Origin of the sequence: Alistipes sp. D31t1_170403_E11, assembly GCF_015553985.1 — a bacterium.
Lineage (GTDB): Bacteria > Bacteroidota > Bacteroidia > Bacteroidales > Rikenellaceae > Alistipes > Alistipes montrealensis.
This window is the reverse complement of record NZ_JADNHQ010000002.1, coordinates 1-57671: the sequence shown is the minus strand read 5'-3', so window position 1 is coordinate 57671 and position 57671 is coordinate 1. Positions and strand designations below refer to the sequence as shown.

45 protein-coding genes and 1 tRNA gene (1 of these 46 running past the window's edge) are annotated in these 57671 nt (G+C 58.2%); 23 read left to right on the top strand and 23 right to left on the bottom strand.

All coding sequences use genetic code 11. From position 1 onward, the window contains the following. From I2E69_RS03720 to rpsO, 3 genes are all read right to left on the bottom strand, one after another. Window positions 1-1541, bottom strand: partial view of a hypothetical protein gene (locus I2E69_RS03720; RefSeq protein WP_195458826.1) — the 5' portion only. Its footprint begins 181 nt before the window's first position; the window shows 1541 of its 1722 coding nt (coding positions 1-1541); the start codon lies at window positions 1539-1541; its stop codon lies off the left edge, out of view. 209 nt (window positions 1542-1750) lie between these two features. Further along, window positions 1751-3994 (bottom strand): polyribonucleotide nucleotidyltransferase, encoded by a 2244-nt coding sequence (pnp, locus tag I2E69_RS03715; RefSeq protein WP_195458824.1) that lies wholly within the window; start codon window positions 3992-3994, stop codon window positions 1751-1753. A 91-nt stretch (window positions 3995-4085) separates the two neighbouring features. Further along, window positions 4086-4358, bottom strand: a complete 273-nt coding sequence (gene rpsO, locus I2E69_RS03710; RefSeq protein ID WP_195458822.1) for a 30S ribosomal protein S15 — start codon at window positions 4356-4358, stop codon at window positions 4086-4088. A 190-nt stretch (window positions 4359-4548) separates the two neighbouring features. Here rpsO and I2E69_RS03705 point away from each other — a divergent pair, with 190 nt between their 5' ends. The 4 genes from I2E69_RS03705 (at window position 4549) to bla (ending at window position 8312) form a co-directional block, all read left to right on the top strand. Then, window positions 4549-5562: an FAD:protein FMN transferase gene (locus I2E69_RS03705; RefSeq protein ID WP_195458821.1), complete on the top strand. Its 1014-nt coding sequence runs from the start codon at window positions 4549-4551 to the stop codon at window positions 5560-5562. A gap of 7 nt (window positions 5563-5569) precedes the next feature. Next, window positions 5570-6439 (top strand): diacylglycerol/lipid kinase family protein, encoded by an 870-nt coding sequence (locus tag I2E69_RS03700; protein ID WP_195458819.1) that lies wholly within the window; start codon window positions 5570-5572, stop codon window positions 6437-6439. A 68-nt stretch (window positions 6440-6507) separates the two neighbouring features. Then, a complete protein-coding gene (locus tag I2E69_RS03695; RefSeq protein WP_195458818.1) occupies window positions 6508-7422 on the top strand; it encodes an AraC family transcriptional regulator in 915 nt (304 codons plus the stop codon). A 5-nt stretch (window positions 7423-7427) separates the two neighbouring features. Beyond that, window positions 7428-8312 carry a class A beta-lactamase, subclass A2 gene (gene bla / locus I2E69_RS03690; RefSeq protein WP_195458817.1) on the top strand — a complete coding sequence of 295 codons (885 nt, stop codon included), beginning with the start codon at window positions 7428-7430 and terminating at the stop codon, window positions 8310-8312. A gap of 37 nt (window positions 8313-8349) precedes the next feature. Here bla and I2E69_RS03685 read toward each other — a convergent pair whose 3' ends face one another. Continuing rightward, on the bottom strand, window positions 8350-8877 hold the full coding sequence (locus I2E69_RS03685; protein ID WP_195458816.1) for a DJ-1/PfpI family protein: 528 nt from the start codon (window positions 8875-8877) through the stop codon (window positions 8350-8352). A gap of 166 nt (window positions 8878-9043) precedes the next feature. On the opposite strand from I2E69_RS03685, the gene I2E69_RS03680 reads away from it, so the two are divergent. Continuing rightward, the gene (locus tag I2E69_RS03680) at window positions 9044-9391 is read left to right on the top strand and encodes a winged helix-turn-helix transcriptional regulator (RefSeq protein WP_195458815.1); all 348 of its coding nucleotides are present in this window, start codon (window positions 9044-9046) and stop codon (window positions 9389-9391) included. On the opposite strand, the gene rimI is transcribed toward I2E69_RS03680, so the two are convergent. The 8 genes from rimI to I2E69_RS03640 all read right to left on the bottom strand — a co-directional run bounded on the left by rimI (window position 9369) and on the right by I2E69_RS03640 (window position 23634). Next, complete coding sequence (rimI, locus tag I2E69_RS03675) at window positions 9369-9836, bottom strand: ribosomal protein S18-alanine N-acetyltransferase (RefSeq protein WP_195458814.1); 468 nt, start codon at window positions 9834-9836, stop codon at window positions 9369-9371. The genes I2E69_RS03680 and rimI overlap by 23 nt on opposite strands. Next, window positions 9833-11308, bottom strand: coding sequence for a RimK family protein (locus I2E69_RS03670; protein WP_195458813.1), 1476 nt, complete (start codon window positions 11306-11308; stop codon window positions 9833-9835). The genes rimI and I2E69_RS03670 overlap by 4 nt, the downstream gene beginning before the upstream one ends. Window positions 11309-11433: 125 nt before the next feature. After that, complete coding sequence (locus I2E69_RS03665; protein ID WP_195458812.1) at window positions 11434-12651, bottom strand: glycoside hydrolase family 57 protein; 1218 nt, start codon at window positions 12649-12651, stop codon at window positions 11434-11436. A gap of 8 nt (window positions 12652-12659) precedes the next feature. After that, a complete protein-coding gene (locus I2E69_RS03660) occupies window positions 12660-13979 on the bottom strand; it encodes a glycosyltransferase family 4 protein (protein WP_317191084.1) in 1320 nt (439 codons plus the stop codon). 174 nt (window positions 13980-14153) lie between these two features. Further along, window positions 14154-16283 (bottom strand): glycogen debranching enzyme N-terminal domain-containing protein, encoded by a 2130-nt coding sequence (locus tag I2E69_RS03655; protein WP_195458811.1) that lies wholly within the window; start codon window positions 16281-16283, stop codon window positions 14154-14156. Window positions 16284-16390: 107 nt separating this feature from the next. Beyond that, a complete protein-coding gene (glgP, locus tag I2E69_RS03650; RefSeq protein WP_195458810.1) occupies window positions 16391-20638 on the bottom strand; it encodes an alpha-glucan family phosphorylase in 4248 nt (1415 codons plus the stop codon). Between the two features lie 151 nt (window positions 20639-20789). Further along, the gene (gene hemW / locus I2E69_RS03645; RefSeq protein WP_195458808.1) at window positions 20790-21905 is read right to left on the bottom strand and encodes a radical SAM family heme chaperone HemW; all 1116 of its coding nucleotides are present in this window, start codon (window positions 21903-21905) and stop codon (window positions 20790-20792) included. 97 nt (window positions 21906-22002) lie between these two features. Beyond that, complete coding sequence (locus I2E69_RS03640) at window positions 22003-23634, bottom strand: glycoside hydrolase family 32 protein (RefSeq protein ID WP_229095373.1); 1632 nt, start codon at window positions 23632-23634, stop codon at window positions 22003-22005. A gap of 416 nt (window positions 23635-24050) precedes the next feature. Between I2E69_RS03640 and pckA the strand changes: the two genes are divergently transcribed. Then, window positions 24051-25658, top strand: a complete 1608-nt coding sequence (gene pckA / locus I2E69_RS03635) for a phosphoenolpyruvate carboxykinase (ATP) (RefSeq protein ID WP_195458805.1) — start codon at window positions 24051-24053, stop codon at window positions 25656-25658. A gap of 182 nt (window positions 25659-25840) precedes the next feature. Here the strand turns inward: pckA and I2E69_RS03630 are convergent, their stop codons facing one another. Both I2E69_RS03630 and I2E69_RS03625 read right to left on the bottom strand, forming a co-directional pair. After that, on the bottom strand, window positions 25841-26464 hold the full coding sequence (locus tag I2E69_RS03630) for a DUF3575 domain-containing protein (RefSeq protein ID WP_195458804.1): 624 nt from the start codon (window positions 26462-26464) through the stop codon (window positions 25841-25843). A 103-nt stretch (window positions 26465-26567) separates the two neighbouring features. Continuing rightward, window positions 26568-28481 (bottom strand): SusE domain-containing protein, encoded by a 1914-nt coding sequence (locus tag I2E69_RS03625; RefSeq protein WP_195458803.1) that lies wholly within the window; start codon window positions 28479-28481, stop codon window positions 26568-26570. Window positions 28482-28890: 409 nt separating this feature from the next. On the opposite strand from I2E69_RS03625, the gene I2E69_RS03620 reads away from it, so the two are divergent. The 11 genes from I2E69_RS03620 to I2E69_RS03570 are packed head-to-tail and all read left to right on the top strand — an operon-like array spanning window position 28891 to window position 44803. Then, window positions 28891-30897, top strand: a complete 2007-nt coding sequence (locus I2E69_RS03620; protein WP_195458802.1) for a glycoside hydrolase family 97 protein — start codon at window positions 28891-28893, stop codon at window positions 30895-30897. A gap of 26 nt (window positions 30898-30923) precedes the next feature. Next, window positions 30924-32114 carry a glycosidase gene (locus I2E69_RS03615; RefSeq protein ID WP_195458801.1) on the top strand — a complete coding sequence of 397 codons (1191 nt, stop codon included), beginning with the start codon at window positions 30924-30926 and terminating at the stop codon, window positions 32112-32114. After that, window positions 32111-33553, top strand: a complete 1443-nt coding sequence (locus I2E69_RS03610; RefSeq protein ID WP_195458800.1) for an MFS transporter — start codon at window positions 32111-32113, stop codon at window positions 33551-33553. Before I2E69_RS03615 ends, I2E69_RS03610 begins: the two co-directional genes overlap by 4 nt. Window positions 33554-33558: 5 nt before the next feature. Then, on the top strand, window positions 33559-34764 hold the full coding sequence (locus tag I2E69_RS03605) for an AGE family epimerase/isomerase (protein ID WP_195460044.1): 1206 nt from the start codon (window positions 33559-33561) through the stop codon (window positions 34762-34764). 19 nt (window positions 34765-34783) lie between these two features. Continuing rightward, entirely contained in the window at window positions 34784-35677 is an 894-nt protein-coding gene (locus I2E69_RS03600) for an AraC family transcriptional regulator (RefSeq protein ID WP_195458799.1), read from the top strand. Between the two features lie 26 nt (window positions 35678-35703). Beyond that, complete coding sequence (locus I2E69_RS03595) at window positions 35704-36810, top strand: glycoside hydrolase family 26 protein (protein WP_229095372.1); 1107 nt, start codon at window positions 35704-35706, stop codon at window positions 36808-36810. A gap of 26 nt (window positions 36811-36836) precedes the next feature. Continuing rightward, window positions 36837-37958 carry a glycoside hydrolase family 26 protein gene (locus I2E69_RS03590; RefSeq protein ID WP_195458798.1) on the top strand — a complete coding sequence of 374 codons (1122 nt, stop codon included), beginning with the start codon at window positions 36837-36839 and terminating at the stop codon, window positions 37956-37958. A gap of 12 nt (window positions 37959-37970) precedes the next feature. Next, the gene (locus I2E69_RS03585; RefSeq protein ID WP_229095371.1) at window positions 37971-39311 is read left to right on the top strand and encodes a trehalase family glycosidase; all 1341 of its coding nucleotides are present in this window, start codon (window positions 37971-37973) and stop codon (window positions 39309-39311) included. Between the two features lie 12 nt (window positions 39312-39323). Further along, complete coding sequence (locus I2E69_RS03580; protein WP_195458797.1) at window positions 39324-42395, top strand: SusC/RagA family TonB-linked outer membrane protein; 3072 nt, start codon at window positions 39324-39326, stop codon at window positions 42393-42395. A 10-nt stretch (window positions 42396-42405) separates the two neighbouring features. Beyond that, entirely contained in the window at window positions 42406-43890 is a 1485-nt protein-coding gene (locus I2E69_RS03575) for a RagB/SusD family nutrient uptake outer membrane protein (protein WP_195458795.1), read from the top strand. Window positions 43891-43894: 4 nt separating this feature from the next. Then, window positions 43895-44803, top strand: a complete 909-nt coding sequence (locus I2E69_RS03570) for a hypothetical protein (protein ID WP_195458793.1) — start codon at window positions 43895-43897, stop codon at window positions 44801-44803. A 108-nt stretch (window positions 44804-44911) separates the two neighbouring features. Here the strand turns inward: I2E69_RS03570 and frr are convergent, their stop codons facing one another. From frr to pyrH, 3 genes are read right to left on the bottom strand one after another with little or no spacing between them, the layout of a single operon-like run. Next, window positions 44912-45469, bottom strand: a complete 558-nt coding sequence (gene frr / locus I2E69_RS03565; RefSeq protein ID WP_195458791.1) for a ribosome recycling factor — start codon at window positions 45467-45469, stop codon at window positions 44912-44914. A 12-nt stretch (window positions 45470-45481) separates the two neighbouring features. Next, window positions 45482-46048, bottom strand: coding sequence for a TlpA family protein disulfide reductase (locus tag I2E69_RS03560; RefSeq protein ID WP_195458789.1), 567 nt, complete (start codon window positions 46046-46048; stop codon window positions 45482-45484). 4 nt (window positions 46049-46052) lie between these two features. Continuing rightward, entirely contained in the window at window positions 46053-46760 is a 708-nt protein-coding gene (pyrH, locus tag I2E69_RS03555; protein ID WP_195458788.1) for a UMP kinase, read from the bottom strand. A gap of 79 nt (window positions 46761-46839) precedes the next feature. Here pyrH and dxs point away from each other — a divergent pair, with 79 nt between their 5' ends. After that, complete coding sequence (gene dxs, locus I2E69_RS03550; RefSeq protein ID WP_195458787.1) at window positions 46840-48720, top strand: 1-deoxy-D-xylulose-5-phosphate synthase; 1881 nt, start codon at window positions 46840-46842, stop codon at window positions 48718-48720. A gap of 61 nt (window positions 48721-48781) precedes the next feature. Next, window positions 48782-49303 carry a lipocalin family protein gene (locus I2E69_RS03545; RefSeq protein ID WP_195458786.1) on the top strand — a complete coding sequence of 174 codons (522 nt, stop codon included), beginning with the start codon at window positions 48782-48784 and terminating at the stop codon, window positions 49301-49303. A gap of 387 nt (window positions 49304-49690) precedes the next feature. Here I2E69_RS03545 and I2E69_RS03540 read toward each other — a convergent pair whose 3' ends face one another. Further along, a complete protein-coding gene (locus I2E69_RS03540; RefSeq protein WP_195458785.1) occupies window positions 49691-50452 on the bottom strand; it encodes a YaaA family protein in 762 nt (253 codons plus the stop codon). 11 nt (window positions 50453-50463) lie between these two features. Next, a complete protein-coding gene (locus tag I2E69_RS03535) occupies window positions 50464-51237 on the bottom strand; it encodes a radical SAM protein (RefSeq protein WP_195458784.1) in 774 nt (257 codons plus the stop codon). A 68-nt stretch (window positions 51238-51305) separates the two neighbouring features. On the opposite strand from I2E69_RS03535, the gene I2E69_RS03530 reads away from it, so the two are divergent. The 4 genes from I2E69_RS03530 (at window position 51306) to I2E69_RS03515 (ending at window position 55874) form a co-directional block, all read left to right on the top strand. Then, window positions 51306-52463: a dicarboxylate/amino acid:cation symporter gene (locus tag I2E69_RS03530; protein WP_195458783.1), complete on the top strand. Its 1158-nt coding sequence runs from the start codon at window positions 51306-51308 to the stop codon at window positions 52461-52463. A 184-nt stretch (window positions 52464-52647) separates the two neighbouring features. Beyond that, window positions 52648-53919 carry an aminotransferase class I/II-fold pyridoxal phosphate-dependent enzyme gene (locus I2E69_RS03525; RefSeq protein ID WP_195458782.1) on the top strand — a complete coding sequence of 424 codons (1272 nt, stop codon included), beginning with the start codon at window positions 52648-52650 and terminating at the stop codon, window positions 53917-53919. Between the two features lie 341 nt (window positions 53920-54260). Continuing rightward, window positions 54261-54333, top strand: a tRNA-Gly gene (locus tag I2E69_RS03520). 320 nt (window positions 54334-54653) lie between these two features. Beyond that, on the top strand, window positions 54654-55874 hold the full coding sequence (locus I2E69_RS03515; RefSeq protein ID WP_195458781.1) for a site-specific integrase: 1221 nt from the start codon (window positions 54654-54656) through the stop codon (window positions 55872-55874). Here the strand turns inward: I2E69_RS03515 and I2E69_RS03510 are convergent. The 4 genes from I2E69_RS03510 to I2E69_RS15200 all read right to left on the bottom strand — a co-directional run. Continuing rightward, window positions 55871-56584 (bottom strand): hypothetical protein, encoded by a 714-nt coding sequence (locus I2E69_RS03510; protein ID WP_195458780.1) that lies wholly within the window; start codon window positions 56582-56584, stop codon window positions 55871-55873. The two genes, I2E69_RS03515 and I2E69_RS03510, sit on opposite strands and share 4 nt — an antisense overlap. Window positions 56585-56730: 146 nt before the next feature. After that, window positions 56731-57036, bottom strand: a complete 306-nt coding sequence (locus I2E69_RS03505; RefSeq protein ID WP_195458779.1) for a helix-turn-helix domain-containing protein — start codon at window positions 57034-57036, stop codon at window positions 56731-56733. Between the two features lies 1 nt (window position 57037). Further along, the gene (locus tag I2E69_RS03500) at window positions 57038-57205 is read right to left on the bottom strand and encodes a helix-turn-helix domain-containing protein (RefSeq protein ID WP_195460039.1); all 168 of its coding nucleotides are present in this window, start codon (window positions 57203-57205) and stop codon (window positions 57038-57040) included. Between the two features lie 22 nt (window positions 57206-57227). Then, window positions 57228-57671: hypothetical protein (locus tag I2E69_RS15200; RefSeq protein WP_229095370.1), on the bottom strand; the 444-nt coding region annotated here is incomplete at its 5' end.

The following is a 57671-nucleotide window of genomic DNA, read 5'->3' as shown; positions in this document are numbered from 1 at the left end:
CCGGCCAGGTCGTTCGACTGAACCAGGGCGATAGCCTCGTTGTAACCCTCGAGGTTCTTGGCAGCAGCCTTGTAATCGCCTTCGGCAGCAGCCATGGCAGCCTTGGCCTGAGCGTCGGCAGCGGCAGCGTACTTCTTGGCCTCAGCGGTGTTGCCGTTAGCCAGGTTGGCGAGCAGCAGGTTCTTGCTGAGCTCCTTCGACGAATCCAGCTTGGCAGCCTTCTCGAACGACTTCAGGGCGGCAGCCTTGTCGCCGGCCTGCGTCTGGGCAACGCCGAGGTTGTTCCATACACGGGCGTCGTTGAACTTCTTCGAAGCGGCGGTCAGGATAGCAACCTGCTCCTCAGCGCCGTTAGCCAGCTCCTGTGCGGCATAGAGATACTGCTCTACCGTCAGGTTGCCGCCGTTGCGGTAAGCGGCCATGATCTCAGCGTCGGTCAGACCCTGGAGGTCGGTGCTGTTGACGATCTGCGAGCGACGCAGCTCGGGAAGGATGTCCTTCTTCAGTTCGTTGAATACGCTCGACATATTCTTGATCTCGGTCTCACGCTCTGCGGGCGAGTTGTAGAGGCTCAGCACCTGGAGAATGAGGTTCTTGTCCTTGATGTCCGACTTCTCGACCAGTTCCTTGAAACCGTCCCAGTCTTCGCCGTAAGCGGCAGCGTCGATATCCAGGCCTGCATCCTTGAGCAGTTTAGCAACGACTTTCTTACCCGATTCGCTACGCGACTTCGAGAGTTTGTCGTTGAACTTCACCGGACCGTCGGGCGAAGCGTAACCCTTCACGGCGATGTTCTGCGTAGCGCGGTCGTTCGTGAGGTTCTTGTCTACGTTCTCCTTGAATGCGCCGAGGTTGGCGTTCTTCTCGTTCTTCTTCGTCACAACCGACGAGTTGATGGCGTAGAGCAGGTCGGTCTTGTCGACTACCGTCGTCACCTTCTTGTAGTTGTTGGCCATCTGATCCATCAGGTCGCCGTACTTGAGGTCCTTCTGCAGGGTGTTCAGACCGTAAGCTACCGTCAGGCCGAATTCCTTGTTGATGGCAGCCTTGGCAGCGGCGTCGTTGCCGGCCAGCACGGCAGCCTGCTCCTTGGTGGGAATGGCTCCGGTGTTCAGGTTCACGAGCACGAATTCCTTGGCCTTGCCTTTCGGGCACTTGATCTCGGCGCGGAGCTGCAGGGCGCACTGGTCCATGCGGGGATCGTACGGGAACTCAACGTGCTGCGTAAAATTGCCGCCGTTGCTCATGTCTACGACTGCATAGTTCTCGTCCACCTTCGAACCCTGGTAATATTTGGTGGCGCCGGCTACTTCGCCGCCTTCGAATACGATGACGGGGGTAACTTTGATGATGGCCTTCTTGTTGAAATACTCCACGGGGAAGGTAACATTGATGTCGGCGGCAACGATGCCGTTGTTCAGCGTCAGAATTTCGGGGGTGACCGTCAGCTTGATGTCGTCCCGGTTCTTCGCCATCTTCTTGAAGCAGTTACAGCTCGAGAATGCCAGTGCGGCAGCCACGAGCACAACGCTCAATTTCATTAAGTTTTTCATAATAGGTAAAAGTTAATGTGTTTATTTTTAATTGTTTGCCTCTCGTTTTTCGTTCGTGCAGTCCTGCTTCCGGGGCTTGACGCTTCCATTCAGGACCTCCGAACAGCGCAAATATAGAAAACTCTTGCTAATTCTGCAATATCCCGGACGGAAAAAAGAACAGCTTTTCGTCCGAAATATCCACATTTACAGCCATTTTACTCTTCCTTGTGTTCAGGACGCTCCCGACGCTCGCCGCGATCGCGGCGTTCGCCACGGTCTCCGCGCTCGGGACGCGGACGGCGTTCACGCTCCACATACCCTTCGGGTTTAGGCAGCAGCGCCTTGCGCGACAGCTTGAGTTTGTTGGTCTTGGGGTCTACGCCGATCAGCTTCACGTCGATCTCGTCACCCTCTTTCAGACCCGTCTCCTCCATGGTCTCGAAACGTTTGTAGTCGATCTCCGAGATGTGGAGCAGGGCGTCCTTGCCCGGCATGATCTCGACGAATGCGCCGAATGCGACGATCGAACGGACCTTGCCGTGGTAGGTCTCGCCTACTTCGGGAATGGCTACGATGGCCTTGATGCGGGCCAGCGCTCCGTCGAGAGCCTCCTTGTCGATGCCGAAGATATCTACGATACCCTTGTTGTCCACCTCCGTGATGGTGATGGTCGTGTTGGTGGTCTTCTGGATGTCCTGGATCACCTTTCCGCCCGGGCCGATAACCGGACCGATCATATCCTGCGGAATGACGATCTGTACGATGCGCGGTACGCAGGGCTTGTAGTCCTCGCGCGGCTCGGCGATGCACTCGGTGATCTTGCCGAGGATGTGCATGCGGCCTTTGCGGGCCTGCTCCAGTGCGGCGGCCAGCACCTCGTACGAGAGGCCGTCGACCTTGATATCCATCTGCGTGGCGGTGATACCGTCCTTGGTTCCCGTCACCTTGAAGTCCATGTCGCCCAGGTGGTCCTCATCGCCCAGGATGTCCGACAGCACGGCCCATTTGCCGGTTTCGGAATCCGAGATCAGGCCCATGGCGATACCCGATACGGGCTTCTTGAGCTTCACGCCGGCGTCCATCAGTGCGAGGGTTCCGGCGCAAACCGTAGCCATCGACGACGAACCGTTCGATTCGAGGATGTCCGATACGACACGTACGGCGTAGGGGTTGTCCTCGCCCATCGGGATCATCGGTTTCAGGGCGCGCCATGCCAGGTGGCCGTGGCCGATCTCGCGGCGGCTCAGACCGCGGGCGGCCTTGGCTTCGCCCGTCGAGAAGGGCGGGAAGTTATAATGGAGCACGAATTTCTCGGTTCCCTGTACGAGCACTTCGTCCTTGACCTTTTCGTCGAGCTTCGTGCCGAGCGTTACGGTCGTCAGCGACTGCGTTTCACCGCGGGTGAAGATCGCCGAGCCGTGGGCGGCGGGCAGGTAGCCCACCTCGCACCAGATCGGGCGGATTTCGTCGGTCTTGCGGCCGTCGAGACGCTGGCCCAGGTCGAGGACCATGTTGCGCATGGCCTTCTTCTGTACGTCGTCGTGGAAGTATTTGTGGATCAGCGGAGCTTTCTCCACCAGTTCCTCTTCCGAGTAGCGGGCTGCGAACTCGGCTTCGAGGGCGTTGAACTTGTCTTCGCGCTCGTGCTTCATCGTGCCGCTCGTAGCGATGGCGTAAGCCTTGTCGTAGAGCTCCTTGATGATCGTCTGGCGCAGTTCTTCGTCGTTGACCTCGTGGCAGTAGGTGCGTTTTACGTCCTTGCCCAGTTCCTTCGAAAGTTCGATCTGTACGGCGCAGTGCTTCTTGATCTCCTCATGCGCGAATTTGATGGCGCCGAGCATCACCTCTTCCGAAACCTCCTTCATCTCGCCCTCGACCATCAGGATGTTGTCGATCGTACCGCCGACCATGATGTCCAGGTCGACGTTCGCCATATCCGAGTAGTTGGGGTTGATGACGTACTGCCCGTCGATGCGGGCTACGCGAACCTCCGAAATGGGGCCGCCGAACGGAATGTCCGATACGGCGAGTGCTGCCGAAGCGGCCAGGCCGGCCAGTGCGTCGGGCTGAATATCCTTGTCCGCCGAAATGAGGTTGACTGTTACGTAAACTTCGGCGTGGTAATCCGCGGGGAACAGCGGGCGGAGTGCGCGATCGATCAGGCGGGCGACGAGCACCTCGCTGTCATTGGCCTTGCCTTCGCGTTTCATGAAACCTCCGGGGTAGCGGCCTACGGAGGCGTACTTCTCCTTGTATTCGACCTGGAGAGGCATAAAGTCGGTGTCGGGTTTTGCATCCTTTGCGGCCACGACGGTTCCGAGCAGCATCGTGTCGCCCATCTTGACGACGACCGAGCCGTCGGCCTGTTTGGCCAGTTTGCCCGTTTCGATCTCGATCTGGCGACCGTCGGCCAGCGTAATGATCTTGCGGACTGCGTTGTACAGCTTCTTTTCTTCCATAAAAAATTAAACCTATAGTGTTTTCAAATTGTTTCAGCAACGAAAATGAAGGCAACACCTCTTGGGCCTTGCCTTCATTTCTTCCTCGGGATTACTTACGGAGGTTGAGCGTCTTCACGATTGCGCGGTAGCGCTCGATGTCGATCTCCTTCAGGTACTCCAGCAACGCGCGGCGCTTGCCGACCAGGCGCAGCAGTGCGCGCTGGGTTCCGAAGTCGTGCTTGTTGCTTTTGAGGTGTTCCGTAAGGTGGCTGATACGGTAGGAAAACAACGCGATCTGACTCTCGGGCGAACCCGTGTCGGTGTTAGACTTGCCGTACTGGCCGAAAAGCTCCTGCTTTTTCTCAGCTGTTAAATAAGCCATTGTGTAAAATTTATTTACGTTCCACTCTACGACGCATCCCCCTTACCGTGGATAACGCCAGAGCGTTCGGCAAAGGTATGAAATAATTGAGAATTATACATTGAAAAATGAAAATTATTTACCTTTGGAGGCCGAAAAACGACAAGTTAACAGGGAAAATCGTATTTTTGCCGCTAAACAAGTGAAAATTATGGAGAAAACGGGTATGCGCTGGGCTTTTGCCGCGTTTGTCGCAGCGGTGCTGTGCGGCTGCGCGGGCCGGCCGGATTTCACCGTTGTCGACGGGGTGATGCTCGGCACGACGCTGCATGTGGTGGCCGATGTCAAGGGCGTCTCGTCGCAGGAGCTTTATGCGGCCGTCATGGAGCTGGACCGCGAGGCCAAGGCGTCGATGTCGATCTACGATCCGATGTCGCTGCTGAGCCGCCTGAACCGCAACGAAACCGACACCGTCGACCGGCATATCGCCTTTAACCTGCACCTGGCCGACAGCATTGGGGCCCTGAGCGACGGACGCTACGACGTGACCGTCAAACCGCTGGTCGAGGCGTGGGGCTTCGCCGGGAAGGAACGCACCGAACATCCGAACATCGATTCGATCCTCGAGTTCGTGGGGCGTGAAAAAGTGCGCGTCGCGGGCGGACGGCTGGTCAAGGACGACCCGCGCGTGCAGCTCGATTTCAACTCCGTGGCCAAAGGTTATACGGTCGACTTGCTGGCGGCGCTGGTCGAGAAATACGGCGCCGAAAACTATATCGTCGATATCGGCGGCGAGGTCCGCTGCCGGGGCGTCAACCGTCAGGGGCAGGCGTGGCGTATCGGCGTCGAAACGCCCTTCGACGGCAATATGTCGAACGGCGAATACCTTCAGAAACGGATTCAGATGACCGGCGGAGGAATGGCCACCTCGGGTAACTATCGTCGTTTCTACCTCGACAAGGAGGGCAACAAGGTCGCTCATACCATCGACCCGCGTACGGGCCGCAGCGCCCTTTCGCGCCTGCTGTCGGTGACCGTCGTTGCCCCGACCTGCGCCGAGGCCGACGCCATGGGGACGATGTTCCTGGCGATGGGCGCCGACGATGCGCTGGCGGCTGTCGGCCGGATGCCGGGCGTGAAGGCTTACTTTATCCTGGCCGGGGCCGGGGAGGACGAATACGAAGAGTATGTTTCGCCGGCGATGGAAGTGCTGGTTATGAAATAATGAGATCATGAAAACAGCGGTATTTCTCTACAATCCCGGGTCGGGCAAAGGAAAGATCGCCCGCAATGTCGGGTGCATCAGTACGATTTTCCAGGCTTACGGATACGAAATCACGCCGCAGCCGATCGATTTCACGGTCAATCCGTTCGACGGAAACGAGACGATCGGGCTGATGGTCGTCGCAGGCGGCGACGGCACGGTCAACTACGTGGTCAACGCCATGAAACGCAAGGGGCTGGACATTCCGCTCGGGGTGATTCCCGCCGGTACGGCCAACGATTTCGCCCGCGCGATCGGCATGTCGTGCGAACCGCTCGAAGCGGCGCGGCAGATCGCCTCGGGGGCCGTGGACCGGGTCGACGTAGGCCGGGTGAACGGGCTCTATTTCGTCAATATCTTTTCGTTCGGCATCTTCACCACCACGTCCCAGCATACGCCCGACAAACGCAAACACCGGATCGGTAAATTGGCCTATATCATCGAAGGAATCAAGGAGTTCCGTTCGATGCACGCCGTGCCGCTGGAGATTGTCGCCGACGGCGAACGGTTCGATCTGCGGTCGCTGATGGTGTTGATTTTCAACGGCGAGACCGCAGGCGGGTTCCACCTGGCGCGGCGTTCGTCGATACGCGACGGACTGTTCGACTGCCTGCTGTTGGAGAAGAAAAACTTCTTCCGCTCGACGCTGGCCATGTGCCGTTACCTGGCGGGCGGCAGTCCGAAAATCGTGCGCCACCTGCAGGTGCGGACGATCGACATCCGCTCGTCGGTCAACGAGCCGACGGATGTCGACGGACAGAAGGGCGCCGAATTCCCGTTGCATATCGAGTGTCTCGCCGGCGGCCTGCGCGTGATGTGCGCCCGGCAGCAGGGATAAGTTTTTTATCTCCCGCGCTTGCGATTTTAAGCGGTAATTGTTACTTTTGTCGGAAAAACTACGACGATATGGCGGATAACGGCAAAGCGACGCGTGGCGAAGGACGCGAAAGCCTGCGCAAAGTCTCCATCTCCCGCATCAAGAAGGAGATGAGCGATGTCTTTTACCTCTCGGACGATCTGGTAATCGCGGCGCTTTCGGCGCAGAACAACACTACGGCCGATTATCCGGCGACGATCGACGGCTTTTCGGCCATTGTCATGATGACGGGCGAGGCTACCGTGTCGATCGACATGGAGAATTACAACGTCAAACCCAACACCCTCGTCTTTTTCAATCCCGATTCGATCATCCGCACGGTGAAGTGTTCGTCCAACGCGGCGGCCTATTTCCTCGCCTTCTCCAAGTCGTTCGTCAATGAGATACAGATCGACCTTTCGACCTCGCTGCCGGTCTACATGCGCTTCGGCAAAGCCCCGGTGCTGGAGGTGACGCCGCAGGACGTGGACGAAATCCGGCAACTGTTCCAGTTGATCAAAACCATGCTGCGCAGCGACAAGGAGCGTTACCGCCACGAGATCATCCGCACGCTCTTTACGACGGCGTTCTACATCATCACCGAGATCAACCAGCGCGAGCAGCCCGGCGAAATGAAGCAGGGCCGCTGCGAGGTGCTTTTCGACGAGTTCATGTCGCTGCTGCAACAGTACAACAAAAAGGAACGCAACGTGAGCTTCTATGCCAAGCAGCTCAATATCACGCCCAAATACCTTTCGTCCGTCGTCAAGGAGGTGAGCGGCAAGACCGCTGCGCGGTGGATCGACGAATCGGTGATCCTCGAAGCTAAAGCCCTGCTGAAATATTCGGGCATGAGCATTCAGGAGATCGCCTACCACCTCAATTTTTCGACGCAGTCTTTCTTCGGCAAGTATTTCAAGCAGCACACCGGAACTTCCCCCTCGCGTTACAAGCGCAAAGGCTGACGGCGATGAGACGGTTTTTGCTCCTCTGCTGCTGTCTCCTGGCGGCTATGCCCCTTTCGTCCCGTACGGGAGCGCTCGAACGCGACATCCGCGTTGTGGCTGACAGCGTCCGCGCGACGGTGGGCGTCGCCGTGGTGTTCGGCGAAGGCGACACGCTCGTGATGAACAATGCGCACCGTTATCCCACGATGAGCGTCTATAAATTCCACCAGGCGCTGGCCCTGCTCGACAGCCTCGACCGCGCCGGCCTTCCGTTGACGACGCGCATCCCGGTCCTGCGCTCCGACCTGCTTTCCGATACTTGGTCGCCGCTGCGTGATGCCCGCCCCGAAGGCGGTTATGAACTCACGGCGGCGGAACTGCTGGATTACAGCGTTGCACAGAGCGACAACAACGTCTGCGACCTGCTTTTCCGGTTCCTGGGCGGACCTGAGACCGTAAACCGCTATGTCGCCCGGCTGGGCGTCGGCCGTACGGCGATCGTTGCCGACGAGGAGATGATGCACCGCCGTCCGGATAACCAGTATCTCAACTGGACCACGCCGCTGGCCGCCGTGCGGCTGCTCGAGCGCTTCCGCCGCGGCGAACTGCTCTCCGCCGAATACGGGGACTTTCTGCTGGAGACGATGTTCGGCACGACGACCGGTCCCGATAAACTCCGGGGACTGCTGCCTGCGGATGTCGCCGTAGCTCATAAAACGGGCAGCGCTTTCCGCGATGCGCAGGGCGTGATGGTCGCCGACAACGATATCGGCATTGTCCGCCTGCCCGACGGGCGCAGCTATTCGATAGCGGTCTTCGTCATGGATTCCCGCGAGGACGACCGGACCAACGCCGCCGTCATCGCCCGCATCTCGCGGCTCGTCTACGACTACGCCGTCCGGCGATAACGAAAAGCCCCTCCGGAAGAGGGGCTTTTTCAGGCGGTTATTTCAACGCTTCGACCACTTTCGGGAGCATCTCCGGAATGGCGTGTTCCTCCTGCGCGGTGAAGAAGTTGCCGTCGGTTTCATAGGCGGCGTCCGTTGCGACGGGACCCGTCACGGCGGCTTTGGCCAGCGGATGCACGGCGACCCGCCGCCCTGCGGCGACGCCCGCGAATCCGAACATCATTCCTGCGGCACAGTGGCCGATCATCAGCTTTCCCTTTTCGCCGAAGGTTTTCAGCACCTCCATCAGGTCCTTGTTCCAGGGTTCGCCGGCATGCTGTGCGAAGACCGGCACGGCGTCGCCGCAGGCGAATACGAGGGCGTCGTACTCGTCTTCATGGCCTTTGAGGTTGGCGATGACATCGTCGGCGGTCAGGCCGACGCCCGAATTGGTGCGGATTTCGCGGCTGTCGGCCACTGCGAAGAGGGTGTAGGGAATTTTGTTTTCGAAAAATGTTTCCAGATACTGGAACAGGCCCATCCCGTTCACGGGATTCACGGCCACGACGGCTGCTCGCTTTGCCATAGTCACAATTTTTTGAATGAAACGACAGTTATTTTAAGTAAGTTTATTACGTTTGTGAACAAATATACGATAAACCGTGCGTTCAAACAAGTACGCACGTAAAAATGAGTAGGTTACGAAAAAGTAACCGTTGTTGGAAATCAAAGGAATGGAAACGGAAAAAAGTTTGGAAAATTTTACGCCTACGGGATGTTGTCCGATCCGGGACATACTGAGCCGCCTGGGGGACAAGTGGTCGATGCTGGTATTGCTGACGCTCAATGCCAACGGGGTGATGCGTTTCAGCGAGATTCACCGCACGCTGGGCGACATTTCGCACCGGATGCTGACCGTCACGCTGCGGATGCTCGAAACCGACGGAATGGTCAGCCGCGAGGTCTATGCCGAGGTTCCGCCGCGCGTGGAGTATAGGCTGACGGAGCGGGGCCGGAGCCTGTTGCCCCACATCTTCGGGTTGGTGGAGTGGGCCGAGACGAACAAGGAGGCGATTCTCAGCGGCCGGGCGAAAGGCTGAGCGCCATGCGCCGGGCGTCGGCGCCGTCGTGGTAATAATCGCGCAACAGTTTCCCGGGCCGGAATCCGCTGCGGGTGTAGAGCCGTATGGCCGCGTCGTTGTCGGTGCGCACTTCGAGCGTCACTTCACGCAGCCCGAGCTGCCGGGCCAGCGCAATCGCCGCGTCTATCAGTGCCTGCCCGGCTCCGCAGCCGCGAGCCGCAGGGTCTACCGCCACGGAGTAGATGCGCAGGTTGCCCGCCGTGCGCCGCGCCAACAGCGAAATGTAACCGACGACCGCGCCGTTGAGGCAGGCCACGTAATTCGCCCCCTGCGCCTGCGTGAGCAGGTAGCGCAGTTGCCGCCGCGAGAAGGCCTCCTCTGCGGGAAAGCAGCGCCGTTCGACGGCCTCCACGGCATCGAGGTCCCCGGCGGCCGCCGGGCGTATTTCGACTGTGGGCGTCATTGTGCGTGCAGGCGGTTGAGGCAGTGGATGAAGTGGTTGAGGATGCGGTAATAGAGCTCGTCGCCCAGTACGGCGTCCTCCACTTCGTGATCGATCGACGGATTGTCGTTGATCTCGATCACCACGGCCTTGCCGTTGATGAGTTTCAGGTCTACGCCGTAGAGTCCCTTGCCGATCAGCGCCGCGGCTTTGACGGCCGTGTCGAGCACCTTCTGCGGGGCTTTGTAGATGGGCACGGTCTCCCAGGCGCCGCACAGGTTGCGTCCCGTGTCGTCGTGGGCGTGGTTGTAAATCTGCCAGTGGCCTTTGGCCATGAAATACTTGCAGGCGAAGAGCGGCTCGCCGTCCAGGAGGCCGATCCGCCAGTCGAATTCCGTGGGAATGAACTCCTGGGCCAGCAGCACGGCCGAGTGGGCGAACATTTCGTCGAGCGCCGCGCGCAGTTCTCCGGCGTTCGAGACCTTGTGCATCCCTACCGAGAACGATCCGTCGGGAATCTTGAGGATAAAGGGCGAGCCGAGCCGTTCGCTGATCTCTTCGTAGGTGTATTCGTTGCTGCGGAACAGCAGTTGCGAGGCCGGGGCCGGGATGCGGGCCTTTTCGAAAAGCTCGCTCAGGTAGACCTTGTTCGTGCAGCGGATGATCGACTCGGGATCGTCGATCACAGCGATGTCGTTCATCGCGGCCCGCTGTGCGAGGCGGTAGGTGTAGTGGTTGAGCGACGTGGTGGTGCGGATGAACAGCGCGTCGAACTCCATCAGCCGCGTGGCTTCCTCTTCGGTGATCAGTTCGGCGTGGATGTTCATCTTCCGGGCCACTTCGAGGAACTTGTTGAGGGCGTCCTTGTCGCTGGGCGGGAATTTCTCGTCGGGATCGTAGAGGATGGCGAGGTTGTAACGTGCGGGCTTTGCCGAGCGTGGCGAGCGCCACACCTTCTTGTTGAAGCAGTCGAGCGCATTTGCGAAGTCGTCCTGCTCGCTCTCCGAAAGCCGGTGCAGCGAAAGGGCCTGCACCGATTCGATCTGGTTGCGCGCATGGTTGTTCATCGTCACGCGCAGGATCGGGCAGGGATAGTGGTCGAAGATGAAGCGGGCGATCTTCTCCAGCCCCTTCTCGCGGCAGGTCCCGAAGTAGATGTTCAACTGCCAGATTTCGTCGGTGATGCGGTTGCGCTCGATCCATTGATGGCAGAGCTGCTGGAGGTTGCGGTTCATGCGTATTCCTGCGCCCGATTCGAGTTTGTTGAGGGTTTCGACCCCCGGCAGTACGCGGTGTCCGCGGGCCTGGGCCAGCAGCGAGCAATAGTAACCCTCGGAGTTGTAGCCGTATTCGTCGCTCAGGTTGATGACCAGTTTGGGAGTCCGCTCTCCGTAACGGTGTTCGAGGTAGTCGGTGGCGGTCATCAGCGAGTCGGTTTCGCAGTAGGGTTTCCAGTCGTTGAGGCTGTTCAGCAGGATGAAGACGCTATTCATGCATGTGTATTTTCAATGCGCCAAATGTAAGCAAATAAAACATACGCTGTACATCCTTTGCTCCGTTTTGCGAATAAAAAAAACGGGCTTCCGAAGAAACCCGTTTCTGATCGTTCCCAAGGCGCTCAGGCCCGCTTTTTAGCCGCCTTTTCCGCCACGGCCTTGTCCAGTTCGATGATGAAATCCGAAAGGACGTTCATGTAGTTGATGAAGGCGTCGTAAGCCGAGTCGTAGGGATTGAAATAGGAGTGTACGTCGCCGTCCGACAGCCATTTGGTAGCCATGTAGTAGAAATGGTCGGAGGTCTGCATGAAACTCCATACGTAGTCGAAATCGGGGTTTTTCAGCGCCGAGACCTTCTCTTTCTGGGCGTAGAGTTTCGAGAACGCCTCGTTCTGCAGTTCGTTGCCCAGCCATGCCGTCACGTCGCGCTCCTCGTCGGCCCACGACATCACGTGCGGGCAGTGGAGCACGGCGACGGGTTGGTATTTCTTCGCGGCTTCGGTCACCGTGGCGAACTCCAGGCCGTTCTTCTTGGCGAGGATCGCTTTGGGCAGCGCGCGCATGAATTCGAAGATGCCCGTGTCGGCGGTCTGATGCTCGCCGAAGGTCTCGTAGTCCATAAACAGGTTGATGACTTCGCCCGGCGTCTCGTCCGAGGCGAGCCACTGCACGTATTTCTCCGCCGTCAGGGGCCATTCGTCCCAGTTCTTGTTGGAGAAGCGGAAGGCGATGTCGTCCGAGAGCTTGTAGTTGCGCAGCAACAGGCGCAGTTTCTGGTCGATGGCGTTGGCATAGACGTAGTTGGGCGATTTCCAGCCCAGTACGTGCTTGGCGCCTTCGGCCAGCATCGTGCGGAAGCCCATGCCGGCCACCATCTCGCCGATCTCGTCCGAATAGATCAGCTCCGTGTTGCGGAATGCCGTGGGTTTCAGCCCGAATTCCTTTTTGATAAGGTTCGTGTGCAACTTGACTTGCTCCGTAAAATCCTCCTTCGAAGCCAGCGAGGCCAGCGAATGGGAGTAGGTTTCGGCGAGGAACTCCACGCAACCCGTCGCAGCCAGCTCCTTGAACGAATCGAGGACCTCGGGGGCGAAGGCGCGGAACTGTTCGATGGCGATGCCCGTGATCGAGAACGAGCAGCGGAACTTGCCTTTGTTCTCCTTGATGAGTTTGAGCAGCAGGGCGTTCATCGGCAGGTAGCACTGGCGGGCGACCTTCTGCATGATCGAACGGTTCATGAGGTCATCCAGGTAGTTGTGGTCCTTGCCCATGTTGAAGAAGCGGTATTTCTTCAGACGCCAGGGCTGGTGCACCTGAAAATAAAGACAGACGGTTTTCATGCGGGTTGCTATTTTAATTGTTTTTTATTCTCTTCGATCACGGCTTCGTAAACCGATTTGATCTTCGCCGCGGCGTCGTTCCACTTGAGGTTGGTCACCTCCTCGAGGCCTTTCGAGGCGAACATGTCCGACAGGGCCGGGTATTTGATCAGCCCGTAAATAGCGTCGGCCAGGGCGTCTACGTCCCAGTAGTCGACCTTCACGGCGTAATCCAGCACCTCGGCCACGCCGCTCTGCTTGGAGATGATCACCGGCACGTTCGAACGCATCGCTTCCAGCGGCGAGATGCCGAAGGGTTCCGAGACCGAGGGCATCACGTAGACATCCGACAGTTGGAACATCTTGTGTACGTCCTCGCCGCGGAGGAATCCCGTGAAGTGGAAACGGTCGGCGATGCCCAGCCTTGCCACGCGGCGGATGACGTGGTTCATCATATCGCCCGAACCGGCCATCACGAAGCGTACGTTGGGAACCCGCTTGAGGACCTTGGCGGCCGCTTCGACGAAGTAGTCGGGGCCTTTCTGGTAGGTGATACGGCCCAGGAACGTAACGATCTTGTCGTCGACGCCCCGCTCGGGCGTCTTGCCGCAGTTCTGGGCGAACCGCACGGCGTTGTGCACCGTGACGACCCGTTCGGCCGGAACGCCGTAGCGGTTGATGACGATATTGCGCGTGAGGTTCGAAACGGCGATCACGCGGTCGGCGGCGTGCATGCCGGCCCGCTCGATGGCGTAAACCTGCGAGTTGACGTTCTCGCCGCTGCGGTCGTATTCCGTGGCGTGCATGTGCACCACCAGCGGTTTCCCGGAAACGCGTTTTGCGGCGATCCCGGCATAATAAGTAAGCCAGTCGTGGGCATGGATCACGTCGAATTGTCCTTCGAGGTCCTTGGCTACCTGCGCGGCGACCACCGCATAACGGGCCACCTCCTCCATGAGGTTGGCGCCGTACTTGCCCGAGAAGGTGTAACGCTGTTTCCAGGCGTCGGTCGTTGACCAGGTTTTACGCCCCGATTTGACGTATTGCTCGTGGTAGGTTTCGTACTCCTCGGGAGAGATATAGGGGACCATGTTCGAGTCGATGTGGATGAAGGACATCTTTTCCAGAATATCGTCCGCGCCGCTGCCCGTCGAGCCGTACATGGCCTCCACCTCGCTGGCGTTCACTACGTGCGTGAAACGCTGGTCCTCGTCGCCGTACGCGTGCGGGACAATGAAGGTTACGTCGACACCGTTGCGCGCCAGTCCGCGGGTCATTCCGTAGCAGGCCGTTCCCAATCCGCCCGCAATGTGGGGCGGAAACTCCCATCCGAACATTAAAACTCTCATACCTTATCCTTTTTGTAAATTTATATTTTCGGCGGCCTTTGCGCTATCGGCGGTCGGATGTCTGCGGCTTTGGGCCGTGCTTCCGACTCTGACTTCTCTCCGAATCCCCTCCCTGGAAAGGGATTCGCCATCCGGCACAATTCCTCTTCACATTGTGCGCCCGGGCTGTCGTTGTTATTTCTTCTTTTCTGTCCCTTTCTTCGCTGTCGTTTTCTTTACCGTCTTTTTTGTGGTTTTTTCTTCGCTCCGGGGCGTTTTCGCCGCTTTTGCGGCGGGTTCTTTTGCCCCTATCTTTATAGGAACGCTTTTTGGGGCCTTTGCAGTCTTCGGATGCGCTGTTTTCGAAAGTTTTTCCGACTTTTCGGTCTTCTCTTCCGGCTTGTGCGCCAGGATCATGCCGTGAATGTCCAGCAGGGCCGCAACGCTCCAGGCCTGTGAAATGGCTCCGCGCGGTGCGAACGGGGGATCGGCGTCGAAAAGTTCGCCGATCGAACCGATGCCGTAGGTCTGGATGTCCTCGTCGAATCCGGCCAGGGCTTCTTCAGCCTGCTGCAGGAACGCGTCGCCGTTGACATCGAAGCAGGCCCTGACGTAGAACGACAGCAGCCAAGGCCATACCGAGCCGTTTTTGCCTGCGAAATCGCGTTCGGCAGGCGTGCCCTCCTGCGAACCCTTGTAGAGCGGGTTGCGGGGCGAGAGCGTGCGCAGTCCTTTCGGTGTCAGGAGGTGCTGCCGCACCGTGCGGATCACCTCCAGTTGGATCTGTTCGTCGGGCATCTTGTAAGGCAGCGCGCAGGCGATGATCATGTTCGGGCGGATATCCGTCGATGCGCCGCCGCAGCCCACGTAGTCGGCCAGATAGCCTTCGGACAGGGGGAACAGCGCGTTGAACGACGCCGCGGTGCGTTCGGGAAGTTTTTCCCACGCCTTGACGAATTTTTTGTCGTCCGCCTCGCCGGCAAGCCGGAGTGTATAGCAGACGGCATTGTACCACAGGGCGTTGACCTCTACCTGGTAGCCGTTGCGCGGGGTGACGGACCGTCCGCCGACGACCGAGTTCATCCATGTGAGGGGAACTTCGTCCGATGCGGCCCATACGAGTCCGTTGTCGTTCAGTACGACGCGGCCCGCAATGCCCCGTTTATAGGCTTCGAGCACCTGCTTCATGGCTTCTCCGTAGTGTTTCCAGATTTCCTTCGCTCCGATGTGCGCTTCGAGCCGTTGGAGGGTCCAGAAAAACCATAAGGGAGCGTCTGCGGCTACTGCGGCCGACGTGTTCCCGGCGAACATGCCGTCCTGCATGTCGCGCACCATCGTGTCGAGCGCGTCGATGCAGTCCTCCTTGTGGTCCTGCTCCAGGGTGATTCCCGGCAGCGCCACAAAGGTCTGGCGGCCCGAAACCCCGTGCCACGGGTAGCCCGAGACCACTTCCGTGCGGTTGCCCGGACGGCGGATCAGGAACTGGCGCGCCGAGTGCTCGAGGCAACTGATGAAGTCGATCTTGTGCGTGCGGCGCGCGATGGAGCCTTTGAAAACCTCTTCGATGGTTTTCGTCGAACCCATTTCGTCGAGGGATGCCGAGAAGATGATGCTTTCGCCCTTCTTGAGTTCGGTTTCGAAGTATCCCGTGGTCATCAGGTCCTCGTAGCCGTCGTAGCCCCGGGCGATGTCCTGGAGGTATTCGAAATTGTAGTACCAGTCGGGGGCCGGCACGAACTCCGCACCAGGTTTGCTGGTCTGCATGTAGAGCCACGGGAACGACCTGTAAAGGCGGCACTTTACGCCGTTGACCGCCGGGTAGGAGTGCCCGTCGGCCTCCATGTTGGCGTGGGTCAGGGCATGTTTGTCGCGAAAAGCGAGGAAGGGGCGCAGGCGCAGGCGCGTTTCGGAATGCGCGTCGACGAGCGTATAGCGGATCATCAGTTGCGTGCGCTTGTGAATCCACAGCATCTCCTTCCGGAGGATCACGCCGCCCACACGGTAGGTGATCGTGGGGGTGGGCGTGTACTCGAAATCGGTGATATATTTGTGGCCGCGCGGCTCGTAGGTTCCCTGGAAACGGTGCAGCGCCAGGTTGAATGTCTGGTCGTGCTGGATAATCGTTTCGTCGAGCGCCGACAGCAGGACATAAGTCCGGTCGCTGTCGTCGATCGGGGCCACCATCAGGCCGTGGTAACGGCGGGTGTTGCAGCAGACGATGGTCGTGCTCATGTAACCGCCGATACGGTCCGTTGCAAGCATTTCGCGCTGGAGCGAGTACTCCAGATTGCCCAATTCGCTTTTGTCGAAAGTAAGTGCTGACATATCGCTTTAAAATACAGTTCGTCCATTAAAGGTATTAAAATTCCCGGACTGTTACAACTAATTATTGCTTGATAACCCGAAATTAATACCTTTTTAACCTTTTTTTATTAGGCCCACTTCACCAGCGCGAAATCCATGCGGTGGGGCAGGAGCGGGTTCGAGGGGTAGATACGCAGTGCCACGTCGAACATACCGGCCTCGTCGGGCATGTAGTTGAGCGTGTAGGTCACCTGGCTGCCGTCGACCTGCGTGCGCTCCAACTGGATCGTGCGGGTGACGTTGACCGACTCCCCGCCGACGATCTGGCGGGCGACGACCATCTCCACGCCGATGTCCTCGGGCCGGAGGTTGGCGATGTCGAGCGTCACGGCGAAGTGGTACGTTTCACCGACGCAAACGGCCTCCTTGTCGATTTTCACACGCTGCACGTCGACGATGCGCACCTGGTCCCAGGCGGCCGAAACCTTCCGTTTCCAGGCTGCGATCCCGCGCGCCGTACGGTAGGCGTCGGCGCACAATTCGCGTTTGCGAGCCGCGAGTTTGTCGTAGAAGCGTTCTTCGTAGTCGATCAGCATGCGGTTGGTCGTGAAGTTTGAGGCGATGTCCGCCACGCATTTCTTGACCGAAGACACCCATTCGTGGGGGATGTTGTCCGCATTGCGGGCATAATATTTCGGGGCGATCTGCTCCTCGATGGTGTTGTAGATCATCTCGGCGTCGAGTTCGTCCTGGTAATGCTGGTCGGAGAAGGTGCGTTCCAGCGGAAGCATCCAGCCGGCGCCTTCCTTGTAGCCTTCGACCCACCAGCCGTCGAGTACCGAGAACTGCAATACGCCGTTCATCACGCACTTTTCGCCCGAGGTTCCCGAAGCTTCGAGGGGGCGTGTGGGCGTGTTCAGCCAAACGTCGACGCCCTGCACCATGCGGCGGGCGAGCTCCATGTCGTAGTTTTGCAGGAAGAGGATTTTACCCACGAACTGCGGCATGGCGGCCACTTCGACGATGCGCTTGATCAGGTCCTGTCCCGGCTTGTCGTTGGGGTGTGCCTTGCCGGCGAAAATGAACTGCACGGGGCGCTCCTTGTTGTTGACGATCGACGCCAGGCGGTCGAGGTTCGTGAAGAGCAGGTAGGCGCGCTTGTAGGTGGCGAAGCGGCGCGCGAAGCCGATGGTCAGCACGTCGGGCTTGAGGCCTTCGATGACCTGCAGCATCTGGCGCGGCGAGTCGAGGCGTACCTGTTTGGGGTCGCTGTAACGCCGGCGTATGTGCTTGATGAGTTTGTTTTTGAGCTTCATGCGCTCTTCCCACAGTTCCACGTCGGGAATGTTGTGCACCTTCTGCCAGGCGGGAATGTCGTAGACGTGGCCTTCGAATCCGTCGGCGAAATAGCGGGCGTAGAGGTGGCGCAGCGACGAGGCGATCCAGGTCGGGAAGTGCACGCCGTTGGTAACGTAGCCGATGTGCAGTTCGTTCTTGAAGTACCCCGGCCACATGTTGCCCAGGATCTCCTTCGAAACCTCGCCGTGGAGCCACGATACGCCGTTGACCTCCTGCGAGAGGTTGCAGGCCAGCACCGACATCGAGAATTTCTCGTTGGGGTCGTTGGGGTTGGTCTTGCCGAGGTTGATATACTGCTCCCAGGTGATGCCCAGCACGTCGGGATAGTGCGACATGTACTGGCGGATCATCGACTCGGGGAATGCGTCGTGGCCTGCGGGCACGGGAGTGTGCGTTGTAAAGAGCGACGAACTGCGTACCACCTCCAGCGCTTCGGAGAACGAGAGCTTGCGGTGGTTCACCAGGTCGCGGATGCGCTCGACGCCGATGAATGCGGCGTGGCCCTCGTTGCAGTGGAACACGTCGTGTTTGATGCCCAGTTTGCGCAGTGCGCGGATGCCGCCGATGCCCAGCAGGATCTCCTGCTTGAGGCGGTTTTCCCAGTCGCCGCCGTAGAGGTAGTGGGTGATTTGGCGGTCCTCCTCGAGGTTGTCCTCGATGTCGGCGTCGAGCAGGTAGAGGTCCGTGCGGCCTACCTGGCATTTCCAGACGTGCGCCGAGAGCGTACGGCCCGGGTAGGCGATGGTGATGGTCACCCAGTTGCCGGCTTCGTCGCGTACGGGCGAGATCGGCAGCTTATAGAAGTTCTGCGCTTCGTAGGTGGCCTCCTGCGCTCCCTGCGCCGAGAGCCGCTGGGTGAAATAGCCGTAGCGGTACAGAAGGCCCACGGCGGCCATCGGGACGTTCTTGTCCGAAGCCTCCTTCAGGTAGTCGCCGGCCAGGATGCCCAGGCCTCCCGAGTAGATTTTCAGCGATGAGTGCAGGCCGTACTCCATCGAGAAATACGAAATAGTCGTCGCCTTCGGGTCGGGCTTCTCGTTCATGTAGTCGCGGAACTGCGTGTGTACGGCGTCGAGCTGTGCGAGGAAATTCGTGTCCTTTTCGAGTTCTTTCATCCGCTCGACGCTCATGTTGTCGAGGAAGGCGATCGGGTTGCGCCCCGATTCGGCCCACAGCACGGGATCGATCCCTTCGAACAGGTCGCGGGCGCCGGGATTCCAGCACCACCAGAGGTTGCGCGACAGCTCTTCGAGGGCATGCAGCCGCTTGGGCAGCGTCTTGTCCACCATCATGCGGCTCCAGTTGGGTTTCTCGACGAAAAGCTGCTGGCGCACGAAGTTGATCTGCTCGGTTTTGGCGCCGCCGTCGAGCACGGCGCGGTTGGTGCGGACGACCGAACTCTCGACCGCCTCGGAATAGGCTTGTTCGTAAGCGGCGAAAAGGTGCTCCCAGAGCGCCGTCAGCGAGATTTCATACGCCGAGGTGCACTGTTCGTTGACGTGCTTTTCGTCCAGCAGGCTGAAGCGCAGCAGCGCTTCGGCGATCTTCTCCTCGACCTCCTTGTCGTTGTAGTCGTCGCGGCGGATGACCTCCACGCCTGCATGTTCGCGCTGCTTGTCGACCCAGATGCCGAACCCGGCCAGCGTCGTGGTAACGGTCGGGATCGAGAACGCCACCGATTCCAGCGGGGTATACCCCCACGGTTCGTAATACGAAGGGAAAACCGTAATGTCCATGCCCACGAGCAGTTCGTAGTAATCCTTGTCGAAGATGCCGTCGGCCCGGTTGAGGTACGTGGGGACGAAGATCACCTTTACTTTCGATCCGGGGGCGGTGAGGTTGCTGTTCTTCAGCGCATTCACGATCGGGTCCCAGACCGGGTTTTCGAGGTAGTGGGTCGAATATTTGTACTGGTTTGCGTCGATGGGGTTCGAGGGGTCCGAAAGGTGCGCCTGCAGGTCGACGCGCGGGCCGCGGTTGCCTGCCGGTACGGTGATGTAGGCCAGCACCTCGCGGCGGAGTTTGTCCGAGGCGGCGAGTTTTTTCAGCGATTCGATGAAAACGTCGATGCCCTTGTTGCGGAACTCGTAGCGGCCGCTGGTCCCGACGATCAGCGGGTCGCCCGCGAATTTCTCGCCCAGGCAGGCTTCGGCCACCGTGATCATCGCTTTGCGGGCTTCGTCACGCTTGGCGTAGTATTCGTCGCCGGTCCAGACGAAGTCGTTTTCGAATCCGTTGGGCGTCACGCCGTCCGGCTCGCGGCCCAGCAGGTATTTGCATTCGTTGGCCGTGATGTCGCTCACCGTCAGGAAGGCGTCGTGATACGTGGCGGCCATCTTCTCGATCGAGTGCTTGGCCGTGACGTTGAACTGGCGGGCCAGTTCGTCGGCGTTGAATTTCGTGAGGTCGTTATAGAGCGGCAGGCGGTTGCCGGCGATGCAGCGGCCTATGACCGTGGCGTGGGTGGTGAACACCGTGGCGATGTAGGGGGCGCGGTTGCGCAGGTAGAGTCCGCCGGCAGCAGTCATCCACTCGTGGAAATGCGCGGCGGCCTTCTCTGCCGGCGACCCGAAAGTCTCGACATAGGAGGCGATCACGACGCCTGCGGCCCAGCCGAAGAGCACCGGCTCGACGTAGTCCCACTGGCCCGAGATCGAGTCTACGTGGTACGATTCCCAGAGGTTTTTGAGTATTTCGTCCTTGCGGGGGATCAGCGACGAGAAGTCGACCAGCACCACCGTCGGCTCGCCCTTGATCTTCCAGTGGCCTACGCGCACGCGGATGCCTTCGTTGTAAAGGCTTTGGCGCCACGCCTTGAGCAGATTGGGGTCCTCTTCGAACTCCGGGTTGACGCCCTCGTGCGAGAGGTCGGGGCCCAGCAGTACATAGCGGTCTGCGAATTTGCGGGTTACGGTTTGTGCTTTGGTCGAGATGACAGTGTGTATGCCGCCGACCTTGTTACATACTTCCCAACTTACCTCGAACAGCAGGTCAGGGGAGTGTTTGGCGTTGCTCATATACTTTTGCTAATTTATAATTTTCGTGACGAACAGAAACGGTTTTCGGCCACAAAGGTAACACTTATATTTATATTAACCAATCGGGTTTTAGTATTTATAAAAAAATTTAAGAATAACTTAACATTTCAGTTTCACTTGGTTGCGGGCTTTATTGCGTTTCGAAAAACGCTTCGATCACCGCATCGGAGACCAGCATCCGCTCCGGAGGAACGGCTATCCGTCCGTTGGCGGCGACAAGTGTGCCGGCTTCCAGCCACGGTTTCGCATCGCGCATCATTCGTGCCGCACGTTCCGCCCCGAACAGTTTTTCCGCCTCTCCGGGGTCGATGCCTTCCGCCGTGCGCAGCCGTGTCATCACATACTCGTTGAAACGGTCGCTGTCGGTGAGTATTTCCGCTTCGGCGGGGGCTCCGGCGATATATTCCGCCACCGATTCGGTGTTCCAGTGGCGTTCGCGGCCGTCGAACGAGTGGGCTGCCGGCCCGATGCCGAGGTACTTTAGGCCGTGCCAGTAGGCGGCGTTATGGCGGGCACGGAAGCCCGGGAGGGCGTAATTCGAAACCTCGTAGTGTTCGAATCCCGCCCCGGTCAGCGTTTCGTGCACGAAGGCGTATTCCGCTTCGCTGACTGTCTCGTCCACCGGGGCGAACTCTCCGCGGGCGGCCCGCCGTCCGAAAGCCGTACCGGGTTCGATGGTCAAATGGTATGCCGAAATATGCTGTACGCCCAGCCCGAGCGTCCGGTCGAGCGAGCGGCGCAGCGCGTCGCCTCCGAAACCCGGGACGCCGAAAATCAGGTCGACGGTGATATTTTCGAAACCTTCCTGCTGTGCATTGCGCACGGCCTCGACGGCCTGCGCTGCGGTGTGGCGGCGGTTCATCAGTTTCAGGCAGGCGTCGTCGAACGACTGGACGCCGATCGACAGGCGGTCGATGCCCGCCCGGCGCAGCGCCGCGAGGTAGGCGGGCGTAAGGTCGTCGGGGTTGGCTTCGAGCGTGGTCTCCTCCGCCGCGGAGCAATCGAACAGCATTGCCGCATGATCGAGCAGTCCCGCAATGGTTTCCGCCCGGCACAGCGAGGGCGTGCCGCCGCCGAAGTAGCGGGTGCGGACCGCCTCTCCGCCCGTGTATTCGCGCCGTGCATCCAGTTCGCGGTGCATGGCCTCCACGAGTTCGTCCATGCGGCGCAGGTCGACGCTCTTGTAGAAGTCGCAGTAGGCGCATACGCGCTTGCAGAAGGGTATGTGGAAATAAAGTCCGGCCATTTCTATCAAAGATATGAAAAAAAACGGAGAAGCCGGCACGCTTGCGGCCCGGATTTTTCGAAATTTGTGTCCGTAATGTCGGCTCGGTTCCCTTCGGTCACCAGATCGACCCGACGGCGAACACCTCCAGGCTGCAAACCTTGATCCGGTTGCCCCGGAAGCGGAATCCTCCGTTGTTACCGGTTTGGGGCCGCCGCTCCATCGAATAGGAGTACAGCCCGCCGTCGATAAAGACCTCGGCCGAGGTGCGGTCGAGGTAAATATCGGCCGTCAGGCGCATGCTGGTCGGGTCCTGCGGGGAGTAGAAACGGCCGTTGAGGGTGTTGTGGTTCAGGTCGTAGGCGACGATGGGCTGGCCGTCGAGGCTGAGCCCGGCGTCCGTTGCATGAGATAATTCGATCGTCGTGCGAATCCGGAGCCGGTCGGCCTTTCCGAACTCCTCCAGCTTCCGGTTGGCTTCGTCCGGGGTCAGGCCGCGCCATTCGGCGAGCGGACGGAACAGCCGGTCGAGTTCGGCGATCGGGGTGCTCGCCAGGCGGACCCCGTCTTTGGTCGTGCGCAGCGTCAGCTCCGTCGGCAGCGTCATCATTCCGTTGAAGGGCATGCCCGGGTGTGAAATGCGGCCCCAGCCGATCTGGATGCGCCGTCCGTCCGCTGCCGGGATGTTGGTATAGGTCTGGGCTGCGTAGATGCTGCCCGTCGTGTAGCAGTATTTGCCGGATTCGGGCCGGAATACCCGGCCGTCGAACGAGCCGAGCATGTAGGTTCCCGAAGCGCCGTACATCACCCATTTCTTATTTTCCGGATTGCCGTCGACCGGAAGTTCGAACAGCTCGGGGCACTCCCAGAATCCGGTGACATGGCTTTCGTACGTCCACTTTTTCAGGTCGGCCGAGGTGTAGATCGAGTGCCCGTCGCGTTCGTTGAGCACCAGCACCCAATGTCCGGCCGGGGCGTACCAGAACACTTTGGGATCGCGCGTGTCCTTGCTGTTCCATTTGTCCCGGGAGTCGATCACCGGATTGCCGGCGTATTTGGTGAACGTGCGTCCGTCGTCGAGGCTGTAAGCGAGGCACTGCACCTGCCGCTCGGGGCCTGCCGCCGTGTAGATCGCGACCAGGGCGGGCTTGCCGTCCCGGTTGAATCCGGCGGTGTTGGCGTAGTCGATGACCGCCGACCCCGAATACATCGTTCCCAGGCTGTCGGGACAGAGCGCGTCGGGCAGTTCTTTCCAATGTACGAGGTCTTCGCTGACAGCGTGTCCCCAGTGCATGTTCTGCCAATCGCGCTCGTAGGGGTTGTGCTGGTAGAACAGGTGATATTCGCCGTTGTGGAAGACCAGCCCGTTCGGGTCGTTGATCCAGCCCCGGCGGGGCGTAAAGTGGAACTGCGGGCGGTTCTTTTCGTGGTAGAGGCTGTCCTGGCCGGCGATCCGGTCCGACTGGTAGATTTTCGCAAGTCCCCGCGGGTCGCCCTCGTAAGCGATCCGCACGGTCTTCCCTTCGAAGGCCGACATGTCCCTGAATACCCAGTAGTCCGCCTCTTCCGGGGCCAGCCGGATCACGACCGAAAGGTCGGGCGCGCCTTCCGTTTCGAAGGTCATCCTGCTGCGCTCCTGCTGGTGCGAAACCGGGAAGTTCAGGTATTGTTTCGTGATCTTCAGCGAGATGTTCCCGCCTTGTGCGCCCGAAGCGCACAGGGGCAGCAGCGAGCAGAGCAGTAATGTCATTTTCGTTCGTGTTTTCATGGCGGGCCGGTAGTTTGTGGGGATTCGGGTTTTCGGTCGGGGGCTCTTTTCCGGGTGGCGCGGTTGCGTCTCCCGGGGCGGAAAACCCGCTTCTTCCAAAGATAATAAAAAATCGCCGGAAGAAAAACCGGACGCCCCGGAAGGCGTCGGAAAATTCCGGCAAAATCTTTGCCGTATGATCCTCGTTCCGGGTTGCGGACGGCTTTCGGGCGGCGTGGTACGAGGGTATAAATGAAGCGTATAGCCCCATCAGGAAAAATAATAAATTTTTTTTGTAATTTACGCTGTTAATTTTTTCACAATTCTGAAAGTTTTTCTACCTTTGTGCCGTTGAGGTCCGGACTTGCGGTCCGAAACATTCGATTGAAAAGAGGAGTTTTAACAAATAAATTACAATTATGGACAAAATGGATTTGAAAAAGTACGGGATCACGGGCGTTACCGAGATCGTGTACAATCCGTCGTACGACGAACTGTTCCGTGAGGAGACGAAGAAGGGCCTGCGCGGTTTTGAGAAGGGTCAGCTGACCGAGACCGGCGCCGTGAACGTGATGACCGGCGTTTACACCGGCCGTTCGCCCAAGGACAAATTCTTCGTAATGGACGAGACTACCAAGGATACGATCTGGTGGACTTCCGACGAGTATAAGAACGACAACAAGCCCGTTACGAAGAAGGCTTGGAAAGAGCTGAAGAAGATCGCTGTCGAGGAGTTGTCGGGTAAGCGCCTGTTCGTTGTCGACACCTTCTGCGGTGCCAACGAGAACTCGCGCCTGAAGATCCGCTTCATCATGGAGGTTGCCTGGCAGGCTCACTTCGTGAAGAACATGTTCATCCGTCCGACCGACGCTGAACTGGAGACCTACGGCGAGCCCGATTTCGTGGTGCTCAACGCTTCGAAGGCCAAGGTGAAGAACTACAAGGAGCTGGGCCTGAACTCGGAGACGGCCGTTGTCTTCAACCTTACCGAGAAGATGCAGGTGATCATCAACACCTGGTACGGCGGCGAGATGAAGAAGGGTATGTTCTCCTACATGAACTACCTGCTTCCGCTGAAGGGCATGGCTTCGATGCACTGCTCGGCCAACACCAACGCCAAGGGCGAAACCGCTATCTTCTTCGGTCTGTCGGGAACCGGCAAGACCACGCTTTCGACCGACCCCAAGCGCGAGCTGATCGGCGACGACGAGCACGGCTGGGACGACGACGGCGTATTCAACTTCGAGGGCGGCTGCTACGCCAAGGTGATCAACCTCTCGAAGGAGAACGAGCCCGACATCTGGAACGCTATCCGCCGCAACGCGTTGCTGGAGAACGTAACGGTGGACAAGAAGGGCAAGATCGACTACGCCGACAAGTCGGTAACGGAGAACACCCGCGTATCGTACCCGATCTACCACATCGACAACATCGTGAAGCCCGTATCGAAGGCTCCGGCTGCCAAGAAGGTTATCTTCCTTTCGGCCGACGCATTCGGCGTGCTGCCCCCGGTTTCGATCCTGACCCCCGAGCAGACGAAGTACTACTTCCTCTCCGGCTTCACCGCCAAGCTCGCAGGTACGGAGCGCGGTATCACCGAGCCTACGCCGACCTTCTCGGCTTGCTTCGGCGCTGCCTTCCTGTCGCTGCACCCCACCAAGTACGGCGAGGAGCTCGTTAAGAAGATGAAGAAATCGAACGCTACGGCATACCTCGTGAACACGGGTTGGAACGGAACCGGCAAGCGTATCTCCATCAAGGACACGCGCGGCATCATCGACGCGATCCTCGACGGCTCGATCGACAAGGCTCCGACCAAGACCATGCCTATCTTCGATTTCAAGGTTCCGACCGCTCTGCCGGGCGTAGACCCCAAAATCCTCGATCCGCGCGACACCTACAAGAACGCCAAGGATTGGGAAGTCAAGGCTGAGGATCTGGCCAACCGCTTCGTGAAGAACTTCGTGAAGTTCACGGGCAACGAGGAAGGCAAGAAGCTCGTAGCTGCCGGCCCGAAGGTAAAGTAATTCCGAGCGGCGCAGGCCGCTGCAAATAGAAGAATCCCGGTTTCCGTATGGAGACCGGGATTTTTTGCGAATATGGAGGCGGGTTGTGCGACTGTTCCGGTTGTATGGCTGTCCCGGTTGCGGGAATATGGGGGCGTTGCCGAAGTCGGTTCCCGGCCGGGAATGATCGCCGTCGCGGGGGATTATTTGCGGGGCTGGAAAATCCGGTAGCCGATCGAGATGCCTATTTTATTGGGATACCATTCCGACGAGCCGTTGAACGGATCGGGAAACTCCGGCTGCTCGGGCCGGTGGGGATACATGTCGGTCTCACCCTCGAAACTGTACCCGTTGTAATGGCTGTCCATCCAGGCCCAGCCGAAATAGGCGTCGACGAGCCACCGCTCCCGGAAGCGGTATTCGTAGCCCACGCACAGGCCGAGCATCATGCCGTAACCCTTGCAGTAGCGGTCTTCGAACTGAAGCTTCCAGTCCTTGATAAAGGGTTTGGTCATGTCGAAAGCCATCATGCCGATATTGGCGCCCAGATACCACCCGTCGTTGTGCGCCTTGAAATAGCGGCGGTATTCGCCCATGAAGATGGCGAAGTTCATGTGTTTCCCGTTGATCGATTTCCAGGGCGAGATGACGATGTCGGTCTGCAGGGCGGATTTGGGGGTGATAGCGAATTCCACGGCGGGGTTTATCACCCCGAGCGCCGCATAAAGCGCGTTGAGTTTGACATATCCCTGCGGGAGGGCGTGCTGTGTGCCTAACAGCGTGAACAAGAGTGCGCAGGCCCCGAATCTGCAGAGTTTGTTTTTCATCATTCGTGAAATTCAGCCAGGAACAAAGATATGAAAAATCCGGCCAATTCTGTACATTGGCCGGATTTTCACCTCAGACTCGGACTTTGGCGCCGAGCCCTCCTTACATTGCTTCGAATCGGACCGTCATGGTTTTGAAGTCCGCCGTGATCCGGTAGTTCCCGTCTCCGAATCCCATCATCAGGGGATAAAACTGGTTGCTTCCCTGGACAAGCTCCCATCCTGTATATCCGTCGTCGAACGATCCTTTGGCGCCGTATTCCGTGAGCCACTCGGTGTTCGAGATGATGAATTTGAATCCGTTGCCTTTCGGATTTCCCTCCTGTGCCGTGCCGACCTTCACCGGGACATTCTCTGCGGTGAAGACTCCCGGGGTGGTTTGGGTCATCGCTACGGCCTGGCCCAAATCCCAGCCGTGGGGCATAGCGTCTCCCAGGATGTAGAGCGCTGCCGGGTAATCCGGTCCCTGCTCCGGTTCGAAGCGTACTGTCATCGTCGTGAAATCGACTGTGATGTCGTATGCCCCGGAGGCGTGCCCCATCAGCAGGGGATAGAACTGGTTGCTGTTCTGTGCGAGTTCCCAGCCGCGGTATCCCTGTTGCCCGTCGTGGTCGTCGAAAGCCTCCTTGGCGCCGTATTCGGTGCTCCATTCGCTGTTCGAAATGCCGAATTTAAATCCGTTGCCCTTGTTGTCGTCCGGATTGGCCGTGCCGACATCGATGTTCACGCCCTTGGCCTGGAATACGCCGTTGCTTACTTTGGTCAGCGGAATGAAGCTGCCGAGGTTCCAGCCTGCCTCCGTGGCCGGACCGAAGAGGAACAGCGTCCCGGGATAAGAGGGCGCACCGCCGCCCGTAAGGGTGACTTTCAGGGTGTTGAGGTCGACGCGCACGGTGTAGTAGCCTTCGCCGAGTCCCTGGTCGCCCGGAATGAAACGGATGTCACCGTCGCCCTCGCCCTTTTTCCGCAGGGTCCAGTAGTCGCCGGCCGCATCGTCGCGGATATACTCCGTCCAGTCGTAGAAGTCGAATTTGAAACTGCTCTCCGGTTTGAGATAAATACGGGTGTTTTCATAAATATTTTCCCCGACAGGCAGCAGGGCGTTCGCCTCGACCATGTTCCAGCCGTTCTCCATGTTGTCGCCCAGGATGTAGAGGGCTGTTTCGGGGTCGAATTCCGTAACGTCGCCCGTCCGGGTCAGCGTGAGCATCATCGTATTCAGGTCGATATGCACGGTGTAAATGCCGCTTGTGTAGTCGTACTGCAGGGGATAGAATTGCGAATCCCCGTCGTTGGCGATGGCGAAGGTCTGGACCTGGCCGAATTCGCCGCCGATCTTCTGTCCGTAGAACGGATAGCTGCCGTTCTCTTCGACGTAGAATTTGAACCCTTTGTTGTCCGCGGGTTTGCCGAACTTCAGCACGACGTTCTCTGCCGTGTAGATGCCTTCTTCGCCCTGCGGCAGTTCGATCGCTTTGTCCCAGCCGTATTCGCAGGCGCCTCCCTTCATCCAGAGCGATGCGGGTTTGACCACCTCGGCGGCATAGGCCGTGGCGGCAAACGATACCTCTTCCGACGTTTTATCCTCGATGAGGTAGTTCCCGGTGTGCGCATAAACGCAGGCCCGGAAAGCGAAGCGTTCGCCGCTTTTGCCGCCGAATGTGGATATGATGAGATCGTTGAGCTCCTTGTGCGTGAAAGATATCGCCAGGTCGGGCCCTTCCCATTCGCGTTTTATGCCTTTGAAAAGGTCTTCGCCCTCTATGTTCAGGTACAGGTCGTACATGACCGACGAACTGCGGGTCACGACCGAGGCGGCTGTCCACGAAAATTTCAGGGCCTCCTGGTCGGCTTTGTCGGCGTCGAGCGTTACATCCTCGTCCGAGACCGTGAGCACGGGGGCCGTCAGTTCGCTCCACTCCTTATCGGGGAAATCCGATGTGTTGTCGTCGCTGCACGAGGCAATGGGAAGTGCAAAAGCCAACGCGCCCGCGATGTATTTCCAAAGATGTTTCATACTGGTTGGTTTAGGTTCGTTAACAAATTTATTTTCGAACGTAAAAATAGAGGACAAAAACCGGATAACCATGGAAAGCGCAGCATGGTACAAGCATTTGATAAAAAAGTATCATTTGTGCGATTCGCTGTTCCGAAGGTCAGGGGGCGGTAGTAGGGGGCTTTCGTCGATTTGCGGCTGTAATGCCGTTTGAAGGGGTGTTTCGGCGAGGATGGAAATACTTTTGTCGTGCTGCGCATGTCAAAATGGTATTATCCCATCCAATTATGATACTTTTCAATCCTTCTGCTGTATATCCGTTGCAGAACCCTTTCGAAACCTCTATTTTTACGCAGCATAAACGGGAAATGCCGCCTGTTTTATTGTGTGCTTCGGGATTTTCCATAAACCGGCTTATTACCTGTGAACCATGAAGAAAATAGTTGTAATCGCTTTATTTACATTGCTTGCGGGGGTTGCTGCCGCCCGCGAAAAGAGTTATACGGTCTCTTCTCCCGACGGGACGATCGGGATCACACTGTCGCTCGGGGAGCGCTTCGCTTATGAAGTCCATGTGGACGGCCGCCCGGTCGTGGCGCCTACGCCGATCGCGATGACGCTGGACGACGGGTCCGTATGGGGCGGCCCGGCGCAGCCTTCCCGGATTCGCAAAGGGACGGCCGATACCTCTTTCGCCACGCCTTTTTATATCAAGGGGCGGGTCGCGGATCGCTATAACTGGCTGCGGGCCGATTTCCGGCAGGGTTTTGCCCTCGAGTTCCGGGCCTATGACGACGGGGTCGCTTACCGTTTTGTCTCCACGACGGATAAACCGCTGGTCATCGCTTCCGAAGAGGCGGGCGCCCGTTTTCCGGGAGACTGGACGTGCTGGGTTCCCTATGTGCGGGATTGTGACGGAGCCGAGATCGTACCTTTCGGGAGCCAGTTCAAGACTTCGTTCGAGAACCTTTATACCGTAGCCCGGCTCTCGGAACTCGATCCTGCGAGGCTGGCTTTCCTGCCGCTGGTCGTGGCGGCCGATAATGGCGTGAAACTCTGCTTTACCGAGGCCGACCTGCAGGCCTATCCGGGCATGTATTTCAATTATCCGGGTCAGGGCGCTTCCTTGCGCGGTGTTTTCGCACCCTATCCGAAACGTACGCACGACGGCGGACACGATAATCTTCAGAACGTCGTGGACGAGTATGCCGATTTCATCGCCAAAGCCGCACCCCGTGCTTCGTTTCCGTGGCGGACGGTCCTCATTGCCCGTGAAGACCGGCAACTGCTCGACAACGACATGGTCATGCGCCTCGCCGAACCGTCGCGCCTGGAAGACGTGTCGTGGATACGGCCCGGACTGGCGGCTTGGGAGTGGTGGAACGACTGGGGCCTTTACGGTGTCGGTTTCGAGGCCGGGGTCAATACGCCGACCTATAAGCATTATATCGACTTCGCGGCCCGCAACGGGGTTGAATACCTGGTGATGGACGACGGTTGGTCGAAGGACAAGACCGACCTGATGTCGGGCGGCAGCGACCGCCTCGATCTGGAAGAGGTGCTGCGTTACGCGAAACAAAAAGGCGTCGGCATCATCCTCTGGGCGGGCTACCGCGCTTTCGACCGGGACATGGAGGCGGTTTGCCGCCACTACTCGGCCTTGGGTGTCAAAGGATTCAAAGTCGATTTCATGGACCGCGACGACCAACAGATCGCCGAGTTCCTCTACCGTGGAGCGGCAACCGCCGCCAAATACGGGCTGCTGCTCGATTACCACGGTATTTATAAGCCTGCCGGCCTGCAGCGAACCTATCCCAATGTCGTCAATTTCGAAGGCGTACACGGATTGGAGCAGATGAAATGGTCGGACGAGTCGGTCGACCAGGTGACCTACGATGTGACGATGCCGTTTATCCGAATGACGGCCGGTCCTGTGGACTATACCCAGGGAGCCATGCTCAATGCTGCGAAGGGCCATTTCTTTCCGCGCCGCAGTGAGCCGATGAGCCAGGGTACGCGCTGCCGCCAACTGGCCGAATACATCGTTTTCCATGCCCCGCTGTCGATGCTCTGCGACTCGCCTTCCAACTACGACCGGGAACCCGAATGCACCGCTTTCATCTGCGGTGTCCCCACGGTATGGGACCGTACCGTGGCGCTCGACGGGCGTCTGGGGGAATATGCGGCCGTCGCCCGCTGCAAGGGAGATGTCTGGTATGTCGGCGGCCTGACGGGACGCGAAGGCCGCACGGTGACGGTCGATCTCGGATTTTTGGGTGAAGGAAATTTTACGGCCGAACTCTTTTGCGACGGCGTCAATGCTGCCAAATACGGCCATGATTACCAGCGAGTAATCCGTGCGCTGGGATCGGACCGTACGCTGGAAATAACGATGGCTCCCGCCGGCGGATTCGCCCTGCGAATCACGCGGGAATAAAATAAATATTCTATTCTATTCGTTTTATGACAAATTTAGATTTCGAGAAGCGTATTTCACTTCTGCGTTCGGCTCATGAGGAGTTGATCGCCAGGAAGAACCCGGCCGCGGATTCCAACGGTGTATGGACCCGTTACACCTATCCGATCCTCACGGCCGCGCATACGCCGCTCTTCTGGCGCTACGACCTGGACCCCGCTGCTAACCCTTTTTTGCTCGAACGGTTCGGGATCAACGGGACGTTCAATGCCGGTGCTATCAAGTTTAACGGCAAATACGTGCTGGTAGTCCGGGTCGAAGGGAATGACCGCAAATCCTTTTTCGCCCTGGCCGAAAGCGATAACGGGATCGACGGATTCCGTTTCCGCGATCACCCGCTGACGATTCCACCGGCCGGTGAGAGTGAAACGAACCTCTACGACATGCGTCTTACGGCCCATGAGGACGGTTGGATTTACGGTATCTTCTGTGCCGAACGGCACGATCCGTCGGCAGCCCCGGGCGACCTCTCGTCGGCCGTCGCCACAGCCGGCGTAGCCCGGACGAAGGACCTCGTGCATTGGGAGCGTCTCCCCGACATCAAGTCGCCTACGCAGCAGCGTAATGTCGTACTTCACCCCGAGTTCGTCGGGGGAAAATACGCCCTTTACACCCGTCCGCAGGAGGGGTTCATCGCCGCCGGAGCACGCGGCAGCGGGATCGGATGGGCGCTGGTCGACGATATGACCCGTGCGGAAATCCGCGATGAGAAGATCATCGACGTGCGGTTCTACCATACGATCAAGGAGGTGAAGAACGGCGAGGGCCCCCATCCGATTCGTACGCCCCGGGGCTGGCTGCATATGGCCCACGGCGTGCGGGCCTGCGCGGCAGGGCTCCGTTACGTGCTTTATATGTACATGACGGCCCTGGACGATCCTTCGCGGCTGATCGCCGTACCGGCCGGATATACGCTGGCCCCGGAGGGCGAGGAGCGCATAGGCGACGTGTCGAATGTGCTTTTTTCGAACGGCTGGATCGCCGATGACGACGGCCGGGTACTCCTCTACTATGCGTCGAGCGATACCCGTATGCACGTGGCGACATCGACCGTCGAAAGACTCGTGGACTACTGCCTGCATACGCCGTCTGACGGCCTGACGACGGCAGCCTCCGTCGAACGGCTGAACGAACTGATCGACAGAAACCTGAATTATTACCGAAAAACAGACCGATGAAAGACAACGTCACATTCCGGGAAAAGATCGGATACGGCTTCGGGGACATGGCTTCGAGCATGTTCTGGAAGATATTCGGCATGTATCTGCTCTTTTTCTATACCAAGGTGTTCGGCATCACGCCGGCCGCTGCCGGGACCATGTTCCTGGTGACCCGCATTTGGGATTCGCTCAACGATCCCATCATGGGCCTGCTGGCGGACCGCACCCGCAGCCGTTGGGGGCGTTACCGCCCGTATCTGCTGTGGGGAGCCGTGCCGTTCGCCGTGATCGGGGTGCTGACGTTCTGGACTCCCGATTTCGGGATGACGGGGAAACTGGTGTGGGCCTACGTCACCTATACGGCCATGATGATGGTCTATACGGTGGTCAATGTCCCTTATGCTTCGCTGCTCGGGGTGATGACGCCCGATACGAAGACGCGCAATACGTTCTCTTCCTACCGGATGTTCTTCGCCTATGTCGGCAGCCTGGTGACCTTCATGCTGTTGCAGCCGCTGGTGGATTTCTTTGCCGGGTGGCTCGGCGGCGGGGATGCGGACCTGCTGAACGAAAGCGTCGCCGGAAGCGATGTAGCCATATCGGGCATGCCCGGGGCGTGGACCTGCGCCGTGGCCGTTATCGGGGTGCTCTGCGCTCTGCTTTTCTGGCTCTGCTTCCGCTGGACGCGCGAGCGGATCCGGGTCGACGACGCACAGCAGGCCGAAGGATCGGTCGGCCGCGACCTGAAAAGCCTGGCCCGCAACGCTCCGTGGTGGATACTCCTGGTGGCGGGAGTGGCGGTGCTGCTGTTCAATTCGATCCGCGACGGGGTGGCGATCTTCTATTTCACCGACTACGTCCGGAGCGCTTATAAACTGCCTCATCTGGGCTGGACGCTCGGAACGCTTTACCTGCTGCTGGGGCAGTTGGGGAATATGGCCGGCGTCGCCCTGGCCGTGCCGCTGGCGGCGCGTATCGGCAAGAAAGGCGCTTTTGCCGCGGCAATGGGTGCGGCAGGCGTGCTGAGCCTGTTTTTCTTCCGGCTGGAGCCTTTCGAACTGGGCTGGTTGTTCACCCTGCAGGCCCTTGTCAGTGTCGCGGCGGGCGTTGTGCTGCCCTTGTTGTGGAGCATGTATGCCGATATCGTCGATTACGAGGAGTATCGCAGCGGCCGGCGGCCTACGGGGCTGATCCTCTCTTCCTCGTCGATGTCCCAGAAACTCGGCTGGGCGCTGGGCGGGGCTGTGACGGGCTGGCTGCTTGCGGCGTTCGGTTACGATCAGTCGGCTGCGGTGCAGAGCGGCGAGGCGATAGCGGGCGTGCGGCTGATGATGAGCTGGCTTCCCGCTGCCGGATGCCTGCTGGCCGCCGTGGCGGTCCTTTTCTACCCGCTCGGCGAGAAACGGATGAATCGAATCACGGAGGAACTCGGCCTGCGCCGGAAAACGAACGAATGAGAACGATGGAAAAGATGCTTTTACAATGGCGGAACGAGTTGTCGGAGGAGCTGACCTGCGACATCCTGCCCTTCTGGATGGCATTTCTGGGTGACGGGGAGCATTTCGCAGGGCGTATCGACGGTTGCGGAAACGTACATCCCCAGGCCGGAAAGGGCGCTGTCCTGATCGCGCGGATGTTGTGGACCTTTTCGGCGGCTTACGGGGCGACCCGGCGCCCCGAGTACCTGGATGCGGCCGGTAAGGTCCGGAACCTGCTTGTTTCCCGGCTGATCGACCCGCTCTACGGCGGGGTCTATTGGGAGATCGCATCCGACGGCCGGCCGGTTTGCTGCAAAAAACAGAGTTACGCGATCGGATTCGCGGTTTACGGCCTGAGCGAATATGCGCGGGCAACGGGTGATCCGGCGGCGCTGGACGAAGCCGCCGCATTGTTCGCTTCGCTCGAAGAGCACGTCTGGGATGCTGCACGGGACGGATATGCCGAGGCCCTGACGCAGGATTGGCGGCCGCTGGAAGATATGCGCCTGAGCGAGAAGGATGCCAATACCTATTTTAGCATGAATACGCATCTGCACCTGCTCGAACCCTGTGCCAACCTGTTGCGGGTCTGGCAAGAGGATCGGGTTGCAAGAGCCGTCCGGCGGTTGCTCCGCATCCATACCGACCGGCTCTTCGATCCGCAGACGGGACACCTGAACCTCTTTTTCGATGCGGAGTGGCGGCCTCAGGGGCGGATCGTCTCTTTCGGGCACGATGTCGAGGCGTCGTGGCTGATCGACGAAGCCGCCGCCGTGCTCGGCGATCCGCAGGCCGCAGCCGGTGTCGGTCCCGTTGTCGAAGCATTGGCGAAGGCCGCCGGCGAAGGCGTGCAGTCCGACGGTAGCCTGATTTACGAATACGATCCGCTGACGGGACGCACCGATGCCGACCGCCATTGGTGGGTGCAGGCCGAGGCCGTCGTCGGATTCTTCAACATGTACGAGCGGACCGGGGACGAAGCCTTCCTGCGGCGCAGCCGCGATGCCTGGCAGTATATCCGGACGCATCTGCTCGACACCGAAAACGGCGAATGGTTCTGGAGTGTTCGCGCCGACGGTTCCGCCAACCGCGACGACGACAAGGCCGGATTCTGGAAATGCCCTTACCATAACGGCCGGATGTGCCTGGAACTGATGCGGCGCATCGGACGGCTGCTTGCAAAAAACTGAAACCGAAAAACTGACGGCTATGGCAAATTACAATATCCTTACGGAGGTCCCTCCCATTTCGAAACAGGACAGTTTCGTCGTGTTCGAGCGGCGGAAGAGCAATTTCAATTTCCCGATACATATCCATAGCGAATACGAGCTCAACTATATCATCGGGGCGCGCGGTGCGCGGCGTATCGTCGGCGACCATGTGGCCGATATCGGAGACCGGGAGATGGTGCTTATCACGGGCAGCAATCTGGAACATGCGTGGATGGATGGTAATCTGGCGCCCGGAGCCGAGATTTACGAGGTGACGATCCAGTTTTCGCCCGAGTTGTTCCAGGGCGGCGGACTGATCGACCGGAAACAGTTCGTGCCGATCAAGAAAATGCTGCAGGATGCCCAGCACGGGATCGCATTTTCCGAAAAAACGATCTTGCAGAGCGAGTCGGGAATCCACCAACTGATCAACAGTACGGACAATTTCAACTCGATCCTGATCTTCCTTTCACTGCTTAACCTGCTGGCCCACGACCAGGCTTACACCGTGTTGTCGCATTCGCATTTCAGCAAGCTGGAGGATACCTACGACAGCCGCCGTGTACGGACCATCATGGATTTTCTCAACAACAACTACCACCGTCCCGTGCGGCTCTCGGAAATGGCGGCGTTGGTAAATATGAGCGAACCTTCGTTCAGCCGGTTCATCAAGCGGCGTACGGGATACAATTTCGTCGACTGCCTGAACAATATCCGCATCAGTGCGGCGTCCCGGCGGCTGATCGACGAACCGGCCAATACGATCGCCGAGATCGCCTACAAGTGCGGGTTCAACAACCTCTCGAATTTCAACCGGATTTTCAAAAAGTACAAGGGGTATACGCCCCACGATTTCCGGGAATACTACGACAAAAAGAAAATCATAATCTGACAAACCGCTCTAACCTGCTTTAAACGATGAATAAACTGCTTTGTATCGTGTGTTCGGCCGTGCTTTCGGCCTCCTGCTCGGGGCCTTCGCCCGTCCCGGCGGATTCGCAGGCCACGCCTGAAACACGGGCCCTTTACCGCAATCTGTTCAAGGTTGCGGACGAAGGGGTGATGTTCGGACACCAGGACGATGCCCTGTATGGCCACGACTGGAAGTACGAGGAGGGCCGCTCCGATGTCAGGGAGTGCTGCGGCGATTACCCGGCTGTTTTCGGCTGGGAACTCGGAGGACTCGAAACCGGAGCCGACCGGAGCATCGACGATGTCCCTTTCGCCGGGATCGCACGTCTGCTGTGTGCCGCCTATGAGCGCGGAGCCGTGAATACGGTCAGTTGGCATCCGCAGAATCCGGAGTCTGGAGCCAGTGCCTGGGACTGCAAGACCACCACGGCCGTGAAGTCGATTCTCCCGGGCGGCGCCAACCATGCCCGATACCGGTTGTGGCTCGACCGTGTGGCCGGGTTCTTCTCGGGGCTGAAGGCCGCCGACGGGACGCCTGTGCCGGTGCTGTTCCGTCCGTTTCACGAACATACCGGCTCCGGATTCTGGTGGGGCGAAGCGCAGTGCACCCCCGACGAGTTCCGGGCCTTGTGGCGGTTTACCGTGGGATACCTGCGCGACGTGAAGGGCGTGCACAGCATTCTTTACGTCTACTCTCCCGATCTTTACCGCGATGCGGAGCACTATATGGAACGCTATCCGGGCGACGAGTGGGTCGATGTGCTCGGCCTGGACGCCTATCACCGCCAGCAGGACTGGGATTTTCTGTCGGGCGGCGAGCGGATGCTTTCGACCCTGCGGCAGTTGGGCCGCGAGCACGGTAAACCGACGGCTTTCACCGAAACCGGACTCGAGGGCATTCCCGATGCCGAATGGTGGACCCGATGGCTGCTGCCGGTCATTCGCGGCAAAGGACTGAGTTATGTGTTGGTGTGGCGTAATGCCCACGACCGTCCGACGCACTTTTTCGGCCCCTGGCACGGCCATGCTTCGGAGCCCGACTTTAAGAAATTCGCCGGCAACCGGGAACAGCCCGTCCTGTTCGAAAGCCGCCTGCCCGACATGTATCATTGACAATTAACCTAAAATAGCTGATAATTATGTGGAAACAAATTTTTTATCTATCGTGTCTGGTCGTGGCCGGGTGCAGTGATATTGCCGACCGCGAATATCCGGAGCCTCAGCCGGCCCCCGCTGCGATGACCGACGGACAGGCTACGGCGCAGACCCGCAACCTGCTTGCCAACCTGCGCAGCATTGCCGAGAACGGCGGTACGCTTTTCGGCCACCAGTGTTCGTCGCTCTACGGCATCGGCTGGTCGGGCGACGCCGACCGTTCCGATGTGAAGAGCATTTGCGGCGACTATCCCGCAATAATGGGCTGGGACCTGGCCCAGATCGAACTCGGGCAGGATGCCAATATCGACGGCGACAAGTTCGACGACATCCGCAGTCGTATTCTCGAGGCTTATGCCCGCGGCGGTGTGACCACCATCGGCTGGCATACGACCAACCCGGTGACGGGCGGCACGGCCTGGGACGCGACTTCGGCCGTAGGGCGGATCATTCCGGGCGGCGACCTTCACGAAAAATACTGCGGCTGGCTGGACAAGGTCGCCGATTTCATGCTTTCGCTCCGAACCGAAGCCGGGGAGTACGTCCCGGTGTTGTTCCGCCCGTTCCACGAGCATACCGGCAACGGTTTCTGGTGGGGCAAGGGCAACTGCACTGCTGAAGAGTATGTCGCCCTGTGGCGTTTTACGCTCGAATACCTGCGCGATACGAAAGGCGTGCACAACCTGTTGTATGTCTACTCGCCCGATATCGTCAGTTCGCAGGACAACTACCTCGAGTTCTGGCCGGGCGATGCCTATGTCGACGTGCTCGGCCTGGACGCCTACGACCGCAGCTCCTGGGCCATCGAGACCAACGGTCTCAGGCTGATGCGCCTGCTCAAGCATATCGCCTACCTGAAGAATAAGCCGTTCGCTTTCACGGAGACCGGGCTCGAGAACAATACTTCCCAGCCCAAATGGTGGACCGAAAAACTCTCGAAAGCCATTGACGGTGTCCCCGTAGCCTATGTGCTGGTCTGGCGGAACAAGGACACCAACCACTTCTTCGGGCCTTATCCGGGTTGTGTTTCGGAGGCGGATTTCAAAACCTTCGCTGCCGGGAAGCAGATACTCCTGGAGGGGGATATAGCCGGTATTTACGAATAATCCCCGCCTGAGATGAACAAGATCAGAACTTTTTTAGGGTGTATCGCCGCATCGGCCGCCGTTTCCTGCGGAGGGAATCAGCCGGTTTCACACGGGGAGGTCGCCCGGGTGCGCGATTTTATCCGCACGTCGTGGGATGCGTCGGTGCAGTATAATCCGGTCGATTCGCAGACGCTGATCGGGCTGCCCCGTCCTTACACGGTTCCCAGTGTCAGCCAGACCTTTCAGGAGCTCTATTATTGGGATACCTATTTCACCAACGAAGGACTCGTGCGTGACGGACGCCTCGACCTGGCGAAAAACAATACCGAGGACATGCTTTATCTGGTGGACCGTTTCGGCTACATGCCCAACGGCAGCCGGACATGGTATCTCAACCGTTCGCAACCCCCTTTCCTGTGCATGATGGTTGACCGGGTCTTCGAACAGACCGGGGACAAGGAGTGGCTGGCCGGGGCTTTTGCTACCTTGCAGAAAGAGTATGATTTCTGGATGACCCGGCGCATTACGCCCGTCGGGCTCAACCGCTACTCCTCGTCTGCGGGCGACCAGCTCAAGCAGGAGTTCGTTACTACCGGGGGCCAGCGGCTCAATACCGACTTCCGCAGCCGGGGGCTTTCCGAAGCGGAGATCCTGCGACTGGGGGCGCATTTTGCCGCCGAGGCCGAGTCGGGCTGGGATTTCAATCCCCGTTTTGACCGTCGCTGCGAGGATTTCTGTCCGGTGGACCTCAATGCCAACCTCTATTTCTACGAGACGCTCTTTGCGCATTACGCCCTCCTGCTGGGCGATCCTGCGGCTGCGGAGGCGTGGAAAACGCGGGCTGAAAAGCGCCGTGAACTGATAAACCGCTACTGCCTCGGGGAGGACGGAGTCTATTACGACTATGATTTTGTCAACGGCCGCCGTTCGACAGTGGTTTCGGGCGCGGTGTTCAGCCTGCTCTATGCCGGTGTCCCGGATGCCGGGCAGGCCCGGACCCTCGTGGAAAAGGCGCTCGAACGGTTGGAGTTTGAATACGGAATCGCCGTTTGCGAGGACAAACCCTACGACTACGATTACCAGTGGTCCTATCCCAACACTTGGCCTCCGGTCGTCTACCTGGCCATCCGGGGGCTCGACGCCTATGGTTACAAACAGGATGCGCGGCGCATTGCGGGGAAATATGCCGCGATGGTCGTGAAGACTTTCGGCCAGACCCGTAACCTGTGGGAAAAGTACAATGTCCGGGAGGGCAACATCAACGTCAGCAACGAATACGACATGCCCACGATGCTGGGATGGAGCGCCGGGACGTTCATCTACGCCAGCGACTATCTCGACGGTAAAATTGACAATCAAGCGAAACACTAAAACTCAGACACCATGAATACAATAAATCGATGCCGGCGGGGCAGGTGGCTCCTGGCGCTTTTTGCCACCCTGTTCCTTGCAGTCGGCGCATCTGCCCAGAATGAGGTCCGGGGCCGGGTGACGGCCGACGGACAACCGCTCGTCGGAGCCAGCGTCATCGTCAAGGGAACGACGACCGGAACCAGTACCGATACCTCGGGTAATTTCACGCTTCGCGCCAAGAACGGCGCCGTGCTTTCCGTGGGATTCGTCGGTTACAAGACCCGCGAGGTCGCCGTTACGGCCGGGACGACTTTCCTCGACATCGCGCTCGAGGCCGAAGAGGCCCTGATCGACGACGTGGTCGTTATCGGCTACGGCAGCATGAAGAAGAGCGACCTGACCGGATCGGTCGTTTCCGTGAAGATGGACGCCATCAAGGATATTTCGGCTCCGTCGGTGGAGGGATTGCTGCAGGGCCGCGCTGCGGGACTGCAGATCATGAACACGTCGCAGGACCCCGGTGCGGGAGCCGTCGTGCGCATCCGCGGTAACAGCTCGCTCAACGGTTCGAACACTCCGCTGATCGTGGTCGACGGATTCCCCATCGGCGATGCCGGCAACCTGTCGCAGATCAACCCGTCGGACATCGAGTCGATCGAGGTGCTGAAAGACGCCTCCTCTTCGGCCATCTACGGTTCCCGCGGCGCCAACGGCGTGATCCTGATCCAGACCCGCACCGCCAAGGGCGGGCAGACCCATGTCTCGGTGAATCACCGGACCACGATCGGGCAGTTCACCGACAAACTCAACGTCTGGCGCAATCCGTTGCAGATGGCGCAGATCGCCAACGAGGAGCTGACCAACGCCGGACTGCCGGCCCTCTATACGGGCCAGTACAACAACGGAACCTACTATCCGTCGCTCATCGAAATCCAGCAGGGCAAATGGTCGAATACCGATTGGGCCGACCTCTGCATGCGCACGGCCGTGGTCAACAACACGACGGCCACGCTGTCGCATTCCACCGACAAGGCGGCGATCAACCTGAGCCTGAATTATTACGATGACGAAGGCGTCTACAAAAAGGACAACTTCCGCAAAGGCAACGTCACGCTCAACGGTTCGTACAAACTGGCCAAAAACTTTACGCTCCAGACTTCGAACATCTTTTCGATCCACAAGCGGCATGTGAACAACACGCTCGAATACGGCCGTAATCCGCTGTGGCCCGTCTACGACGAGGAAGGCAATTACTTCGTCGCTTCGGAGACCGACTTCGGCCATCCGCTCATCATCTCCGACAACGTCAAGAACGAGACGCAGGGCCGCGACCTCATTTCGTCGCTGGCCGCCGAGTGGGAGATCGTCGAAGGGCTGAAAATCCGCACGCAGCTCAATTACAGCTATTCGACCACCGTGCAGGATGTTTACAACGCTTCGAACACCTCGCAGGAGGCGCATGACATGAACGGTATCGCGCAGATGAACAACTCCCTGTCGCAGGATGTGCTGAGCGAGACCTACATCACTTTCCAGCGGATCTTCGCCGACCGGCACAACCTGTCGGTCATGGCGGGCCATTCGTACGACTACAACATGGGGCGCACGCTCAGTACCACGGCCTACGATTTTGTGAACGACGCCCTCGGCAACGAGAATATGGGTGCGGGCAATCCCCAGAAGAACGTGATCAACAACACCTATCAAAACAGCAAGCTGCTCTCGTTCTACGGCCGTCTGAACTACGTGCTCGACGACAAGTACCTCTTTACGTTCACCATGCGCGCCGACGGATCGTCGAAATTCGGCAAGAACAGCAAGTGGGGTTATTTCCCTTCGGGCGCCGTGAGCTGGAAACTCCACAACGAGTCGTGGATGCAGAAACTCAATGCTTTCGACGAGTTCAAGATCCGTGCGAGCTGGGGCCTCTCGGGCAACCAGGGCATTTCGCCTTATCAGACGCTCAACCGTTACGGGACCGAGAAATACTGGTTCGCGGACAAGTGGCAGACGGCTATCGGTCCGGGTTATGAGGCCGGCCGCGAAGGAGCCAACGACCGCTATATCCTCTGGGGAGGTATCTCCAATCCCGATCTGAGGTGGGAATCGACCCGTCAGTGGAACCTTGGCGTCGACCTGGCCTTCTTCAAGCGCCGCCTGCGCCTGACGATGGATTACTACGACAAGTACACCACCGACCTGCTGCGTGAAAAGTACCTGCCGCTGTCGAGCGGTTATGACAAGATGTGGGTCAACGACGGCAATATCCGCAACCGCGGATTCGAGCTCACGCTCGACGGCGACATCGTCAGCCGGAAGAACACCTCTTTCTCCGCGACGTTCATTTTCTCGCGCAACCGCAACAAGGTGACCGACCTGGGCAATGCCGTTTCGAGCGGTCTGAGCACCGATTACCTCACGGGTATGCAGTACGAGGTCTGCGGCCAGTCGCTGTCGATGTTCAACGGCAATCCGAGCGTCTACGCCATCGGCTATCCGATGTACGTCTTCTACGGCTACCGGGTCGACGGCATCATCCAGCAGGGCGAGGACCCCGGTTTTATGAGTTCCGACGGCAAGGACCTGCCCGGTGAACTCAAATACGTGGACCTGAACGGCGATTACGCCATCGACGACCGGGACCGCTGCATCATCGGCGACCCGAATCCCGATTTTACGGCCAGTCTCAACCTGGCGTTCCGCTACAAGAATCTCGATGTGTCGGTATTCTTCAACGGCGTCTTCGGCAACGATGTCATCTATAACGGCTATACCTACGATCCGCGCGTGAAGATCAAGCGCTGGACGCCCGACAACCCGACGAATAAATACCCGCGTCTGAATTCGACGCGAAGCTACCTGTTCTCGGATTACTTCGTCCACGACGGTTCGTTCGTCCGCCTGCAAAATATCAACATCGGCTATACGATCCCCGTGCGCAAGGCCTTTATCCGCAGCGTGCGCGTGTTCGCCAACATCGACAATGCCTACACTTTCACCAAGTTCGACGGTTACGATCCCGAGGTGGGTGTCGACGGCATCTACTGGGGCGGTTATCCCCGTCTGCGGAAATATACTATCGGTCTGGACCTGAAATTCTAAGCTGACGACTATGAAAAACTTGCTTTATATCATTTCGCTCTGCGGGCTGCTCTCGGCGTGCGACCTGCAGGAGGAACCGTACGGATTCTATTCCGACGACAACTTTTACAAGACCGAGACGGATGCCGAATCGGGTCTGCTCTATGCCTACAACGCCCTGACGTTCCTCGAATATTCGCGCGGCATCTTCTACATCGGGGACATCCCGACCGAAACCATGTCGCCCAAGAGCGACGAAGCCGGCGATGTCTACCAACTCGAGAACTGGATCGCAGGCCGGGAGACCGAGCAGTTGAAATACTATTTCAAATACTGCTACATCGCTATCAACCGCGCCAATACGGTGATCGACCATATCTACAACAGTTCGGCGCTGAGCGAAACGGCGCGCCGCCGCATCCTCGGCGAAGCTTACTTCCTGCGTGCATGGAACTATTTCAACCTGGTGCGTACGTTCGGCATCGTTCCCGTGCAGACGAAGATGGTGGCGGAGCTGTCGCAGACGACGCCTCCGATGGCAACGGGCCTCGACCAGCTTTACGACCTGATCTTCGGCGACCTGGCCCGGGCGGACGAACTGCTCGAGGTTAACAAGGTCTTCGGACGGGCGGACAAGGTAGCTGCGCAGGCGCTGATGGCCAAGGCCTACCTGACCGTTGCCTCTTCGAAGGAACATAACGTCTACCGCTATACGGAGATGCGCCGCGAGCCGCAGATCATGTACGACAGTGCTGCCTATTGGGCCGGGAAGGTCGTTCGTGATTATAAAAATTCCTATGATTTCGACGATAACCTGCGCGACATCTACGACGTGAACAAACCTACGGGCCCCGAACATATCTTCATCATGCCGATCGACCGCAGCGGTACGCAGGAGGGCAACTACTCCAAACTGCCCCTGCTTTTCCTGCCGTCGAACAACTCCGTGCCTTTCTACATCCGTTATGGCAACGGGGACCTGCAGCGGGCCAACGGCAACGGCTGGGGCGTTTTCCTCTGTAACGACGAGTTTGTCGAGACGCAGTTCAGCACTACGGACAAGCGCCGTACGGAGTTGATCCACCGCGATATCTACGACGTTTCGGGCAACCCGATCGTGCCCAACCAGGTCAAGGGTTATTTTTCGAGCAAGTATGTCGATCCCGATTTTATCGGCGAACGTACCAGCGCCCGTCCTTACCTGATCCGTTTCTCGGACATTGCGCTGGTGTATGCCGAGGCCGCGGGGCCCGAAGCGGGATTGGCATATGTGAACCGCATTCGCGAAAGGGCCGGCGTGACGCCGCTTCCGTCCGGAATGGCTCCGGACAAGTTCCGCGAAGCCGTGATCAAGGAGCGTGCGCTCGAACTGGCCTTCGAGGGCAACCGGCTCTATGACCTGCGCCGTACGGCCTCGGTTACGACCACCGACATCAAGGCTGCCGGACTGAGCGAGGCCGAAGCCGCCTATTATCCGATTCCGCAGCGTGAAATAGATCTGAATCCCAATTTGTAGCGTTATGAAAAAACTGAAATATATCGTATTGTTGCTTTCGTGCCTGGCCGTGGTTTCCTGCACGAAGGATATCGACGAGAAGGAGCCGAGCAACGAGTGTTCGATCCTCGACATCAAACTGGCGGGACAACTGGGCAAGGCCGCCATCGAACGGGTGGACGACAATCAGGGAACCGTGACCCTCTATATCTTCGAGCAGGCCGATTATCCGTGGGAGGCGGTCGAGGTCGAGGCGCTGGCCCTTTCGGCTTATGCTACGGCGGACGTTTCCGACGGCGGGACGCTCGATTTCCGGAATCCCGACCGCAAAGCGCGTATCATCGTGCGTTCCCAGACCGGGAAACAGGTGCTGTGGACGGTTTGTCTCAAACCTTACGATCCGTTTTATGTTGGCACGTGGGCCGTCAGCGATATCAAGATCTACGTGGATCAGAATATCAGCGGCAATGGCACGGGGAAGTGGGATACTTCGATGGGCGGTTCCGAGTTCGGGACCTTTGCTTCGCCGGAGCTGGACAACGTCATCACCATCACGATGAACGAGGAGATGGTCGACGGAAAGTTCACGGGCAAGATCGTCAATTCCGCCGGTCCCGACGGGCAGTACGGGGCATTCAAGGGTGTCTACCCGGGCGAATACACCGAGGACGCACCGTTGGATATGGACCCGCGCCTGCGTCATCTGATCCCCGCCGGAGAGTCCGACTGGGTGCTCGATCTCTCGACCAATCAGATGAAGATTTCGAAGAACAACATCACTTCGACGATGACCTTCAACCGGGATACTTCGGGCAATCTGTTCTTCGATTTTGCTTTGCCCGATGCGTCGGGCGATACGCCGGGCAGTAATTTCTACAACAACTTCTGGCGCAGTTCGTACAAGTTCTCGTACATCGTACGGGCTGCCGAATAGGAAACAGGGCTGCCTTTCCGGAAGGCAGCCCTGTTTTTTTGGGGACATTTGAAAAAATCCGGACTTGCCGTCGGCAGGTCCGGATTTTTGATCGTCGGGGGCGAACGGTCAGACCGTCATGATCTCCTTCTCTTTCTTGGCGAGGGCTTCGTCCAGCAGTTTGGCGAACTTCTCGACCAGTTTCTGCGACTGTGCTTCGCCGTCCTTCGATTCGTCTTCGGGCATGCCTTCCTTCTGGGCCTTCTTGAAGGCGTCCACGGCGTCGCGGCGGGCGTTGCGCAGGCTGATGCGGGCGGTTTCCGCCTCGTTGCGCACCTGCTTCACCAGTTCCTTGCGGCGCTCCTCGGTGAGGGGCGGAATCGTCAGGCGGATCTGTTCGCCGTTGTTCGACGGCGTCAGGCCGATGTTCGAGTCGATGATCGCCTTCTCGATCGGGCGCAGCATGTTCTTGTCCCACGGCTGGATCAGGATGGTCCTGGCGTCGGGTACGGTAACGCTGGCTGCACCCGAAACGGGAACCTGCGAACCGAAATAGTCGATCATTACGCCGTTCAGGGCGTTGGGCGACGCTTTGCCGGCGCGAACGTTCAAAAGTTCCTCTTCGAGGTGGTCGATGGCCTTCTGCATGCGGCCCGTAGCTTCGTTGAGAATCGTCTTGGTATCCATAAGTGTTGGGGTTTAATTTCCGAGTGTTTGTTCGATGGTCTGGATCAGTTGTTCGAATTCCTGATCGTCGTAACCTACCGTGGACAGTACGACTTTGCCCTTTTGGTCGATTACGAAGTTTCGCGGAATGTAACTCGAGGCGTAGCGGTCGTAGATGGTGTGCGACGGGTCGAGGCCCATCGGAAAGGCATAGCCTGTCTTTTTGCGGAATGCCTCCACGGCTTCGCGCTCCTCGCCGCGCGATATGGGCAGGAAGACGAACTCCTTGCCGGCGAAGCGGTCGATGATGTCGGTCTGTACATGGGTCAGTTCCTCCCGGCAGGGCGGACACCACGTCGCCCAGAAGTTGAGCAGTACGACTTTGCCCTTCAGGCTGCCGAGCGTCACAGAACTGCCGTCGATCATTTCGACCGTGAAATCGGGAGCCGTGTCGCCGGCTTTCACGAGCGTCGTCGCTTCGGTTTGCGTTTCGGCCTCCTTCGAGGTTTCTCCGGTGGGGAGCAGCAGGATGACGGCGACGATCGCGACGATCAGCGCCAGCATCAGCCACAGCGATTTATTACTTTTTTTTGTTGCCATAATTTTACAGTTTTACCAACGTTCCGATCTTCTCCCCGGCAAGGACCTTGCCGAGGTTGCCCTCGGTGTCCATGTCGAAGACGATGATCTGCAGGCCGTTCTCGCGGCAGAGCGTGAAAGCCGTAAGGTCCATGACCTTCAGACGGCGGTCGAGCACCTCCTCGAACGAGATTTCGTCGAACTTCACGGCTGTGGGGTCCTTCTCCGGATCGGCCGTGTAGACGCCGTCCACGCGGGTCCCCTTGAGCATCACGTCGGCCTCGATTTCGATGCCGCGCAGCGCCGAGGCCGAGTCGGTCGTGAAGTAGGGATTCGACGTGCCGCCTCCGACAATCACCACATAACCCGCTTCGAGGTATTCGATGGCACGGGCCTTGGAGTAGTATTCGCCGATGGGTTCCATGCGGATCGAGGTGAGCACCTTGCACTTGACGCCGTTGTCTTCGAGTGCCGATTGAAGTGCCAGCGAATTGATGATCGTGGCGAGCATTCCCATCTGGTCGCCCTTCACGCGGTCGAATCCCTTTTTGGCGCCCGTGAGGCCGCGGAAGATGTTTCCGCCGCCGATGACGATGCCGATCTGGACACCCGTTGCCGCGGCAGCCTTGATCTGTTCGGCGTAGGATTGCAGCATCCGGGGCGAGAGTCCGTATTTCTGTTCGCCCTGCAGCGATTCGCCGCTCAGTTTCAGGAGTATTCGCTTGTATTTCATCGTTCGTAGCTTTTTATCGTAATGCGAAGATAGGTATTTTTTCGAAAAAATTCACATATATTCCTTATCTTTGTGCGCCATGGCATCGGAAGAATATAAACTGCTCGATACGATTTCATCACCCCGGGAGCTGAAAAAACTCTCGGAGGAGGAGTTGTCTGCCTACTGTGACGAACTGAGGCGTTATATCATCGACGAGTGTTCGGTCAATCCGGGCCACCTGGCTTCGAGTCTCGGGGCCGTGGAACTGGCCGCCGCCCTGCACTACGTCTTCGAAACCCCCGACGATAAGATCGTCTGGGATGTCGGCCACCAGACCTACGCCCATAAGATCATCACGGGCCGCCGCGAGGCATTCAGGACCAAGCGCCGTCTCAACGGCATCAGCGGTTTTCCGCGCATGTCGGAGAGCGAGTACGACTCGTTCGGGGGCGGTCACGCTTCGGTGTCGATTTCGGCGGCGTTCGGCATGGCCAAGGCCGCCGAACTGCGGGGCGAAAAACGGCAGGTCGTGGCTGTGATCGGCGACGGTTCGATGACCGGAGGCCTCGCGTTCGAGGGGCTGAACAACGCCGGGGCCTCGAAGCGCACCAACCTGCTGGTGATCCTCAATGACAACAACATGGCCATCGACCAGGCTACGGGGGCGCTGAAAAACTACCTGCTGAAGATTTCGACCTCGGTGCATTACAACCGCTTCAAACAGCGGCTGTGGGGCCTGATGTCGCGTACGCCGCGGCTGCTGAGGCTCTGCCAGAAGGCGGGCAACGCCGTGAAGCAGGGACTGCTGAACAAAAGCAATCTGTTCGAAAGCCTTAATTTTCGGTACTTCGGGCCGGTGGACGGCCACAATATCAAGGAGTTGGTGCGGACACTTCGTGCGCTGCGCGATATCGAAGGGCCTAAGTTGCTGCACGTGATGACCGTAAAGGGCAAAGGTTACCTGCCGGCCGAGCACGACCAGCCTGCCTGGCATGCTCCGGGGCGTTTCAACCCCGATACGGGGGAGCGGATTTCGGCTCCGGGCGGTGCGGCGCGTTACCAGGATGTTTTCGGCGAGACTTTGCTGGAACTGGCCCGCCGCGACCCGCGTGTGGTAGGCGTCACGCCCGCCATGCCGTCGGGCTGTTCGATGAATATCCTGATGCGCGAGATGCCCGGCCGCTGTTTCGACGTGGGCATCGCCGAAGGGCATGCCGTGACCTTCTCGGCCGGACTGGCCGCAGCGGGCATGGTTCCGTTCTGCAATATCTATTCGACTTTCATGCAGCGGGCCTACGATAATGTGATTCACGATGTTGCGATCCAGGATCTTCCGGTGGTGATGTGTCTCGACCGGGGCGGACTGGTGGGCGAGGACGGTGTGACCCATCACGGGGTTTTCGACATGGCCGCTTTCGGCGCCGTGCCGGGGCTGACGATCGCTGCGCCGATGAACGAACCCGAACTGCGCAATATGATGTATACGGCCCTCGAATCGGGCCATCCTTTCCTGATACGTTATCCGCGGGGGCACGGCGAGGGCCTGCCCTGGCGCGGCGAGCCGTTCGAGGCGCTGCCCGTCGGACGGGGCCGCCGCCTGCGCGAGGGCGAAGACGTGGCGCTGGTGACTGTCGGGACGGTCGGCAACGCCGCTGCCCGGGCGGCCGAACGCGCTGCGGCCGGGGGTGTAAGCGTTGCGCATTACGACCTGCGTTTCGCCAAACCGCTCGACGAGGTGCTGCTCGACGAGGTGGGACGCAGGTTCCGCCGTGTCGTCACCGTCGAGGACGGTTCGCTGCGCGGAGGCGTGGGCGAAGCGGTGGCGGCGTTCTTCAACGACCGCGGTTACGACGCGAAGGTGCAGCGGCTCGGCATCGGCGACGAGTGGGTCGAGCACGGCACGCCCGAACAGCTCTACGCCCTCTGCGGTTACGACGAGGAGGGTATCCTGCATGCGCTGCTGAATTCCGGGGAGTAAACTTTCCGCAATCGGTTTTTCCGGCACAAATTCTGTGAGAAAACCATAAAACGACCGGAAAATGAAAATCGTCATTTTATTGCTTGTCGCCGTCCTGCTGATCCTGGCAGTGGCGGTCGTGTCGGCTTCGGACCGTATCGACCGGAAGCTTGTCGGCCTGTTCGACCTGCAACGCTACCTGGGGACGTGGTATGAGATCGCCCGCTACGACCATTCGTTCGAACGGGGATTGGCGGGAGTGCAGGCGCACTACGAATTGCGGCCCGACGGTCGGATCGGGGTTGTGAACAGCGGCGTCGATTACCGCTCGGACCGGCGTAAAGAGGCGCATGGCAGGGCGCATGCCACGGCGGTTCCGGGCCGCCTGAGGGTCTCTTTCTTCTGGATTTTCTATTCGGACTACAACGTGCTCGAACTTGGGCCCGATTACGATTGGGCGCTGGTGGGCAGCCGTTCCTCGAAATACCTTTGGATTCTTTCACGCACGCCTGTGTTGCCGAGCCCCACGCTCAACCACATCCTGCGGCTGGCCGAGGCCCGGGGGTACGACACCCGAAAGTTGCTGTTCGTCGATCAGGGGTAGGGGCTTATGCGCTTTTGGTGTCGGTTGACACCAAAAAAACTTTTGCGCGCCTTCGCCGCGGGGATAGCTACCTTTTGATGGTAAAAGGCAGCACCAAAACCATCCGCATGTCGTTTTCTGCGGGATCGTCTTCCGGCCCGTGCTGAGCGGGCGCAGTAAGATCAAGCCTTTACAGCCTCCCGCCCCGGGCGCACGGGCCGTCAGCCGCTCTTTTCCCGCTCCGAACGATAATGCGGACCATTCACGCCGCCAACGGCGGCGAATAATCCCTGCTTGGCAAAAAAGGCGTCAGGAAAGATGCGGACTAAAAGCGCGAGCGAAGGCGCGGAAAAGGCCTCCCAAAAAATACAAAGAATCCCGCAGTTGCAAACCGCGAAAATTTCTATGTTACATCGTAAACACCCAGTCGTCGCCTTTGGAGAGGGCCGCGTCGAAACGGAATCCCTCCCATTCGAAAGCTTTGAGCATTTCGGGGTCGGCGATGCGGTTTTTCAGGATATACCGCGTCATTTCGCCGCGGCACATTTTCGTGTAGACCACGATGGTTTTGAGCCGGTCGCCTTCGTGGACGCGGAATTCGGGCGTGATGACGCGCGCTTCGCGGCAGATGCGCCGCCAGTCGAACAACCGTTTCATTTCGCTGCTGGCGAGGTTCAGCAGGATGCCGTCGTCGGAGCCGGTCCGGCCGAGCAGGTCGCCGGTCAGCCGCCCCGGCCAATAGGCGAACATCGTTTCATCGCCGTGGCCGGGCAGTACGGCGTCGCCTTCGAGCCGGTAGGTGCGGATGGCGTCCAGCGGACGGAGCAGCCCGTAGAGAAACGAAGTGATGTTCAGGTGCTGCTGGGCGTATTCGAAATCGGCGTCGGTGAAACTTGCCGGGGCGATTCGTTTGAAAACGATCCCCGTGTAGGCCAGCAGAGCCGGGAGGGCCGCCCCGTCGTCGCTGTGGAAACGGCCGTAGCGCTGGCGGTTTTCGGCTGCGATGCGGCGGTTCACGTGCAGGAGCCGTGCCAGGTCGTCGGTGGGGAGCGTCGCCAGTTCGGCGGCCAACTGCGCGGCCTGGTCGCAGTAGGCGGGCCGGGCCGTGCGGGGCGTCCGGACGGAGGTGTGTTCCGCCATTGTTTTGGCACAGGAGAGGAGTAGCTGCATGGCGCCAGGTTTCAGGCTACGGAGCAAGGGATGCCGAGCGCTTCGACGCGCGCGGCGATCCGCTGTAACTCCTCTTTGGAGACTTTTTCGAGCGTTCGGCAGGGCGTGTCGCGGTCGAGCGAGTAGACCATCACCTGCCGGGGACGGATTTCGGCGACGAGGCCGAGCCAGGCGGATACTTCCTCTTCGGTGGTGTTGTCGACGGGCTGTCCGTCGCACGAGCCGCGCAGGAACATCGTCTGGAGGATCATATGGCCGCCGAAGCGTTTCATCTCTTCGACGGTATTGCGGACCGAGTAGGCCGGGCTCTGCGGGTTGTTCATCCGCCGCACGGTTGCGTCGAAGGCCGAGTCGAGTTTGAGGATGTTGTTGTCCACTTTCATCAGGGCGCGGCGGACGCTGTCGCGGTGGATCTGCGTGGCGTTGGAGAGCACGGAGACCTTCGCTGCGGGGCACAGTTCGTCGCGCAAGGCGATCGTGTCGCCGATAATGGCCTCGAACTCGGGGTGCATGGTGGGTTCGCCGTTGCCGGCGAAGGTGATCACGTCGGGCGGGGCGGCGTCGGCCACCATGCGGCGCAGGGTGGCTTCGAGTTGGGTCCGCACGTCTTCGCGGGCGTTGAAACGCCGTCCGCCCGGGTGTTCGGCATTCCAGCCGCATTCGCAGTAGATGCAGTCGAACGAGCAGAGTTTCGAGGAGACCGGCAGCAGGTTGACCCCCAGTGAAAGGCCCAGCCGCCGCGAATGTACCGGGCCGAAGATAATGTCGTGGAATAGTGATGTCATGGTGCGAAATTAAGAATTAAAAATTAAGAATTAAAAATTATGCCTATCTTTACATAAATCGTTTTCGGATGAAAATTAAATTCGGATTGTTGCCGCGTGTCGTGCTGGCCATCGGGCTGGGCGTCGCCTGCGGATTCTTCCTGCCCGGTTGGGCGACGCGCATTGCGCTGACTTTCAATGCGATTTTCGGGCAGTTTCTGGGGTTTGTCATTCCGCTGCTGATTCTCGGGCTGGTGGCGCCGGGCATTGCCGACCTGGGCAAAAGCGCCGGACGCCTGTTGGCGCTGACCGCCGCGCTGGCTTATGCCTTCACGCTCTTTTCGGGTTTCGGGACCTATTTCACGGGCCGGGCCGTGTTCCCGGCGCTGCTCGAAGGTTCTGAGGCCGTGCTGCCGGAGGAGGGAACGGCCCTGGCGCCCTATTTCACGGTCGAAATGCCGCCCGTGATGGGCGTGATGTCGGCGCTGGTCCTCGCCTTCGTGTTGGGGCTGGGTATGGCCTATATTCATTCGGTGACGCTCAAGGGTGCGATGGACGATTTCAAACGGATTATCGACCTGGTGATTCTGCGTGTCATCATTCCCTTGCTGCCGTTCTATATTTTCGGGATTTTCCTTTCGATGACCCAGTCGGGGCAGGTAGCCGGGGTGCTGGGGGTCTTCGTAAAGCTGATCGCGGTAATCTTCTGCATGACGGTCGTGCTGCTCGTCGTGCAGTTCTCCATAGCGGGGCTCGTGGCGCGCAAAAATCCGCTGAAGATGCTCCGCACCATGCTGACGGCTTACGTCACGGCCCTCGGAACGCAGTCGTCGGCAGCGACGATACCGGTGACGCTGGCCCAGACCGTGAAACTCGGCGTGCGGCCCGAACTGGCGTCGTTCGTCGTGCCGCTGTGCGCCACGATCCACCTCTCGGGGTCGATGATGAAGATTACGGCCTGTGCGCTGGCCGTGTCGATGATCGCCGGGCTGGATATCCCGCCGGGAACGTTCGCCGGGTTCATCCTGCTGCTGGCGGTGACGATGGTCGCGGCGCCGGGCGTGCCGGGCGGGGCCATTATGGCGGCGCTGGGGCTGCTGGAGTCGATGCTGGGCTTCGACGAGACCCTTGCGGGGCTGATGATCGCCACCTATATCGCCATGGACAGTTTCGGCACGGCGACCAATGTGACGGGCGACGGCGCCGTCGCGGTGATCGTCGATGCGATCGACCGGCGGCGAGGCTGAATGGAACTGTTTCGGGGCTGCTTTCGGCGGCCCTTTTCTTTTCTTATTACCGGAAATAAGTATAAATGCGTATCCTCGTGGAATAAAAAACGGCTACTTTTGAATGCTAATTCCGTTTTATTTATACTTTTGTGCGTTCAAAACGGAACGAAGGGAGACATAAACTCATAATTACAAGATAAATATGGTTGATATTTTTTCACGCCTCGAGAAAAATGCGGGCGGACCGATCGGTCAGTATATGGCGTATGCCCACGGTTATTACGCCTTCCCCAAACTCGAAGGCGACATCGGCCCCCACATGGTTTTCCGGGGCAAAAAGATGCTTAACTGGAGCCTGAACAACTACCTCGGACTGGCTAATCACCCCGAGGTGCGCAAAGCCGACGCCGAGGGTGCAGCCCAGTTCGGCATGGCGGCTCCGATGGGCGCCCGTATGATGAGCGGACAGACCGTTTACCACGAGCGGCTGGAGCGCGAACTCGCCGAGTTCGTCGGTAAGGAGGACGCTTTCCTGCTCAACTTCGGTTACCAGGGTATGATTTCGATTATCGACTGCCTGCTGACTCCGCGTGACGTGGTCGTCTACGATGCCGAGGCGCATGCCTGCATCATCGACGGCCTGCGCCTGCACAAGGGCAAGCGGTTTGTTTTCGGCCACAACGACATGGATTCGCTGCGCCTGCAGTTGCAGCACGCTACGGACCTTGCCGAGGAGCAGAACGGCGGCGTGCTGGTGATTACCGAGGGTGTGTTCGGTATGAAGGGCGACCTGGGCAAGCTCGATGAGATCGTGGCGCTGAAGAAGGATTTCCAGTTCCGCCTGTTGGTGGACGATGCCCACGGTTTCGGTACGATGGGCCCGGACGGCCGCGGTACGGCTTCGCATTTCGGCGTTTCGGACGGTGTGGACGTGCTCTTCAATACGTTCGCCAAGTCGATGGCCGGTATCGGTGCATTCGTATGCGGTCCCCGCTGGCTGGTCAACCTGCTGCGTTACAACATGCGTTCGCAGCTCTACGCGAAGTCGCTCCCGATGCCGATGGTAATCGGCGCGCTGAAGCGTCTGGAGTTGATCCGCAACCATCCCGAATTCCAAGAGAAACTTTGGGAGATCGTTCGCGTGCTCCAGAGCAGCCTGAAAGAGAACGGATTCGAGATCGGTGTGACCAATTCGCCCGTGACCCCCGTTTTCCTGAAGGGTGGTATTACCGAGGCCACGAATCTGGTTGTAGACCTGCGTGAGAACCACGGTATTTTCTGCTCGATGGTGGTTTATCCCGTAATTCCGAAGGGCGAGATCATCCTGCGCATCATCCCGACGGCGGTGCATACGCTGGAGGACGTGAAGGTTACGATCGAGGCTTTCAAGGCCGTTCGCGAGAAACTCGAAACCGGCGTATACGCTTCGATGCCCATTCCGGCGCGTGCCGACGAAGGCTTCAAGCTTCGCTAAATCTCGCAGATAACAGACAGGCGGATGTTCCGGAAGGGACATCCGTTTTTTTGTCCGGTGTGGGGCGGGATCGGATGCCGGATGTGTGCGATGTTGATGCCGATGTTGTTGAAATTGTTGGGCATGACGGCTTTGCTTGTGCTGCGCCATATCGGAATTATATGGATGAAGTCAGTTCTAGGCGATGTGTCGTGCCGGAGTGAACGCATTTGAAAAATGCCGGCCGGCGGGAATTTGCGGATAAAATTCGCCGAAAATTTTGCAGAATAAATTTTTCAGTTTATATTTGCAGTCCCGAAGCGTAGGAAACAACGGTTTCCAAAGTGGCGGAACCGATATTTGCGGAAATAGCTCAGTTGGTAGAGCGCAACCTTGCCAAGGTTGAGGTCGCGGGTCCGAGTCCCGTTTTCCGCTCTGGAAGCCTTGAGAAAGAGGCAGAAATAAAGAGCAAAAACCTTATGTATCAATGATATGTAAGGTTTTTTCGTTTTTAGGATGAAGCCGAAAAAAGCAACAAAATGCAGGTTTTTACGACCTTATCGGTGACCTGTTTCGCTCACACCTAAAATAGGTCACTAATGTAAGTTATCGCATTAATTATCAGCTTTTTGCCCTGCAACAATTCTATGCTGTAAACGTATTACTAACAAATCATTTACAGCAGTATGGAAAGAAAGACTTTCAACAAAGTTGAAGTTCATTCTCGCCTCGGCATAGCTCGAACAAGTTCGGCTATGCCCTCGGCTCGGCGAACTTTCAGCGTGGTTTTCTTCTGCAAGAAGACCAAAGTAACGAAAAAGGGCAAGGCCCCGATCTATGTGCGCATCAAGACCTGCGGCACGGCTACGGAGATTTACACGCGATGCCAAATCGAACCGGAGCGGTGGAATCAACGGCTTGAACGGTCACTCTATAAGGACGAGATAGACCAACAGATCAACAGCATCGTCGCCAGCTACCGGGCCAATGTCCTCGCGGCCTATGACCAGTTAATCAAGGAGGGCAAAGAGCCGACGTGCTTTGCTATCAAACACCGTCTTGAAAACCCTTCGGGTAATGCGCGGATGTTCCTCGCGGAGTTTGGGAAGTATTGCGACAAACGGCAGAAAGAGGTCGGAACACGGATCACCCAACTCACGGCGAACAAGTATCACCGTCTGCTTCGCTACCTGAAAGAGTATATGCAGGCGCAGTATAAAAAGGAAGATATTCCGCTGGACAGGGTGAATTACGAATACCTCGACGGACTGAATACCTTTATCCAGACGGCCCACAACTGCAAGACCAACGGTGCGGTCAATCTGTTGTGCTGTCTTAAAAACTTTATGCTGTACGCCATTCGTAACGAGTGGATCGAAAAGAATCCGTTTCAGTACTACAAACTGAAACCCGAACACAACAAGTCCAAAGACCACCTGACCAAAGCGGAATTGGATGTTTTGATAAACAAACCTATGCCGAACGAGCGGATAGAACGCATCCGGGACGTGTTCGCGTTCTGCTGCCTGACGGGATTAGCCTTTACGGATGCCGACCACCTGCGCCCGGAACATATCAGTGCGGATGATAGCGGGCAGTTGTGGATTCACAAGCCCCGCGAGAAAACCGCCGTAATGAGCCGCATCCCTTTGTTGCCGCACCCGGTGAAACTTCTGCAAAAGTACGAACACGACCCGAATTGCCGACAGCGCGGAAAGATGCTGCCCGTACCGAGCAACAGCAAGATGAACGCCTATTTGAAGGAGCTTGCAGGCATCTGCAATATCGACAAGACGCTGACAACGCACGTCGCGCGGCATACGTTCGCCTGCCTTGCCGTGGAGTATGGAATGCCGATAGATGTGCTGGCAAAGATTCTCGGCCACACCAATACGAATATGACGCGGCATTATGCCAAGTTTTCGGAGGGCTTGATCGGCCGGGAGATGCAGAAATTCGGAAGTCTGTTAAATTAGATTTTAGAAAATAAAGCGATGTGCTTCTTATAATAATCGTCAAGTTGATGAATCAAATCCAAAAACTCCTCATACATAAATGCAAAATTACCGCCGTCATTCTTCATTCGATCAATTATTGGATTATCAAAAATGGACATAAAAAAGCAACCGCGTATCTTGGATAAGATTGCCATTAATTCTGCATCTATATACTTCTCGAAAAAAAAGATAGCCATAATATTTTGCCTATTATATAAATTTACATACGAAATGTATTCTACCCAAGTAAGATTCTTTAGATTTTTGCTATCTACCATAGGGGCAGTCCTATCACTGAGCTTTAGATTGTCGAAAATTTGGAATACGGTTTTCTTATCAGGATAATCGGCAATTTCATTGATATTTTGTACATTTGCTATATTATGAATTATTCCTTTTCCGGTATTGATAATATCGACAATATGTTGCCCAACAATAGGATATATCTTGCGAAAAGCTCTCATCTCTTCTGCATGGTGATCTACCAGATAAATTAGATAAGCAAGTAAGTAACCGGAAAGCAGCATGTTAAATATTCTGCCAATACTATCGGCAGAGGGAAAAATCGCAGGTATGTGGATTAGCCAAATTTCATAAACCACTACAAATATAAAACTAACGCTTGCATACAAGGTCAAATCGAGCCGGATAGTTGAACGGTATTGAGACCGCTTTTTGATTTTCTTCATATCCTTAGGAATTATTAATCAAAACAAAGTTAATAATATTCTGCCCAATGCAATAAATAGCAATATAAAAAGGGATAACAAGAAAGGCGGGGCGCACGGGATTCGGAATGATCCCTAACGCGCCCCACCTTTTCATTTACACCGACCTAAAACGGGTCTTGGGCAGGCCTGTAATTTTGCATCAGCATTTCCCGAATTGCCGATTCGGGATAGAGGATGTTGCGCTCGCTTATTGCGACAAACGGTATCTGCCGCGTATCGCGGAGCGTCTGCAAGGTTCGGGGAGAGATGTGCAGCAGATCGCAAACCTCGCTGCCCGTCAGGTTGTTCTCCGCCCCGACCGGAGGACGATAGTTCTTATCGGCCAGTTGCAGGGTTTCTTCGGCCCGGTCGATCATAGCGAGCAACTCCCGGACTTCCTCGCTCTCCATCGTTAAATAGTCCGATTCCATGTTACACCCCTTTTCTGATTGTCCGTGCCTGCAGAAACCCGGTTACATCAGCTTCCCGGTAGAAGAACTTACCGCCGACATTCGAATAGGGCAGTACCCGTCTGTCGCGGTAACTTTGGAGCGTGCGCTTGGAAATCCGCAATCGCTGACAAACCTCCGCCCCGTCCAGTCAGCCGTCGGGCGACGGCGGGTTATAACGCTTCCCGGTTCGTTGTGATTGAGCGGCCAATGTTTTCAGCCGTTCCGTGAGCGCTCTTCATACGCGCTCGTCCATACAAATACTTGTCATAAAAATTTGAATTAAATAGGTTAATAATAAATTTCATTTGCAAGGTAATACCGAACCGAAGGTTTCCGGATATATGGCCGCTCCATGCCGCCCAGACCGTCTGCCTTCGATGCTCCTGCAAATCCGACGGCAATATAAGGGACGCACCGTTGTTTTGATGCTGTTTACGCCCTCGTTCTCCCTCAATCGCCCTAATTGGCCCCATGAATCTCGGCGTTCCTGCAAACTTGGCGGCAAGATAAGGGCAGCGTCCCGACTTGGTGCTGTCTGGGGAGTGAACGGTTATGAACGGTGCTAATTGACCCCGAAAACCGGACAAAATCAGCCGCAATTTCGGGGTATCAGT

Excerpts from the sequence above, each read along its gene's own strand:
- pnp (WP_195458824.1), bottom strand. The coding sequence starts at position 3,994 with ATGGAAGAAAAGAAGCTGTACAACGCAGTCCGCAAGATCATTACGCTG.
- I2E69_RS03545 (WP_195458786.1), top strand. The coding sequence starts at position 48,782 with ATGAAAATCGTCATTTTATTGCTTGTCGCCGTCCTGCTGATCCTGGCA.
- I2E69_RS03580 (WP_195458797.1), top strand. The coding sequence starts at position 39,324 with ATGAATACAATAAATCGATGCCGGCGGGGCAGGTGGCTCCTGGCGCTT.
- dxs (WP_195458787.1), top strand. The coding sequence starts at position 46,840 with ATGGCATCGGAAGAATATAAACTGCTCGATACGATTTCATCACCCCGG.
- frr (WP_195458791.1), bottom strand. The coding sequence starts at position 45,469 with ATGGATACCAAGACGATTCTCAACGAAGCTACGGGCCGCATGCAGAAG.
- I2E69_RS03660 (WP_317191084.1), bottom strand. The coding sequence starts at position 13,979 with ATGAGAGTTTTAATGTTCGGATGGGAGTTTCCGCCCCACATTGCGGGC.
- I2E69_RS03525 (WP_195458782.1), top strand. The coding sequence starts at position 52,648 with ATGGTTGATATTTTTTCACGCCTCGAGAAAAATGCGGGCGGACCGATC.
- I2E69_RS03705 (WP_195458821.1), top strand. The coding sequence starts at position 4,549 with ATGGAGAAAACGGGTATGCGCTGGGCTTTTGCCGCGTTTGTCGCAGCG.
- bla (WP_195458817.1), top strand. The coding sequence starts at position 7,428 with ATGAGACGGTTTTTGCTCCTCTGCTGCTGTCTCCTGGCGGCTATGCCC.
- I2E69_RS03640 (WP_229095373.1), bottom strand. The coding sequence starts at position 23,634 with ATGACATTACTGCTCTGCTCGCTGCTGCCCCTGTGCGCTTCGGGCGCA.
- I2E69_RS03620 (WP_195458802.1), top strand. The coding sequence starts at position 28,891 with ATGAAGAAAATAGTTGTAATCGCTTTATTTACATTGCTTGCGGGGGTT.
- I2E69_RS03615 (WP_195458801.1), top strand. The coding sequence starts at position 30,924 with ATGACAAATTTAGATTTCGAGAAGCGTATTTCACTTCTGCGTTCGGCT.
- I2E69_RS03585 (WP_229095371.1), top strand. The coding sequence starts at position 37,971 with ATGAACAAGATCAGAACTTTTTTAGGGTGTATCGCCGCATCGGCCGCC.
- rpsO (WP_195458822.1), bottom strand. The coding sequence starts at position 4,358 with ATGGCTTATTTAACAGCTGAGAAAAAGCAGGAGCTTTTCGGCCAGTAC.
- I2E69_RS03560 (WP_195458789.1), bottom strand. The coding sequence starts at position 46,048 with ATGGCAACAAAAAAAAGTAATAAATCGCTGTGGCTGATGCTGGCGCTG.
- I2E69_RS03610 (WP_195458800.1), top strand. The coding sequence starts at position 32,111 with ATGAAAGACAACGTCACATTCCGGGAAAAGATCGGATACGGCTTCGGG.
- I2E69_RS03535 (WP_195458784.1), bottom strand. The coding sequence starts at position 51,237 with ATGACATCACTATTCCACGACATTATCTTCGGCCCGGTACATTCGCGG.
- I2E69_RS03570 (WP_195458793.1), top strand. The coding sequence starts at position 43,895 with ATGAAAAAACTGAAATATATCGTATTGTTGCTTTCGTGCCTGGCCGTG.
- I2E69_RS03600 (WP_195458799.1), top strand. The coding sequence starts at position 34,784 with ATGGCAAATTACAATATCCTTACGGAGGTCCCTCCCATTTCGAAACAG.
- I2E69_RS03655 (WP_195458811.1), bottom strand. The coding sequence starts at position 16,283 with ATGTCAGCACTTACTTTCGACAAAAGCGAATTGGGCAATCTGGAGTAC.
- pckA (WP_195458805.1), top strand. The coding sequence starts at position 24,051 with ATGGACAAAATGGATTTGAAAAAGTACGGGATCACGGGCGTTACCGAG.
- I2E69_RS03685 (WP_195458816.1), bottom strand. The coding sequence starts at position 8,877 with ATGGCAAAGCGAGCAGCCGTCGTGGCCGTGAATCCCGTGAACGGGATG.
- I2E69_RS03575 (WP_195458795.1), top strand. The coding sequence starts at position 42,406 with ATGAAAAACTTGCTTTATATCATTTCGCTCTGCGGGCTGCTCTCGGCG.
- I2E69_RS03665 (WP_195458812.1), bottom strand. The coding sequence starts at position 12,651 with ATGAAAACCGTCTGTCTTTATTTTCAGGTGCACCAGCCCTGGCGTCTG.
- I2E69_RS03700 (WP_195458819.1), top strand. The coding sequence starts at position 5,570 with ATGAAAACAGCGGTATTTCTCTACAATCCCGGGTCGGGCAAAGGAAAG.
- I2E69_RS03695 (WP_195458818.1), top strand. The coding sequence starts at position 6,508 with ATGGCGGATAACGGCAAAGCGACGCGTGGCGAAGGACGCGAAAGCCTG.
- I2E69_RS03670 (WP_195458813.1), bottom strand. The coding sequence starts at position 11,308 with ATGAATAGCGTCTTCATCCTGCTGAACAGCCTCAACGACTGGAAACCC.
- I2E69_RS03540 (WP_195458785.1), bottom strand. The coding sequence starts at position 50,452 with ATGCAGCTACTCCTCTCCTGTGCCAAAACAATGGCGGAACACACCTCC.
- glgP (WP_195458810.1), bottom strand. The coding sequence starts at position 20,638 with ATGAGCAACGCCAAACACTCCCCTGACCTGCTGTTCGAGGTAAGTTGG.
- I2E69_RS03505 (WP_195458779.1), bottom strand. The coding sequence starts at position 57,036 with ATGGAATCGGACTATTTAACGATGGAGAGCGAGGAAGTCCGGGAGTTG.
- I2E69_RS03515 (WP_195458781.1), top strand. The coding sequence starts at position 54,654 with ATGCCCTCGGCTCGGCGAACTTTCAGCGTGGTTTTCTTCTGCAAGAAG.
- pyrH (WP_195458788.1), bottom strand. The coding sequence starts at position 46,760 with ATGAAATACAAGCGAATACTCCTGAAACTGAGCGGCGAATCGCTGCAG.
- I2E69_RS03510 (WP_195458780.1), bottom strand. The coding sequence starts at position 56,584 with ATGAAGAAAATCAAAAAGCGGTCTCAATACCGTTCAACTATCCGGCTC.
- I2E69_RS03530 (WP_195458783.1), top strand. The coding sequence starts at position 51,306 with ATGAAAATTAAATTCGGATTGTTGCCGCGTGTCGTGCTGGCCATCGGG.
- I2E69_RS03625 (WP_195458803.1), bottom strand. The coding sequence starts at position 28,481 with ATGAAACATCTTTGGAAATACATCGCGGGCGCGTTGGCTTTTGCACTT.
- rimI (WP_195458814.1), bottom strand. The coding sequence starts at position 9,836 with ATGACGCCCACAGTCGAAATACGCCCGGCGGCCGCCGGGGACCTCGAT.
- I2E69_RS03630 (WP_195458804.1), bottom strand. The coding sequence starts at position 26,464 with ATGAAAAACAAACTCTGCAGATTCGGGGCCTGCGCACTCTTGTTCACG.
- I2E69_RS03605 (WP_195460044.1), top strand. The coding sequence starts at position 33,559 with ATGGAAAAGATGCTTTTACAATGGCGGAACGAGTTGTCGGAGGAGCTG.
- I2E69_RS03595 (WP_229095372.1), top strand. The coding sequence starts at position 35,704 with ATGAATAAACTGCTTTGTATCGTGTGTTCGGCCGTGCTTTCGGCCTCC.
- hemW (WP_195458808.1), bottom strand. The coding sequence starts at position 21,905 with ATGGCCGGACTTTATTTCCACATACCCTTCTGCAAGCGCGTATGCGCC.
- I2E69_RS03590 (WP_195458798.1), top strand. The coding sequence starts at position 36,837 with ATGTGGAAACAAATTTTTTATCTATCGTGTCTGGTCGTGGCCGGGTGC.